Source organism: Luteibacter sp. (assembly GCF_009912395.1).
Classification (GTDB): domain Bacteria; phylum Pseudomonadota; class Gammaproteobacteria; order Xanthomonadales; family Rhodanobacteraceae; genus Luteibacter.
Map to the genome: position 1 here is coordinate 56,292 of NZ_WNDO01000009.1, position 57,671 is coordinate 113,962.

46 protein-coding genes and 1 pseudogene (2 of these 47 cut by a window edge) are annotated in these 57,671 nt (G+C 65.8%); 18 read left to right on the forward strand and 29 right to left on the reverse strand.

All coding sequences use genetic code 11. The features are described from left to right. The 3 genes from GAK28_RS10170 to GAK28_RS10180 all read right to left on the reverse strand — a co-directional run. Positions 1-277 carry the 5' end (the start) of a hypothetical protein gene (locus GAK28_RS10170; RefSeq protein ID WP_291778114.1) on the reverse strand. 5,513 nt of this gene lie to the left of the window's left edge, so only the first 277 of its 5,790 coding nucleotides appear in the window; the start codon lies at positions 275-277; its stop codon lies beyond the left edge, outside the window. A gap of 232 nt (positions 278-509) precedes the next feature. Further along, a complete protein-coding gene (locus tag GAK28_RS10175) occupies positions 510-5,879 on the reverse strand; it encodes a hypothetical protein (RefSeq protein ID WP_291778116.1) in 5,370 nt (1,789 codons plus the stop codon). Between the two features lie 246 nt (positions 5,880-6,125). After that, positions 6,126-10,343: an RHS repeat-associated core domain-containing protein gene (locus GAK28_RS10180; RefSeq protein ID WP_291778119.1), complete on the reverse strand. Its 4,218-nt coding sequence runs from the start codon at positions 10,341-10,343 to the stop codon at positions 6,126-6,128. 273 nt (positions 10,344-10,616) lie between these two features. Between GAK28_RS10180 and GAK28_RS10185 the strand changes: the two genes are divergently transcribed. Next, entirely contained in the window at positions 10,617-11,012 is a 396-nt protein-coding gene (locus tag GAK28_RS10185) for a YchJ family protein (RefSeq protein ID WP_291778121.1), read from the forward strand. Positions 11,013-11,015: 3 nt separating this feature from the next. Here GAK28_RS10185 and GAK28_RS10190 read toward each other — a convergent pair whose 3' ends face one another. From GAK28_RS10190 to gltB, 4 genes are all read right to left on the reverse strand, one after another. After that, a complete protein-coding gene (locus tag GAK28_RS10190) occupies positions 11,016-11,810 on the reverse strand; it encodes an SDR family oxidoreductase (protein WP_291778124.1) in 795 nt (264 codons plus the stop codon). 100 nt (positions 11,811-11,910) lie between these two features. Next, positions 11,911-12,675: an NRDE family protein gene (locus GAK28_RS10195; RefSeq protein ID WP_291778127.1), complete on the reverse strand. Its 765-nt coding sequence runs from the start codon at positions 12,673-12,675 to the stop codon at positions 11,911-11,913. 154 nt (positions 12,676-12,829) lie between these two features. Then, the gene (locus tag GAK28_RS10200; protein ID WP_291778129.1) at positions 12,830-14,266 is read right to left on the reverse strand and encodes an FAD-dependent oxidoreductase; all 1,437 of its coding nucleotides are present in this window, start codon (positions 14,264-14,266) and stop codon (positions 12,830-12,832) included. Next, positions 14,263-18,714 (reverse strand): glutamate synthase large subunit, encoded by a 4,452-nt coding sequence (gltB, locus tag GAK28_RS10205; RefSeq protein WP_291778132.1) that lies wholly within the window; start codon positions 18,712-18,714, stop codon positions 14,263-14,265. Before gltB ends, GAK28_RS10200 begins: the two co-directional genes overlap by 4 nt. A 308-nt stretch (positions 18,715-19,022) precedes the next feature. Between gltB and GAK28_RS10210 the strand changes: the two genes are divergently transcribed. Both GAK28_RS10210 and GAK28_RS10215 read left to right on the forward strand, forming a co-directional pair. After that, positions 19,023-20,192: a peptidoglycan DD-metalloendopeptidase family protein gene (locus tag GAK28_RS10210; RefSeq protein WP_291778135.1), complete on the forward strand. Its 1,170-nt coding sequence runs from the start codon at positions 19,023-19,025 to the stop codon at positions 20,190-20,192. A gap of 14 nt (positions 20,193-20,206) precedes the next feature. After that, complete coding sequence (locus GAK28_RS10215) at positions 20,207-21,559, forward strand: S41 family peptidase (protein WP_291778138.1); 1,353 nt, start codon at positions 20,207-20,209, stop codon at positions 21,557-21,559. Between the two features lie 13 nt (positions 21,560-21,572). Here GAK28_RS10215 and GAK28_RS10220 read toward each other — a convergent pair whose 3' ends face one another. The 5 genes from GAK28_RS10220 to GAK28_RS10240 are packed head-to-tail and all read right to left on the reverse strand — an operon-like array spanning position 21,573 to position 24,346. Continuing rightward, entirely contained in the window at positions 21,573-22,187 is a 615-nt protein-coding gene (locus GAK28_RS10220) for a hypothetical protein (RefSeq protein ID WP_291778141.1), read from the reverse strand. A gap of 5 nt (positions 22,188-22,192) precedes the next feature. Continuing rightward, positions 22,193-22,951 (reverse strand): twin-arginine translocase subunit TatC, encoded by a 759-nt coding sequence (gene tatC / locus GAK28_RS10225; protein ID WP_291778144.1) that lies wholly within the window; start codon positions 22,949-22,951, stop codon positions 22,193-22,195. Then, on the reverse strand, positions 22,938-23,336 hold the full coding sequence (gene tatB / locus GAK28_RS10230) for a Sec-independent protein translocase protein TatB (RefSeq protein WP_291778147.1): 399 nt from the start codon (positions 23,334-23,336) through the stop codon (positions 22,938-22,940). The genes tatC and tatB overlap by 14 nt, the downstream gene beginning before the upstream one ends. 13 nt (positions 23,337-23,349) lie before the next feature. Beyond that, a complete protein-coding gene (tatA, locus tag GAK28_RS10235) occupies positions 23,350-23,583 on the reverse strand; it encodes a twin-arginine translocase TatA/TatE family subunit (protein ID WP_291778150.1) in 234 nt (77 codons plus the stop codon). Positions 23,584-23,638: 55 nt separating this feature from the next. Further along, positions 23,639-24,346 carry a lipid-binding SYLF domain-containing protein gene (locus GAK28_RS10240; protein ID WP_291778154.1) on the reverse strand — a complete coding sequence of 236 codons (708 nt, stop codon included), beginning with the start codon at positions 24,344-24,346 and terminating at the stop codon, positions 23,639-23,641. Between the two features lie 111 nt (positions 24,347-24,457). On the opposite strand from GAK28_RS10240, the gene hemH reads away from it, so the two are divergent. From hemH to GAK28_RS10255, 3 genes are read left to right on the forward strand one after another with little or no spacing between them, the layout of a single operon-like run. Then, the gene (hemH, locus tag GAK28_RS10245; RefSeq protein WP_291778359.1) at positions 24,458-25,579 is read left to right on the forward strand and encodes a ferrochelatase; all 1,122 of its coding nucleotides are present in this window, start codon (positions 24,458-24,460) and stop codon (positions 25,577-25,579) included. Further along, a complete protein-coding gene (locus tag GAK28_RS10250) occupies positions 25,572-26,408 on the forward strand; it encodes an alpha/beta hydrolase (protein WP_291778157.1) in 837 nt (278 codons plus the stop codon). The genes hemH and GAK28_RS10250 overlap by 8 nt, the downstream gene beginning before the upstream one ends. Next, entirely contained in the window at positions 26,408-27,331 is a 924-nt protein-coding gene (locus GAK28_RS10255; protein WP_291778159.1) for a bile acid:sodium symporter family protein, read from the forward strand. Before GAK28_RS10250 ends, GAK28_RS10255 begins: the two co-directional genes overlap by 1 nt. An 832-nt stretch (positions 27,332-28,163) precedes the next feature. On the opposite strand, the gene cyoE is transcribed toward GAK28_RS10255, so the two are convergent. Genes cyoE through GAK28_RS10275 form a run of 4 tightly spaced genes read right to left on the reverse strand, consistent with a single transcriptional unit; the run spans position 28,164 to position 31,510 of the window. After that, positions 28,164-29,081, reverse strand: coding sequence for a heme o synthase (gene cyoE / locus GAK28_RS10260; RefSeq protein ID WP_291778161.1), 918 nt, complete (start codon positions 29,079-29,081; stop codon positions 28,164-28,166). Next, the gene (locus tag GAK28_RS10265; protein WP_291778163.1) at positions 29,078-30,229 is read right to left on the reverse strand and encodes a COX15/CtaA family protein; all 1,152 of its coding nucleotides are present in this window, start codon (positions 30,227-30,229) and stop codon (positions 29,078-29,080) included. The genes cyoE and GAK28_RS10265 overlap by 4 nt, the downstream gene beginning before the upstream one ends. Further along, positions 30,229-30,780 (reverse strand): hypothetical protein, encoded by a 552-nt coding sequence (locus GAK28_RS10270; RefSeq protein WP_291778165.1) that lies wholly within the window; start codon positions 30,778-30,780, stop codon positions 30,229-30,231. The genes GAK28_RS10265 and GAK28_RS10270 overlap by 1 nt, the downstream gene beginning before the upstream one ends. A gap of 16 nt (positions 30,781-30,796) precedes the next feature. Next, the gene (locus tag GAK28_RS10275) at positions 30,797-31,510 is read right to left on the reverse strand and encodes an SURF1 family protein (protein ID WP_291778168.1); all 714 of its coding nucleotides are present in this window, start codon (positions 31,508-31,510) and stop codon (positions 30,797-30,799) included. Between the two features lie 41 nt (positions 31,511-31,551). Here GAK28_RS10275 and GAK28_RS10280 point away from each other — a divergent pair, with 41 nt between their 5' ends. Beyond that, on the forward strand, positions 31,552-31,788 hold the full coding sequence (locus tag GAK28_RS10280) for a twin transmembrane helix small protein (RefSeq protein WP_072322441.1): 237 nt from the start codon (positions 31,552-31,554) through the stop codon (positions 31,786-31,788). Between the two features lie 73 nt (positions 31,789-31,861). On the opposite strand, the gene GAK28_RS10285 is transcribed toward GAK28_RS10280, so the two are convergent. From GAK28_RS10285 to GAK28_RS10315, 7 genes are all read right to left on the reverse strand, one after another. After that, on the reverse strand, positions 31,862-33,346 hold the full coding sequence (locus GAK28_RS10285) for a trypsin-like peptidase domain-containing protein (protein WP_291778177.1): 1,485 nt from the start codon (positions 33,344-33,346) through the stop codon (positions 31,862-31,864). Between the two features lie 171 nt (positions 33,347-33,517). Further along, complete coding sequence (locus GAK28_RS10290) at positions 33,518-33,886, reverse strand: hypothetical protein (protein WP_291778180.1); 369 nt, start codon at positions 33,884-33,886, stop codon at positions 33,518-33,520. A 194-nt stretch (positions 33,887-34,080) separates the two neighbouring features. Then, complete coding sequence (locus GAK28_RS10295) at positions 34,081-34,971, reverse strand: cytochrome c oxidase subunit 3 (RefSeq protein WP_291778185.1); 891 nt, start codon at positions 34,969-34,971, stop codon at positions 34,081-34,083. Positions 34,972-35,006: 35 nt separating this feature from the next. Then, positions 35,007-35,132 carry a hypothetical protein gene (locus GAK28_RS10300; protein WP_291778188.1) on the reverse strand — a complete coding sequence of 42 codons (126 nt, stop codon included), beginning with the start codon at positions 35,130-35,132 and terminating at the stop codon, positions 35,007-35,009. Positions 35,133-35,135: 3 nt separating this feature from the next. After that, positions 35,136-36,749, reverse strand: coding sequence for a cytochrome c oxidase subunit I (gene ctaD, locus GAK28_RS10305; RefSeq protein ID WP_291778191.1), 1,614 nt, complete (start codon positions 36,747-36,749; stop codon positions 35,136-35,138). Positions 36,750-36,786: 37 nt separating this feature from the next. Beyond that, positions 36,787-37,689: a cytochrome c oxidase subunit II gene (gene coxB / locus GAK28_RS10310; RefSeq protein ID WP_291778193.1), complete on the reverse strand. Its 903-nt coding sequence runs from the start codon at positions 37,687-37,689 to the stop codon at positions 36,787-36,789. After that, positions 37,686-38,198: a DUF2244 domain-containing protein gene (locus tag GAK28_RS10315; RefSeq protein ID WP_291778195.1), complete on the reverse strand. Its 513-nt coding sequence runs from the start codon at positions 38,196-38,198 to the stop codon at positions 37,686-37,688. Before GAK28_RS10315 ends, coxB begins: the two co-directional genes overlap by 4 nt. A gap of 294 nt (positions 38,199-38,492) precedes the next feature. Here GAK28_RS10315 and putA point away from each other — a divergent pair, with 294 nt between their 5' ends. Next, the gene (gene putA / locus GAK28_RS10320; protein ID WP_291778199.1) at positions 38,493-41,645 is read left to right on the forward strand and encodes a bifunctional proline dehydrogenase/L-glutamate gamma-semialdehyde dehydrogenase PutA; all 3,153 of its coding nucleotides are present in this window, start codon (positions 38,493-38,495) and stop codon (positions 41,643-41,645) included. A 402-nt stretch (positions 41,646-42,047) separates the two neighbouring features. Further along, positions 42,048-42,458, forward strand: coding sequence for a hypothetical protein (locus GAK28_RS10325; protein ID WP_291778202.1), 411 nt, complete (start codon positions 42,048-42,050; stop codon positions 42,456-42,458). Between the two features lie 81 nt (positions 42,459-42,539). Here the strand turns inward: GAK28_RS10325 and dcp are convergent, their stop codons facing one another. From dcp to bioD, 3 genes and pseudogenes are all read right to left on the reverse strand, one after another. Beyond that, the gene (gene dcp / locus GAK28_RS10330) at positions 42,540-44,726 is read right to left on the reverse strand and encodes a peptidyl-dipeptidase Dcp (RefSeq protein ID WP_291778205.1); all 2,187 of its coding nucleotides are present in this window, start codon (positions 44,724-44,726) and stop codon (positions 42,540-42,542) included. A gap of 136 nt (positions 44,727-44,862) precedes the next feature. After that, positions 44,863-45,198 (reverse strand): hypothetical protein, encoded by a 336-nt coding sequence (locus GAK28_RS10335; protein ID WP_291778208.1) that lies wholly within the window; start codon positions 45,196-45,198, stop codon positions 44,863-44,865. Between the two features lie 36 nt (positions 45,199-45,234). After that, a pseudogene (bioD, locus tag GAK28_RS10340) lies at positions 45,235-45,921 on the reverse strand (dethiobiotin synthase). A 59-nt stretch (positions 45,922-45,980) separates the two neighbouring features. Between bioD and GAK28_RS10345 the strand changes: the two are divergent. Further along, positions 45,981-46,472, forward strand: a complete 492-nt coding sequence (locus tag GAK28_RS10345) for a GAF domain-containing protein (protein ID WP_343161867.1) — start codon at positions 45,981-45,983, stop codon at positions 46,470-46,472. A 54-nt stretch (positions 46,473-46,526) separates the two neighbouring features. On the opposite strand, the gene yihA is transcribed toward GAK28_RS10345, so the two are convergent. Further along, on the reverse strand, positions 46,527-47,174 hold the full coding sequence (gene yihA, locus GAK28_RS10350) for a ribosome biogenesis GTP-binding protein YihA/YsxC (RefSeq protein ID WP_291778214.1): 648 nt from the start codon (positions 47,172-47,174) through the stop codon (positions 46,527-46,529). Positions 47,175-47,339: 165 nt separating this feature from the next. Here yihA and GAK28_RS10355 point away from each other — a divergent pair, with 165 nt between their 5' ends. The 5 genes from GAK28_RS10355 (at position 47,340) to GAK28_RS10375 (ending at position 51,095) form a co-directional block, all read left to right on the forward strand. Continuing rightward, positions 47,340-48,158, forward strand: coding sequence for a c-type cytochrome (locus tag GAK28_RS10355; protein WP_291778217.1), 819 nt, complete (start codon positions 47,340-47,342; stop codon positions 48,156-48,158). Between the two features lie 83 nt (positions 48,159-48,241). Continuing rightward, complete coding sequence (locus tag GAK28_RS10360) at positions 48,242-49,126, forward strand: thiol:disulfide interchange protein DsbA/DsbL (protein WP_291778220.1); 885 nt, start codon at positions 48,242-48,244, stop codon at positions 49,124-49,126. Between the two features lie 30 nt (positions 49,127-49,156). Next, positions 49,157-49,816: a thiol:disulfide interchange protein DsbA/DsbL gene (locus tag GAK28_RS10365; protein ID WP_291778223.1), complete on the forward strand. Its 660-nt coding sequence runs from the start codon at positions 49,157-49,159 to the stop codon at positions 49,814-49,816. 87 nt (positions 49,817-49,903) lie between these two features. Beyond that, positions 49,904-50,710, forward strand: a complete 807-nt coding sequence (locus GAK28_RS10370) for an endonuclease/exonuclease/phosphatase family protein (RefSeq protein ID WP_291778226.1) — start codon at positions 49,904-49,906, stop codon at positions 50,708-50,710. Between the two features lie 4 nt (positions 50,711-50,714). Then, complete coding sequence (locus GAK28_RS10375) at positions 50,715-51,095, forward strand: hypothetical protein (protein ID WP_291778229.1); 381 nt, start codon at positions 50,715-50,717, stop codon at positions 51,093-51,095. Positions 51,096-51,180: 85 nt separating this feature from the next. Here the strand turns inward: GAK28_RS10375 and GAK28_RS10380 are convergent, their stop codons facing one another. Continuing rightward, complete coding sequence (locus GAK28_RS10380) at positions 51,181-52,818, reverse strand: glycosyl hydrolase family 17 protein (protein ID WP_291778232.1); 1,638 nt, start codon at positions 52,816-52,818, stop codon at positions 51,181-51,183. 147 nt (positions 52,819-52,965) lie between these two features. Between GAK28_RS10380 and GAK28_RS10385 the strand changes: the two genes are divergently transcribed. The 3 genes from GAK28_RS10385 to GAK28_RS10395 all read left to right on the forward strand — a co-directional run bounded on the left by GAK28_RS10385 (position 52,966) and on the right by GAK28_RS10395 (position 57,309). Continuing rightward, the gene (locus tag GAK28_RS10385) at positions 52,966-55,071 is read left to right on the forward strand and encodes a transglycosylase SLT domain-containing protein (protein WP_291778235.1); all 2,106 of its coding nucleotides are present in this window, start codon (positions 52,966-52,968) and stop codon (positions 55,069-55,071) included. Between the two features lie 61 nt (positions 55,072-55,132). After that, positions 55,133-56,074: a complex I NDUFA9 subunit family protein gene (locus GAK28_RS10390; protein WP_291778238.1), complete on the forward strand. Its 942-nt coding sequence runs from the start codon at positions 55,133-55,135 to the stop codon at positions 56,072-56,074. Between the two features lie 8 nt (positions 56,075-56,082). Further along, positions 56,083-57,309: a multifunctional CCA addition/repair protein gene (locus tag GAK28_RS10395; RefSeq protein WP_291778241.1), complete on the forward strand. Its 1,227-nt coding sequence runs from the start codon at positions 56,083-56,085 to the stop codon at positions 57,307-57,309. A gap of 111 nt (positions 57,310-57,420) precedes the next feature. Here GAK28_RS10395 and rsgA read toward each other — a convergent pair whose 3' ends face one another. After that, positions 57,421-57,671 carry the end of a ribosome small subunit-dependent GTPase A gene (gene rsgA, locus GAK28_RS10400; RefSeq protein ID WP_291778243.1) on the reverse strand. Its footprint extends 805 nt past the window's final position, so the window shows 251 of its 1,056 coding nt (coding positions 806-1,056); its start codon lies beyond the right edge, outside the window; it ends in the stop codon at positions 57,421-57,423.

Consider the following 57,671-nt stretch of genomic DNA (forward strand, 5'->3'; position numbering starts at 1 on the left):
AGGCCATATCGCGCATCGCGAACGTGCGTGCGATATCGATCGACGGACCGGTGCCCGGCAAGTGGATGTCCACTTGCTCAAACGAGAGGTCACCCGTGGAGAGGTTCACTTTCTCGCCAAAGGGCGCCTCACCCAACGGCTGGATATCCTCCGCCACGCGGATCTTCTTACGGAACTCGTCTTCGGGCGTTACAGCCTCCTGGGCCCTGACGTTCGTACCGACCACCGTCAGGCCAAGAAACAGGAGAAGCGCAAACCCACCCCGAAATCTAGGCATCCGAGGGCGTGCCGGCCGATCCGAAGACATCACGTCGCACATGCGCACTCCCCTGTTCATACGCATTCACCCGAACCGCCACCGACAGGCACATGCATGAAACCCTCCATGCAACCATCTACCAATCGACTAAGAATGAAGAATCCATCGCTTTTCACCGGCATAGACATCGCACCCGTCGGATGCGATCCGCACGAATCAAGGACCACGAAAAATTCCTCATGGATTCATTTCAAAGCGAGTAAGACAACGCCGAGCATCCACTGTCATTGCATGCTCGCACCTGATATCCGTAGCTGAAGTCCGCCGGATAGAAGTCAGCTTCCACCATGACCTCACGTAGTGGACCGCTATAGACGATGTCTCCCGTGCCCCAGCGAACCACCTCATACCGAGTTGCTCCGGGGCTCGCCTGCCAGAACACGAAGAATTTCTGGATCTTCCCCTGAACGAGCGTTCTCCAGTCCAGCCCGGAAGGCGTTGGCGGAACATGCCTTACCTGGACCGCGGCCTGAATACTCCAAGGACCGCATCCCGACGCGTTGCATGCTTGTACCTGGTAGACATACGTACCATCCGGCTTTCCCGATGCGGACCAGTTTCCCGTCGCAGCGTAGAGCACCTGCTGCCACCCACCGCCGTTGGCAGATTCGACCAGGTTATAGAGGGTTGCTCCATCGACACCCGTCCAGCTCAGGGTGTAGGCACCACTGTTGTTGGTACCCGCTCCATAAAGAGTTGGCGTTCCCGAAGGTGGAACCGTAACGGCAACGTAGCCACTTGTCGCGTAGCCACTGCACCCATGGGCATTGCACGCCCTGACCCGGTAGTACCAGTTGCTCGACACCGTCTCGGTGATGGTCGCCGAGGTCGCCGTACCGTTGTACACCTGCGTCCAGTTGCCGTCGTAGCTGTGTTCCACCTGATAGGACGTGGCGTAAGTCGCCGCGGCCCAGCTGATGGCGACACTGCCCGTGGAGCTGGCCGGGATGTTGATCGAGCCCGGCGTGGTCGGCAGGTGCGCCACGTTGACGATCGCGCTTTCCACAAGGTCGCTGCACCCATTGTCGTTGCATGCACGGACATCGAAGGCATAGGCACCATCCGTCGGCTGCCCCACCGTGGCCGCCAGGCCGGCGCCGGTATAAAGCGTCGTCCATTGGCCATCATGGACTTGCAAGGCCTCATAACGCGTCGCGGTTGCCGATGCGCTCCACGCGACCTGGATCGTCGACAGATCGCCGCTGAGGGTTGCCGTTACCGACGCAGGCTTTGGCGGCACCTTGACCGAGCGCGGCACAACCATTTGCCCAGAGCCTGTTAACGCCGCATTTTCATTGCCTACCGGGGAAATGCCGTAGATGTAGATCGGCTGACCGCCGCTGGACAGTCGAAGGCTGTCCGGCAGCAAGACCTGGAACCGGTACGCATCGCCATTGGCCTTGCACTCCTGATTCAGGCTCGGTTCGCTGCCACGATTGGCAGGATATGCGCCGAAGAGTGTACCTACGCCAGCAACACCGCCGATGTAGATATGGACATCGATAGACCTAGGCAGACCCGTCGAACAGGCCCAGCCTGCGACGTAGACATCATCGCCGACCGCCGGACCGTAAAACGCACCAATCACTTTCGAGGTCGGCGCCTTCGCATTGGCAACCAGCTTCTTGCCGAGGTAGACGTATTTCGTGCCGTTGGTCGTCGCCGGATCGTACTCCCACATCAACTGCCCGGCCGCGTTGTACGCGTAGTACGTCGTACCCTGTGGCGTCACCTTCTTCACCCGGCGACCCGCCGCGTCATAGGTGTAACTGCCCTTGCCCGGGATCGATGTCAGGCGGTTCGCCAGGTCGAAGTTTAGCGTCTGGCTATCCTTGACCGTCGTGTTGCCGCGCGCGTCGTAGTTGAAGCTGTGTAGCACCGACGCCCCGTTGCCGATCGAGCGCAGCAGGTTGGCTCCGTCGTAGTTGTACGTGTTCGTACCGCTGCCGTTGGTCAGTGTGCGGATATTGTTGAGCGTGTCGTAGGTGTAGCTCTCCGTGCCCCACAGCTGGCCCGCCGTCGCCGAGACCAGGCGGTTCAGGCCGTCGTAGCCCATCGCCTTGCTGCGCTGGTTGGTCCCCGACACGTCGGTGATCTGGCTCACGTTGCCGTTGGCGTCATAGGCGAAGTCTTCGCTGACGTTCGGTGCGCCGCCCTTACCGTAGGTGAAGTTGCGCAGCATCTGGCGGGCGTTCTTGTCCGACGTGTAGATCGCGCCGTTGCCCAGGTAATACGACTTCACGTCGCCATCGGGGAAGTAGCTGATACCCGAAGCGTAACCGCCAACCTGAGTGGGCTGGCGCATGCCGTTCGGGGCATAGCCAACGATGGTGCCATCCGGGTACGCGATGGTGCTCAGCGTCCCCTTGGGGTCGTAGCCATAGCCTAACGCCCAGCTCCAACCATCGATGGACAGCACCTCGGCCGTCAACAGACCCATCTTGTTGCGACCAAACGTCCAGCTGGCCATGCCCGCCGTCGCCGTCGCGGGGTTGCCACGCGCATCGTAGGTGAAGCTGCTCGGCTCGGTACCGGCCGGATACACCACCGAGGTCACGCGGTTCATCGCGTCGTAGCCGCGTACCGTCTTCAACGCATCCGCCACCTGCTCCTGGCCGCAGCCGGTACCGTTGAATGACGCGCCAGAAACGCTCCATGCCAGGTTATCGGCACCGTCATAGGCCATGATCTCGCTGCCGGATTCCGGCTCCCACGTGCGGCACAGCCGGTGCTCGCCGTCGTAGGTCATCGTCTTGGTCAGCGACAGCCCCTGCCCGCCCTGCGTGATCGACAGGGGATTGCCGTAGATGTCGCGCTGGATCGTCTGGCTGATCCCTTCGGGCGCCTCCACCGCGATCACGCTGTTATACGAGGGCTGGTCCAGCATCTGGTAGCGCGTCGTCGTGACGTTGCCCTTGGGATCGGTCACCCGGCGTGCACCGCCGGCCAGGTACTCCGTGCTCGTCAGCAGGTCGCCCAACTCGGTGTGCTGGAACAACTGGATGGGGCGGCCGAGCACGTCGTAGCGGGTCACCGTGCCCAGCGCCATGCCGGCCAGATCGGGCGCGCCATCGACGGTATAGGACTGGAAGGTCTTGCGGCCCGCCCAGTCGTAGTCGGTACGGGACGAGCGATAGCCGATACCAGTATTGGCCTCCGCCTCACCATAGGCCACCGGACGCAACATCGCGTCGTAGTCCATCCGCTGGCTCCAGTTACCCTGGGTCACCATGCGCATCCAGTGCGCGCCGCCGACGCCTCGCGCGGCGCCGATGTAGCCATACCAGAAGGTCTTCGGGGCCCAGGCCACGCTGTCGCCCGCCGGATAGTCGATGCGCGCCAGGCGCCCGATCGCATCGTAGCTGTACGAGGTCAGCGCACCGGTCTGGTCGGCAATCGCCGTGATCTGACCCAGGTCATCCACGGCCACGGTCTGCGCCGTGCCATCCGGATAGCGAATGATCCGCGGAATGCCGCGGTAGTAGTTTTCCAGCCCTGTCGTATGGCCGTTACCGTCGGTGAAACTCGCCAGCTGGCCTTGGGCGTCGAAGGTGTAGCCCATCACCTTGCGACCGAAGCGATAGCGCTCGGACAGGGTCAGGCTGTTGGGATCGTAGACGTTGCGACTGAGCTCTTCATTGCTACCGACGTTCACCGAGCGCGACGGCAAACCCAGTACCCAGCGCCCCTTGTCGCTGAAGGTTTCATCGATGCGGTCGATGCCTTGCTGCCCAGGCGCATTGTTCCATCGCGAGGTACGGACAGGTTGGGCGAACTCGTCGTACGAGGTCGCGGCCCAGGTATAGATAACACCGTCCTGCAGAATATCTCGTCGCAGCAGCGGTCGTTGCTGCGACGTCCTATCGTAGTTGTCGATGTAAAGTTCGTTGGAGCCCATGCGAAAAGGCCAGGGACCCGCGGTAGGCTCGGCGTAGGTGTTTCTTTCGCTTCTGAGCAGGTTTCCCTGCGGGTCGAAACTGTCCAGGGACAACTGCTGGCCTTCCGTACCGTCATAGCGATTACTGAAGGTATACCGATCCCGTCGACCGTCTGGTGACGTCACATCGGTCCATTCCGTCGTGGGACAATAGCCTGTACAGGTGTTCCAGCTCGCGTTGGGTGGCGAGTACCGGTAGTTCCAGGTGGAATCGACGTTTGCTCCCGTAAAACGCTTGCTGTGCAGGGCAAACGTTACCCAACCCAGCGGCACGTCGGCATTATTGGTCACCGGATCGCATACCTTCCTCACGAAGGACCGTCCACGCGCGACGACACCCAGGTTGAAGGTGGCGGACAGTCCAGAGGGATGCGTCATCCGGCCGGTATAAGACGCAGCGAATGGATCTGCCACGGGAGGCGCATCGCATGTGGCGAGGATATAAGTGTCTGCGATACGAAGGCTCTCAAGCTGCCCGAGGTCAAACGTCCACTGACTACCATCGGGCTGCGTCACCGCCGTGAGCGATGCCGCTATCGAACTCACGTCACTACTGTAGCTATAACGCCAGGTCCGTGCGCCAGGAGCATTCGGCTGCACTGTCACGGTGCTGATACGGATCGAGTTTCCCGCATACGTCAGGCTTACCTCGCGACCGTCCGACGCCGTGATGCGCATGAGCCGTAGACCATCGTACTGATAGTCCACATGGTTGCCGAAACGATCCTCCACGCGAGTCACCAGCATGGATACCCTGAGCCGCTTGAGGCTACCTCCCGTGCTGATGATGGCGCTTGGTTTCATCGAACGCGCCATCAGGCCCCGCTTGGTCGCGCCGGCCTTGCCCAACACCGTCATGGGTTGATAGACAAGATGGTTGAACCAGTAGCGCGTACCATCGGGCGCGGTCGCAAGAAACGCCTCGCCCGGCTGACCATTCGCCGTGGTCGGCAGGCAGGCGATGATCCAGTTCTGGCGGGTGACTATGTCGATCCCAGCGGGAGCGAGATGATTGTTGAAATCCCGTAGCAACAGATCCTGTGTTCCCGCACCAGGGACCGTCAGCTTGTACCCGTTCCACCACTCAAAGGCGTCCCAGGGTGGTTCGGTGCTGTCGTTGGGCGGAGAGCCGACGACGGGAGGCTGCGCGAATTTCGAATAGCGCGCTGTCGAAGAGATACCCGTCGTCCAATCTTCGACCACCCAGCCCTTGACGTTCTGCTGGTTGGCAGAGAGCGTGGTGATTCGAGGTAGGGATAGCGTCCAGTCACCGAATGCGTCGCTGAAGACGGTCACGTCGCGAGTCGACTGGTCGCGGATGGTATAGGTCCGGACAATGTCGATGGATGGCCCCGTGCCCGTGAGGTGGATGTCGCTCTGCTCGAACGAGAGATCACCCGTCGACAGGCTGACCTGTTCGCCAAAGGGATTCTCGCCCAGCGGCTGGATATCCTCGCTGACCCGCACCCGTTGACGGAATTCGTCCTCCGGCCTCACGGCGTCCTGGGCGGATGCTCCGCCTGCCGCGATGACCAGGATCAGGCCGCACAACGCGGCGTCGACCCACCCACGCATCCTGCGCACGTCCGCCCGAAGCGAACGCACGGCAAAGCCGTTCCGCATATGGAACTCCATCCACCTACAACAACCCTGGTTGCCGTATCGCCTACCGTCCCTGGCTGCCTGCGGTAGACGACCCCTGTGCGGAGCGTGATCGATGCTCGCGAAGACCGAAACGCCCCTACGTTTCAAAGAGCTTTATAGCGGCGACTTCACGCACTTTGCAAGTTCTTGCGCAACATCGCATCTTCATGCGCCCATCGCGAGAGACAGGGCGCGTCGTCGCTCGACGCGCCCGCTCCTGGTATGTCACGGACTCGCCGGCATCCATCGATACGTCGGCAGCGTCACGCTCGGCACCAAGGGCCCGACGAATGGGTTGTTTCCCGGATAGGCGTAGCGATTGAAATCGCCGAAGCGCTCCGGCACCGGGCCGGTGGAGGCGCGGCTCATGAATCGACCGATCGTCGGATCGTAGTAACGGGCCTTCAGGTAGACGAGGCCCGTATCCGCCTCTTCGAGCTCACCCATGTATCCCGGCCCCGAACCCGGCGTGCCCATCGAACGTGCGCCGAACGGACGCCAGTCGGATGTGGAGGTCAAGTTGGCCCGGTCGTCGGTGGTCGCCAGGACGCTGCCCTGCGGATCGGTGTAGTAGTACACAGCCCCTTGGTTCGGCGCTGCGCTGGCGATGAGTTTCTTGCCCAGGTAGACGTATTTCGTACCGCGGCTGGTCGCCGGATCGTACTGCCACAGCAACTGGCCGGCGGTGTTGTACGCGTAGTACGTGGTGCCCTGTGGCGTCGTCTTCTTCACGCGACGTCCTGCCTCGTCGTAGACGTACGACGCCTTGCCGGTTACCGATACCAGTCGATTGGCATAGTCGAAGCCCAGTTCCTGGTCATCCTTGCGGATGGTGTTGCCGCGATTGTCGTAGACGAAGGTTCGTCGCGTCGAGCTATTGTCGATCGACCGCAGCAGGTTGAGGCTGTCGTAGCTGTAACCGTTGGAGACGTTCCCGCTGACCAGGGTGCGGATGTTGTCCAGGGCGTCGTATTCGTACCTTTCCGAACCGCCCGCAGGGCCGGCATCGACGGAGACAAGACGATCGATGGGGTCGTACATCATGCTCCTGGATCGCGGGCTTCCCTGCGTGAGGTCGTTGATCACGCGAAGATTGCCGTTGGGGTCGTAGTACAGATCCTCGCTGATCAACGGCATGCCGTTGCCGTAGGTGAAATTGCGAAGCAGTTGGCGCGGATTCTTGTCCGCCATGTAGATCGCACCGCTTCCCAGGCCATACGTACGCGGCTCGCCATCGGCGAAGTAACGGACGTTCGAGGCATAACGGCCCACGGCCTGCGGCTGACCGAGACCGTTGGGCATGTACGTGACGACGTCACCGTCCGGATAGGCAACGCTGCTCAACGCGCCGGTCGGATCGTAACCGTAGCCGAACACCCAGCCCTGGTTATCGACGGTCACCATTTCCGACGTCGGCAGGCCTAGCTTGTTGCGCGTGTAGCGTCGGCCCACGGTTCCCGACATGACGCTTTCGAGGTTGCCACGCAGGTCGTATGTATAGCTCGTTGGTGCGATGCCACTGCCCGGATAGGTGACGGAAAGGAGACGGTTCATCGGATCGTAGGACCGCATCGCCTTCATCGCGTCGGCCACCTTGTCCTCGCCGCAACCGGTGCCATTGAATGATGCCCCGCTGGCGCTCCAGACCAGGTTGCCGACATCGTCATGGCTCATGATTTCACTGCCGGATTCCGGCTCCCAGATCCTGCACAGGCGATGTGCGCTGTCATAGCTCAGTGTCCGACGCAGGAACGGCACGAAGTTTCCGCCGCGGGACACCGAGACCGGGTTGCCGTAGACGTCGCGCTGGATGAGCTGGAGGACACCTTCCGGTGCGTCGATGGCGGTGGCCTTGTCATACGACGGCTCGTCGAACATCTGGTAGCGCGTGATCGTCACGGCGCCCATGGGATTCGTCACACGGCGAGCGCCGCCATCCGGGTATGCCGTAGTCGTGACCACGTCACCCTGCTCCCCGCTCTGAGCCTGCCGTACGAGACGCCCCAACACGTCGTAGCGCAGCGTCGTGCCGTTGGACGCGGGCCAGGACCCGGGGTAACCGTCAAACGGATAGGACTGGAAGATTGGCCGACCCTGCCAGTCGTAGTCGGTACGCGACGACACCGCGACCGTGCCATTTGCATCGGAGCGTGATTGCACGGCGGGACGCAGCATCGCGTCGTATTCCGTACGCTCGGATCGATTGGCCTGGTTCACCGTCCGTGTCCAGTGCGGTCCGTTCAGCGCGGAACCTCCCGTGGAGAACGTGTACTGGATCGTCTTCGGTGCCCAGGACACGCTATCGCCTGACGGATAATCGATGCGTGCCAGGCGCCCGATCGGATCGTAGCCGTAGAACGTGCTTACGCCGGTCTGGTCGCCCACCCGGATGACCTGGCCGAGATTGTCGACATCGACCTGTAGCGATCTTCCGTCGGGATAGGACACCGCCCCAGGAATGCCGTGCTTGTAATTGCCGAACGTCGTGGCCCGACCGATGCCATCGACCTGGCGCGTCATCTGGCCTCGCGCGTCGTACGCATAGCCCATCGTCCGACGACCGAAGCGATAACGCTCCGTCGGCAGCAGGGCCCATGGATCGTAGACGAGACGATCGACTTCCTCGTTCGTGGTGTTGTTGAAGGTACGCAACGGAAGGCCGAGCACCCAGCGACCGGTCTGGTTCAACACCTGGTCGCTCTGGTCGAGAACGATCTGGTCCGGTTGCGTGTTGGAACGCGTCGATCGAACGGGATAAAGGAACGGATCGAACTCGATCACGTTCCAGGTGTAGGTGACCCCTTCCTGCACGATATCGCGACGACGAAGGGGGCGGTGTTGCGCCGTCCGGTCCTCGTTATCCATCGACATCAGGTTGCGACCGGCGCGCCGGGGCCACGGTCCGCCGTCGGGGTCCGCATAGGCGTAGGTTTCCAGGCGACGCAGGCCCTGGCTATCGCGCGTCTCCACGGACAGGCGCTGGCCTTCGGTTCCGTCGTAACGGCTGCTGAAAACATGATGGTCGTATCGGCCATCCGGAGCGACCACGTCCGTCCAGGCATTCGCGATGCAGCTTCCCGCGCAATCGCTCCAGCTAGGTGTGGACGGCGAATAACGGTAGTTCCATGTGGCGTCCACACCCGCGCCAGACAGACGCTTGGCCGCCAGGCCGAGCGTGACCCAGGCGGAGGGAATGTCGGCGGCGTTCGTCTTCGCGTCGCAGCGCTTCGGCGTGAACGCACGGCTGCGTGCCTGGAAGGCGAGCGTGTACGTACCGGTCAAGCCCGACGGGTTCGTCATGCTGACGACCTGGGTGGGATTGAAACCGCCGGGAACGCTCGCGGGCGTGTTGCAATCGCCCGCCTGATATTTGTCGGCGAGCCGGATGTCGCGCATCGCCGCCAGATCGAAGGCCCAGCGCGATCCATCCGGCAGCGAGACGTTGTCCAGGGTACCTCCCGCCTGGGTGCCGTTGCTGCGGTACTGGTAGCGCCATGTGCGACCGGGAAAGCTGTCGGGCTGGACGTTGACCGACTGGATCCGGGGCGTGTTCCCGACATAGTCGAACGTGACCTGTCGACCATCGGACGCCGTGATCTGGGTGAGGCGATTGCCGGCGTAGCGATAGTCCACCGCATTGCCGAACCGGTCTTCCACGCGCGTCACCAGCATCGAGGCCTGCGCACGCGCGAGCGTATCGGCCGGGGTACCCGCACGCGCGATTTTCGGAGCGAAACCGTACGTAAGCTGGTTGAACCAGTACCTTGAGCCATCGGGTGCGGTCGCGAGAAAAGCTTCGCCCGGTTCACCGTTCACCGTGGACGGAAGGCAGCTGACGACCCAATGGTCCTTCGTCACGATCCGTATGTTCGAGCCATCGGGAACGAGCGGGTTGCCTGCGTCGCGAGACAGCAGGTCCTGGCTGCCCACACCGGGCAGCACCAGCTGATAGCCATTCCACCAGTCCTTCGGATCCCAGGCGGAAGAGGCGCCGCTGGTCGCGCCGACGGTCGGTGGCGCCGCGAACTGGGAACAGCGGTTGGTCGACCCGCCCTGCAGACCGGACTGCCCCACCACCCAGCCATGCACGTCCTGCTGCTGGGCGACGATCGTGGTGATCCTTGGCAGCGAGAGTTCCCAGTCGCCGAACGCCGCGCTCTCGTAACCTGAAGGCGTATACGCCATGTCGCGCATGGCGAAGGTGCGCGCGACGTCGATCGCGGGACCGGTACCGGTGAGGTGGATATCCACCTGCTCGAACGAAAGGTCGCCCGTGGCGAGATTCAGCTTTTCGCCAAAAGGGTTGTCGCCCGGCGGGGCTTCATTCTGCCCGACCCGGACCTTCAGCCGGAACTCGTCCTGCGGTCGCACCGCGTCCTGCGCCGAGACGAGGAAGGGTGTTCCCCATGCCACCAGCCCCCATGCCATCGCCAGAACCTGCACGCACTTCCTGCGCGCAGGCGCCACTGGCGCCCGCGAAACCATCCCGTCACGCATGTGAACTCCGTTTACCGCAACAACCCTGGTTGCCTTATCCCCCGACGTCCTTGATGCGTGCGCCGAGCGATCCCCTGTGCATGGAGCATCCCGATGCCCCGGCCGCTGTTATAGAGGCGGGCACGACCGAATGGCAAGTTCTTGCGCCCACCGCGACAGGAACCGACCCGGGAAACGTGACCTGCGTTAGCATTCGCCCCTTTGCGAAGGGCCTGAAGCATGACGATGGCAACGAGCCCCCCCTGCCCGTGCGGCAGCGGGAAAACCACGATAGCCTGCTGTGGCCGCTGGCATGCCGGCGACCCCGCCCCCACGGCCGAAGCCTTGATGCGCTCGCGCTATAGCGCCTACGTACTGGGCCTGGAGGACTATCTGCTTGCCACCTGGCATGCGAGCGCGCGGCCAGCCTCGCTCGACCTGGCGGCACAGTCGCCGCAGCCGGTGTGGCTCGGCCTGACGGTCAAACGCCACGAAAACCCCACGGCGGACACGGCCGTCGTGGAGTTCGTGGCGCGGATGCGTATCGGTGGCTGCAGCGCCCAGCGCATGCACGAAGTCAGTCGCTTCGTGCGCGAGGATGGACGCTGGTACTACCTCGACGGTGACGTGACCTAAGGGTCAGAACACCTGGCGGGCGACGCCGCCGTCGACGCGCATGGCCGTACCGGTCGTGCCCGATGCCTGCTCCGACGCGAGGTAGACCGAGGCATTGGCGACTTCATCGACCGACAGCAGGCGCTGGATGATCGACGTCGGACGGTGGGTCGCGATGAAGTCCTTCTCCACCGCTTCCAGCGACGTGCCCTGCTCCTTCGCGATCTTGCCGAAGAATTCGCTCACGCCTTCGGACAGGGTCGGGCCAGGCAGCACGGAGTTCACCGTGACGCCGGTACCGACCAGGGTCTCGGCCAGGCCGCGCGCGACGGCAAGCTGCGCCGTCTTGGTCATGCCGTAGTGGATCATCTCCGTCGGAATCTGCAGGGCGGATTCGCTGGAGATGAACTGGATGCGGCCCCAGCCGCGATCCTTCATGCCCAGGGCGTAATGACGCGACAGGCGGATACCCGAAGTGACGTTCACTTCGAAGAAGCGCGTCCATTCGGCGTCCTCGATCTCGAAGAAGCCCTTCGGTTCGAAGATGCCGAGGTTGTTCACGAGGATATCGGTCTGCGGGACCGCCTTGATGAGGGTGGCGGCACCTTCGGCCGTGCCCAGGTCGGCGGCGACGCCGGACAGCTTCGCGTCGGGAACGTCCTTGCGGATTTCCGCGATGGCGGCGTCCACACGGGCCTGCGTGCGGCCCGTGATTACCACGGCGGCGCCCGCCGCCGCGAGGCCCTTGGCGATGGCCTGGCCGATACCGGCCGTGGAACCGGTGACGATGGCGCTGCGCTTGCTCAGATCGATGTTCATGGAAACTCCGGAAGGAAAAGTGGATTTCCCCATCGTCGGGGCTCGGCCAGTCCGGATCAATCGTCCACGGAGCGAAAGACTTTTGCCTTGGTGAGAAGGATCAGGCCGGCGGCACGTCGAAACGCGTCTCGCCCGCCGGCACGCCGTTGGGGCCGAAACGGCGTTCCACGATGATCGCGCTGTCGTCATGACCGACCAGGATCACCGTGCTGGCACGCGTGCCGTAGTGCTCGCCGACAATGAAAGCACTGGAAAGGAATCGCTCGCGCTCGATGCCGATGCCCGTATCCGGCAGCACGTCGTCGGGCCATGGGCCCCGGTCTGAAACCATGGCGAACAAGGCTTCGATATCCTCGTCGGCGGAATACACCCACTGCTCCAGCTTGCCGACGAGCGCACGCGTCTTCGGCCACGGCGCATTGAAGTCGGCGTTGGAAAGGCCGTGGATGCCCGGCATAGCCTGCTGTTTGCGCGCTTCGGGGTGATTGCCTAGATAAAAGGCCTGCGTGTGGTCGAAGGTCAGCAGGTTGAACGGACGGTATTCGCCTGCCGTGGCGAGGAGTTCGTCGGCATGCGCGGACGCCGTCAGGTTGGAGCCGAGGTAATCGGCAACGAGAAGGCCACGCGACAGGCCACTGTGATCGGCCGTGAGGTCGCGTACGTTGGTGATGGCGCTAACGCGACCATGCGGCGCCACGCCGACCCAGGTGCCACCGGCTTCCAGGTCGCGCCCCGCATGGATTTGCGGTGCTTCGTCCCAGGTGGACAAGGGTGCAGTGGGGCGAGCATGGAATTCGTCGCGATTGCCGACGAGCACGAGGCGCCAGCGCGGATGGACGCGCCAGGCAAAGGCGATCAGGCACATGGGGACATATGGCCTTACTTGGGGGGCATGGCCGTATTGTGCGCCTGAGGTGTGGGGTTGTGCGAATGGGCGGCTCGGCCCTCTGGGAGACCGGGGCGCTGGGTTCCTGCTTTCGCAGGAACCCAGGGCGGTGCACTCGGTTATCGCGCCGAGGTCAGGCGGCGACCGTCACGCCCAACTTCTTCGCCGCCAGCATCCGCACGATCGACGAGGCGGCTTCACGACCGTCGTACACCGCGCGCACCACGAGATCCGCACCGCGCACGTTGTCGCCGCCCGCGAATACCTGCGGATGGCTGGTCTGGTGCGGAAGATGACCCTCGGCACCCGTCACGATGCGACCGCTGCGATCGCGGGCGATGCCGAAGGCGTCGCACCACGACGGCGGGCTCGGCTGGAAGCCGAAGGCCTGGATCACCACGTCGGCGCGCAGGTCGGTTTCGCTACCTTCGACATTGCGTGGACGCGGACGCCCGTCGCCGTCATCCACCAACTGCGTCTCGACCACGCGCACCGATGTCACCCGGCCTGCATCGCCAACAAGTGCAATGGGCTGGCGCTGGAACAGGAAGCGAACACCTTCCTCGCGGCTGTAGCCGACTTCGCGACGCGAACCCGGCATGCTCGGCTCGTCGCGGCGATAGACACAAGTGACCGACGCAGCACCAAGACGGATCGCGGTGCGATTGCAGTCCATGCCGGTATCGCCGCCACCCAGCACGACGACGTGCTTGCCGGCGAGGTCGTACTCCGGCAACGGTGCTTCGTCACGCAGCAGGCGTTCCGTGTTGGCGATCAGGAAGGGCAACGCATCGTGCACACCGACGAGGTCGCGGCCTTCGAGCTGGCCGTCGACATAGGTATAGGCACCCGTGCCAACGAACACGGCATCGTAGTCGGCGAGCAATTCATCGAACTCGATGTCGCGACCGATGTCCACGCCAAGATGGAAACGGACGCCCATGCCTTCCAACACCATGCGACGTGTCTTCACCACATGCTTGTCGAGCTTGAAGGGCGGAATGCCGAAGGTAAGCAAGCCACCGATCTCGTGCTGGCGATCGAACACATCGGCGGCGATGCCCGCGCGACGCAGGCGATCGGCGCAGGCAAGGCCGGCAGGCCCCGCGCCCACGATGGCGACGCGCGCGCCAGTTTCCTTCACGCGCGACAGATCAGGGCGCCAGCCCTGGCGGATCGCCTCGTCGGTGACCCAGCGTTCGACGCTGCCGATGGTGACCGCGCCAAATTCGCCTTGCTCCAGGGTGCAGGCACCTTCGCATAGGCGATCCTGCGGGCAGACACGGCCGCAGATCTCGGGCAACGGGTTGGTCTCGTGCATGAGCGTGGCGGCCTCGAAGAGGCGACCGTCCTGCACCAGCTTCAGCCAGTTCGGAATGTAGTTGTGGACCGGGCAGGCATGCTCGCAGTACGGGTTGCCGCAATCGATGCAGCGCTCGGACTGCTGCGATGCCTCCGTGGAGGCGAAGTCGCCGGAGATTTCGCCGTAGCCGAGCACGCGCACGGCAATCGGCACCGTCCGCGGCGTCTGCCGCGGCACCTCGAGGAAACGGAAGTCCTTTGCGCTCATGCCGCGCTCCGCAGTTCTTCGGCCAGGGCGTCGAGGCTGGCAGCCTTGGGCTTCACCAGCCAGAAGCGTTGCAGCAGGCCACGGAAATCACCGAGCACGCGCTGGCCCCAGGCACTGCCCGTGAGTTCGGCGTGGCGGGCGATGAGCTGGCGCAGGTGCTGCATGTAGTGCTCCATGCCCTCGTGCGAGATGCGCACGATGTCGACGAGTTCGTGGTTGTAGCAATCGACGAAATTGCGATCCAGGTCGAGCACGTAGGCGAAGCCGCCGGTCATGCCCGCGCCGAAGTTGAGTCCGGTGCGGCCCAGCACGGCGACGACGCCGCCGGTCATGTATTCGCAGCAGTGGTCGCCCGCGCCTTCAACAACTGCCAGCGCGCCGGAGTTGCGTACGGCAAACCGCTCGCCGACCTGTCCGGCGGCGAACAGTTCGCCACCTGTCGCGCCGTAGAGGCAGGTATTGCCGATGATCGAGGCGTCCTGGCTCTGGAACGGGGAATCGTCCGGCGGACGCACGACGATGCGACCGCCCGCCATGCCTTTGCCGACGCCATCGTTGGCTTCGCCGATCAGTTCGATATGAACGCCACCGGCATTCCACGCGCCCAGGCTCTGCCCCGCCGAACCGTGGAGGTGCAGGTTGAGCGGCTTGCCGGCCATGCCGGCATCGCCCCAGCGACGGGCCACGTCACCGGACAACCGCGCACCGATCGCACGATCGGTGTTCACCACCGGATAGCGGAAGGTACCGCCGAGTCCATCGGTGACGGCCTGGCGCGTGTCTGCCGAGATACGGCTGGCGAGCGCCGCCGGATCGCGCATCGGATTGCGTGCGAAGGTGCAGGCGAAATCAACCTTCTGGCCAAGGCCATCGGCGGTGACCAGCGGTGAGAGGTCCAGTCGATCCTGCACCGGCGTCACGCCGTCGCGGCGCTCCAGGCGATCCGCCTGGCCGATCAGTTCGGCGAGCGAACGCACGCCCAGCCGCGCGAGGTGGAGACGCACGTCCTCCGCGACAAAGCGGAAGTAGTTCATCACCATGTCGGGCAGGCCGAGGAAGTGATTCTGGCGGAGCACCGGGTGCTGGGTCGCCACGCCCGTGGCGCAGTTGTTGAGGTGGCAGATACGCAGATACTTGCAGCCCAGCGCCACCATCGGCCCCGTGCCGAAGCCGAAGCTTTCCGCGCCGAGCATCGCGGCCTTGATCACATCGAGGCCGGTCTTCAGGCCACCATCGGTCTGCAGGCGCACGCGACCGCGCAGGTCGTTGAGACGAAGCGTCTGCTGGGTCTCGGCAAGGCCAAGCTCCCACGGCGTGCCCGCGTACTTGATCGAGGTGAGCGGACTCGCACCCGTACCGCCATCGTGGCCAGATACGGTGATGAGGTCCGCTCCCGCCTTGACCACGCCGGCAGCGACCGTGCCGACGCCCGCGTGCGACACCAGCTTCACCGACACCAACGCCTGCGGATTCACTTCCTTCAGGTCGTGGATGAGCTGGGCGAGGTCTTCGATGGAATAGATATCGTGATGCGGCGGCGGCGAGATGAGGCCGATACCGGGCTTCGCGTAACGCAGGCGGGCGATGGTCGCGTCCACCTTGTGGCCCGGCAGCTGGCCGCCTTCGCCGGGCTTGGCGCCCTGGGCGATCTTGATCTGCAGCACTTCGGCGTTGACCAGGTAGGCCGGCGTGACGCCAAAGCGGCCGGATGCGACCTGCTTGATCTTCGAGGCCTTGTCGGTGCCGTAGCGCGAGGGATCTTCGCCGCCTTCGCCCGAATTGCTTCGCGCGCCCAGGCGATTCATCGCGATGGCAAGCGCCTCGTGCGCTTCCGGCGACAACGCGCCGAGCGACATGCCCGCCGAGTCGAAACGCTTCAGGATCGCTTCCACCGGCTCGACCTCGTCGAGCGGCACCGGGGTGTCCTCACGCGGCACGAGCAGGTCGCGCAGGGCCGATGGCGGACGCGCGTCGACGTAGTGCGCGTACGTTTCGTAGTCCTTCCACTCACCCGTGCGCACCGCCACCTGGAGGCTGGCGATGACATCCGGGTTGTACATGTGGAACTCGCCACCGTGCACGTACTTGTAGAGGCCACCGGCGCGCAGGGACTGCGCTTCGTCCCAGGCTTCGGCGGCGAGCAAGCGTTGCTCGTGCTCGAGGTCGGCGAAGGTGGAGCCGCTGATGCGGGAAGGCGTGCCAGGGAAGCAGACGTCGACGACGTCGCGGGACAATCCGACGATCTCGAACAACTGGGCGCCACGGTAGCCGGCGACGGTCGAGATGCCCATCTTGGAAAGAATCTTCAGCAGGCCCTTGCGGATGCCGCGGCGATAGTTGCGGCCGATCTCGCGGGGGGCGCCTTCGCCGTTGCGGATGTGACCGCTGCGGCCCATGTCGAACAGGCTCTGGTAGGCCAGCCAGGGGTAGATCGCGGTGGCGCCGAAACCGAGCAGGCAGGCGAAGTGATGCGGGTCGCGCGGCGTCGCCGTCTCGACCATGATGTTGCATTGACATCGCAGGCCGCGATCCACGAGGCGCGCATGCACCGCACCGGTCGCCAGCAACGAATGGATCGGCAGCAGGTCGCGGCGCGGGTAGCGGTCGCTCAGGAAGACGATGGTTACGCCACCGCGCACGGCCGCTTCCACGTCGTCGCAGATACGGGCGAGGGCCTGTTCCAGGGTCTCGTCTGCGCCGTACATCAGGTCGAAGCGCGGCGTGTTGGCGTAGTCGGGGTTGGCGAGGATCTGGCGAAGCTTGCGCTGCGACAGGATCGGCGAGTTGAGCAGGATCTGCTTCGCGTTCTCCGGCCCGAGGTCGAAGATGTTGCGCTCCTGGCCGATCTGCGTCACCAGCGACATCACCAGGCGCTCGCGCAACGGATCGATGGGCGGGTTGGTGACCTGGGCGAAGCCTTGGCGGAAGCGATCGTAGAGCGGACGAATCTGCCGCGAGAGCACCGCCATGGGCGTGTCGTCGCCCATCGAGCCCGTGGCTTCCGCCTCGGATTCGGCCAGCACCTTCAATACCGACTCGCATTCCTCGCGCGAAAGACCGTAGAGCTTCTGGTAGCGACGAAGCTCCTCGGCGGGCAGCGGCTCGGCGGCGAGGCTGGGGTCGATCAGGTCGGATTCCAGATAGGTGACGCCGTTGCGCAGCCAGTCGCGATACGGTGCACGAGCACGATTGATCGCATCGATATCGGCATTGCGCAGCAGGCGATGTTCGCGAAAGTCGACTGCGATCATTTCGCCCGGCGCGAGACGCCCCTTGGCGACGATGCGCGACGAGGGTACGTCCCACAGGCCCGCTTCGGAGCCCACGATGAGATGGTTGTCGTCGGACAGCGCCCAGCGCGCCGGACGCAGGCCGTTGCGGTCAAGCGTGCATGCGGCATAGCGACCGTCGCACATCACCAGGCCGGCAGGGCCGTCCCAGGGTTCGCTGTGCAGCGCGTAGTACTCGTAGAACGCCGCGAGGTCCTCGTCGATGTCCTCGCGTGCGGCGTAGGCCGGCGGCACGAGCACGCGCATCGCGGTGATGAGGTCCATGCCGCCCATGAGCAGCACTTCGAGGGCGTTGTCGAGGCTTTCCGAATCCGAACCGTTCTGGCGCACCAGCGGACCGATGTCCGACAGATCGACCTTGTCCGAGCGCATGACCGAGCCGCGTGCCTGCATCCAGCGACGGTTGGCGCGAATCGTGTTGATCTCGCCGTTGTGGGCGAGGAACCGGAACGGCTGCGCGAGGCGCCACTGCGGCGAGGTGTTGGTGGAGAAACGCTGGTGGAAGACCACCGCGTCGGCGACAAGCGCGGGATGCCGAAGGTCGGCGTAGACATCGCGCAGGCGGCCCGGCGCGGCCATGGCCTTGTAGCCCACCACTTCGCCCGAAAGCGATACGACATAGAAGTGCGGATCGTCCTTCGCACGCTGCTCGGCACGACGTCGCGCACGAAATAGCGCTGCCTCGAAGGCGGCGGGCGAGAGATCGCCCGGCGAATCGACGAACACTTGACGCACGCGCGGCATGGCGGCCGCCGCGAGAGGGCCGCAGGCATCGGCATTGACGACAACATCGCGCCAACCGGCTACACGCAGGTTCACGGCGTTGAGTTCGTCCTCGAACGCCGCGACCGATGTCTCGTCGCCCGATGGATCGAGAAAGACAACGCCGGCCGCGAAATGCGTGGCGAGGGAAATACCGGATTCGCCGGCCAATGCACGGAGCCATTCCACCGGACGGCGGAATAGCACGCCGCAACCATCGCCGCTCACGCCGTCGGCGTTCACGCCACCACGATGGGAAAGACGGGCCAATGCGTCGAAGGCCGTATCGACGAGCTTCGCACTCGCATGGCCATCTATCTGCGCGACGATACCAAAGCCGCAGCTGTCGTGTTCAAACGCCTCATCATAGAGGCGCGGATTGCCTTGCTTCACCATCCGCCTCCTCGTGGCATCGGGTTGTGCTGGGTCGTGCGCGCACGTGTTCCCACGACCCAGGACGGGCCAACCTCACGTACACGCGGATAGGCATGCGCCCCACTTTAGACATAATTGCGGCGCTGCGTCAAAGGCATTCGGACGTCCATATGAAAATCGAACGGAATTGTTACAAAGCGGCCGTGGCAGGTACCCCTGAGGGGGCATGTCTGCGCGATGGGACGGGAAGGGGACGCCCATGACTCGACCCTGTCGCGCGCAAGCGCGCTCCTACAGGGGTGGCGGCGGGATGGGTCATAATCCGGGCCATGCGCCCAATCCGAATCCCGTCCGCCCTGCTCGCCACCGCCCTTGCCCTCGCCCCCCTCCCGGCCGCGCTCGCCGCCCAGGACGGCAAGGCGCGGACCGAGCAGGACCAGGCCCGGCAGAAGCTGGACACCGTGCGCAAGGACATCGAGTCGCTCACCAAGGAGCAGCGGGATACCGCCAACGCCCGCGACAGCGCCAATGCCGCCCTGGCCAAACAGGCCGAGCAGGTCTCGGCGGCCGCCCGCGCCGTCCGCGACACTGACGCCGAGCTGGCCCAGCGCAAGCACGACCTCGACCAGCTCGGCGAACAGAAGGACCAGATGCAGCGCGGCCTGGATGCGCAGAATGGCGCCCTGGGCGACCTGCTCCGCGCCACCTATACGCTGGGCCGCGGTTCCGATCTCCAGTTGCTGCTGGGTGACGAGGATGTGAACCGCATCTCGCGCGCCCTGACCTACTCGCGCTACTTCCAGCAAAACCGTCTCGAGCGCATCAAGGGCCTGCTCGCGGATCTTTCGCGCCTGCAGGAGGTCGAAGCCGCCATCACCGCCGAACAGCAGAAGCTGGAGGCGACCCGGGCCGAGCGTGGCAAGCGCGCGGCGGAACTCGAAAAGCAGCGTGGCGAGCAGCAGAAACTGGTGACCGAGGCCAACTCCAAATACAAGGACCAGGCCCAGCGCATGGCCGCCCTCAAGCAGAACGAGCAGGACATGAACGCCCTGGTCACCCGCCTGCAGAAGGTCATCGACGAAGCGGCCAAGGCCGCCGAACCCGCGCCGTCGCCCAAGGGCGGTCCAGCCGCCGCGCCGCTGGGCAATCTGCGCGGCAACCTGCCGTGGCCCGCCTCCGGTGCGGTACATGCCTATGGCAGCGGCGTGATCATCGTCGCGCCACACGGCAGCGAGGTGAAGGCCGTGGCGCGTGGCCGCGTCGTCTTCGCCAACTTCCTGCGCGGCTACGGCATGATGATCATCGTGAACCACGGAAACGGTTTCATGAGCATGTACGGCAACAACGAAACGCTGCTGCACGGCGTGGGCGACATGGTGGAAGCCGGCGAAGCCGTCGGCACCGCCTCGGCGCCGGTCGGTGACAGCGGCGCGTATTTCGAGCTGCGCCAGGGCGGCAAGCCCATCGACGCGCGCGGCTGGCTCGGCAAACGGCATTGATCCTGGAGAAAGGCATGCGTCAGCACCCCCTTCGCCTCGCCCTCGCGCTGGTTCTCGGCGCCGTGGCGACCCTTCCCGCCCAGGCGCAGCAGTCGGCGAAACCGGTGAAGCAGCCGGACGCGCCCGCCGCGTCCTCGACGACGGCCGCCAAGGTCGCAAGCCAGGCCGACGACGCGGTCGATCTCGACGACATCCGCAATTTCACGCGGGTGTACCACATCGTGCAGCAGGCCTATGTCGAGAAGCTCGACAACAAGACCATCATGAAGGCCGCCATCAGCGGCATGCTGCAGAACCTCGATCCGCACAGCGAATACCTCGACAAGGACGGCCTCGCCGAACTCGACGAGGACACCACCGGCCAGTACGGCGGCCTCGGCATCGAAGTGCTCCAGGTGGACGGCTCGCTGAAGATCGTCGCCCCGATCGACGACACGCCCGCCTCACGCGCCGGCATCAAGCCGGGCGACATCATCCTCAAGGTCGACGGCATGGTGGTCGATGGCCAGAACATCGACGATGCCTTCAAGAAGCTGCGCGGCGATCCGGGCTCGAAGATCACCCTGACCATCCTGCATGAGAAGTCGGACAAGCCCATCGACATGCCGCTGGTGCGCGAGCGCATCAACGTCACCAGTGTGAAGGTACGCCAGCTCGAACCCGGCTACGTGTACATCCGCCTGAGCCAGTTCCAGGAAGACACCTCCACCGACCTGGACAAGAAGCTCTCCGACTACATCAAGAAGTACGGCGCACCCAAGGGCGCGGTGCTCGATCTGCGCTCCAACCCCGGCGGCCTGCTGACCAGCGCCGTGGGCGTGGCGGACACCTTCCTCAACAGCGGCGGCATCGTCAGCACCAAGGGACGCCTGCCGGACGCCAACCTCAACTTCGATGCACACCCGGGCGACCTGCTCAACGGGGCGCCGATGGTGCTGCTGGTCGACAACGGCACGGCCTCTGCCGCCGAGATCGTCTCCGGTGCGCTGAAGGACAACCATCGCGCGCTGATCATGGGTCGGCGCACGTTCGGCAAGGGCGTGGTGCAGACCGTGCTGCCGCTCGACCAGGACCACGCGGTGAAGATCACCACGGCGCGTTACTACACGCCGAATGGCACCTCGATCCAGGCCGAAGGCATCAAGCCGGATATCGCCCTGGCCGACCTGGCCGTGAGCAAGGGCGACACCGGGCCGTCGTTGATCGGATCGGAAGCGGAGCTGCGCAACCATCTGGCCAATGAGAAGACGGACGCGGACGATGCGAAGACCGTCACGACCGACGACGACGGGAAGCTGGCCCTTGAGGACTACGCGCTGTCGCAGGCGTTGAATGTGTTGAAGGGGTTGTCGCTCGTCCGGAAGTGATCGGGTAACGGGGTTACCAGAATTTCCACCAAGGGCGCGCCGCACGGGCCATCCGGCGGCGCAGCCGGCGCGATGCGGCACGCGGAATGGCCTCCTGGCCAAGCTTCCAGCCATCGAACGCGGTCAATCCGTAAGCTGAGGCGGCCAGGTCGTACTCGAAGCCGGTGACGGTCTCCGCCAGTTCCACCGGCAGCGCGAGGAAGCAGTCCACATCGTGGCCTTCCTCGTCGGCGAGATCTTGTTCCATTTCGAAACGCGCATGAAGCACGTCGAAGGCCGACGGCAGCGTGCCGCTGGTGACTAGGATGCGGACATCGCTTTCGCTCGCCCCATGTTCCACATGCCAGGCCACTTCGCCCTCGACGTAGCAGGTGGCGAAACTCGTACTGGACGGGTCGTACTGCACGCCGATCACCTGGCAGCCCTTCGATAAAGGCAGCAAGGTGTCTTCGGTGAGCAGGGGCGAAGCGAAGCGGGTGACCACCACGAACCAGCCGGACGGCAAGGCGATGGCGAAGCCGCGCTTCGCATGCGTCGAGGTCTCGGCGTGGGCGACCAGGTCCAGCTCGGCGAACACCGCGTCGCCCGGCTTACCCTTTACCGCCAGCCAGCCGAGGGGCGCGGTCATCGGCCCTACGTCCGCTCGCCGGGCTTGAGCAGGAATCGCACCGCCAGTAAGCCCAACTCGTAGAGCAGGCACATCGGTACCGCGAGCATGACCATCGAGAGCAGGTCGGGTGGCGTAATGAAGGCCGCGATGGCGAACGCACCCACGATGGCGTAGCCACGACCCTTGCTCAGTTTCTCGGCATCCACGATGCCGATCGCCGCGAGGATCACCACGGCCACCGGCACCTCGAAGCAGAGACCGAAGGCGAAGAACATCAGCATCACGAAGTCGAGGTAATGCGTGATGTCCGTCATCATCGCCACGCCGTCCGGCGTGACCGCGTTGAGGAACTTGAACGCGGCCGGCAGCACGACGAAATAAGCGAAGGCGCAGCCGGAATAGAACAGCACCAGCGACGCTACCAGCAGCGGCCGGGCCAGGCGCTTCTCGTGCTTGTACAGGCCCGGGCTGACGAAGGCCCAGAGCTGGTAGATGATCATCGGCATGCTGATGAACAGCGCTACGAAGAAGGCGAGCTTCAACGGGGTGACGAACGGGCTGGCCACTTCGGTCGCGATCAGGTGAGCGCCCTGCGGCATGCGCTCGACCAGCGGCTTGGCCAGCTCCGCATACAGGTGGTTCGCCACCGGCACCAGGGCCAGCAGCACCAGCTGCAGCACGACGATGGCCCGCAACAGGCGCGAGCGCAGTTCGATCAGGTGGGAAAACAGGCCCTCTTCGACGGCGTCCTCGGCGGACGGGTCGGGGTCAGCTGCGGTCATGCGGTTCGTTCCTGGGCGCCTCCGGCGGCGTGTCGTGGGTCACGGCCGGGGTCTCGTCCTTGGTCGCCTGGGCGACCTGGGTCTCGGTGAAGGTGTCGCGGACGCGTTCGCTCGTCTGGCGCATGTCCGCACCGGCGGCACGCAGGTCGTCACGCACGCTGTCGTGGGTGGCGCGGGCGCTGTCGGCGGTCTCGCGAAGGGTGCGACGAATCTCCTCGGCCTGGATCTCGCGCTCCACTTCGGAGCGGACGCTGTCCCAGCCGTTGCGGACCCTGCGAAGCAGGGCGCCTGCCGTACGCGCGGCGTGCGGCAGGCGCTCCGGACCGAGGACGATGAGCGCCACGATCCCGAGCAGCAGCAGTTTGCCGAAGCTGATCTCGATCATGGTGGCGCCAGGGTCAAGGAGTGCGGTCGTGCGACTCGGCGTTCTCACGCTGGGCGGTGGACGAGGCGGCCGGCGGCGGGTCCGCGCGCAGCTTCTCGCCTTCGCGACGGGATTCCTCGTCGCCGTCCATGCCCTTCTTGAAGTCGCGCATGGCGCCGCCCAGATCCGAGCCGATGTTACGCAGCTTCTTCGTACCGAAGATCAGCACGACGACGAGCAGCAGGAGGACGATATGGGTAATGCTCATGGGAACCTCGAAGGCCCGGTAGGGGCCGGTGGGACGGGACGACGCGGGGGCGCCGTCACTTCTGAGTGTACTCTTCCAGTTTATCCCGGAAATTCACCACTTCGTTGGGTACATTCTCAACGCCGTTTTCAAAAATTCTCCGCGCCGTGACGCCCTTGCCGTAGATGGCCTCGTTGTAGTCGTCGTCGATGCCCAGGCGGGCGCCGTCCAGCGCGATGCCTGCGAACAGGCCCTTGCTGCGCGAATACGAGTAGATTTCAGCCTTCAGCTGGCCGTCGGTGGCCGCCGTAGCCGTGCGGCCCACGGGGCCCGCCGCCGCCGAGGCGTCGGCGCCCAGCGTGAATTTGCCGTTGACGATGTTGTCCACGCCGCGCGTGGTGCGGAACACCAGGATCACATCGGTGGACGAGACGCCGGCCTGGAAGCCGATGCTGCCGCCGGTCATGGCGATGAAATTGGGGTTGGACCAGGTACCGTCCGGCGACTTGATGGAAATCAAGCCGTTACCGTGACGTCCGCCGAAGATCAGGCCCGCCTTGATCATGCTGGGAATGACGGCGATCGCCTTGGCATTCTTCAGCAGGTCGGCCGGAAGCTGCTTGTCCGGGGCGCCGTCCTTGGTGTTGAACATGTCGTTGAGCACCTGGACCGCGTCGCTGGACTGCTTCAGGGCTTCGTCCCGACGGGATTCGGCCTGCGCCGCAAACGCGGGCAGCATGGCCAACAGGCCAAGAACGAGCAGGCGGGAGAGACGTTGGGTCATCAGTGGCTCCTATCGGTCGCGAGGGGCATCGAAGGCTGCGGCAATGGATACGAGCGGCGCCGCACCACGCTGTGGCAGACTGCTGCGATCCCCGCGACAGCCGTCAAGCCGATGCCAGGTACGCCCAACTATACCGGCCTTGCCGGGTATTCCCATGACATTCCCGCCCGGACTGGCGTGCTGCTGGTTAATCTCGGTACACCCGAGGCGCCCACGGCGGCCGCGGTGCGTCCGTATCTTGCCGAGTTCCTCGGCGATCCGCGGGTGATCGAGTACCCAAGACTGCTCTGGATGGCGATTCTGCACGGCGTGATCCTGCGCGTGCGGCCGAAACGCTCCGCCCACGCCTACGCCCGGATCTGGACCGAGCAGGGCTCGCCCCTGCGCGTCGGCAGCGAAGCGCTGGCCGCCGCCCTCCAGTCCGAACTGGACCGCCGCCTGCCCGGCCCGGTGACCGTCGCCCTCGCCATGCGCTACGGCCGTCCCGCTGTCACCGAGACCATCGCGCGCCTGCAACGCGAAGGCGTCCGCCGCCTGCTGGTGCTGCCGCTGTATCCGCAGTACTCCGCCACCTCCACGGGCAGCGTGTTCGACGCCGTGGCCGACACGATCAAGACCTTGCGCTGGCCGCCCGAACTGCGCCAGGTCAACGATTACCATGCCGAACCGGCCTATATCGCGGCGCTGGCCGACAGCGTGCGTTCCCACTGGGAACGCCACGGTCGCGGCGAAAAGCTGCTGATGAGCTTCCACGGCATCCCCGAGCGCTACCTGCATGCCGGCGATCCGTACTTCTGCCAGTGCCATGCCACTGCGCGACTGCTCCGCGAAGCGCTCGGCCTCACCGACGAGGAAGCCCCGATCAGCTTCCAGTCGCGGGTCGGCCGCGAGCGCTGGTTGCATCCATACACCGACGAGACCGTGCGCACCCTCGGCGCCACCGGCATCCGTCGCATCGACGTGATCAGCCCCGGGTTCGCCGTGGACTGCCTGGAGACGCTGGAAGAAATCGCCATGCAGAACGCCGACTTCTTCCGCGAAGCCGGCGGCGAGACGCTCAGCTACATCCCCTGCCTCAACGCCGAACCCGCGCATGTGCAGGCGCTGGCCGACCTCGTCACCCGGCACACGCAAGGCTGGCCCGAAACCGCTGCCGGCTACGACGCCGCCAAGGCGGCGACGCAGCTGGCCACCTCGCGCGAACACGCACGCCAGGTGCGTTCCGATGCGTGAACTGCGTTTCGAGATCCCCGGCCTGGAACTGGCCGGCCTGTCCTGGGGTGAACCGGACGCGCCGCCGCTGGTGATGATCCATGGCTGGCTGGATAACGCGGCCAGCTTCTCCCTGCTGGCGCCACGGCTCGCCGAACGCTTTCACGTGATCGCGCTCGACCTGCCCGGCCACGGCCACTCGCAACACCTGCCGCCCGGCGCCGTCTACCAGCATGTGGACTACGTGCGCGCCATCCTCGCCGCCGCCGACGCGCTCGCCTTGCCCCGCTTCCACCTGCTGGGCCATTCGCTGGGCGCCGGTGTCGCGACGATGCTGGCGGTCGCCGCACCGGAACGCGTCCGCGGTCTGGCCCTGATCGAAGGCCTCGGTCCACTGGGCGACGACGGTTCGCGAACGCTGGAACGTTTCCGTGAAGCGATGGCCATCGCTTCGTCCGGTAATCGACCGCTGCGCAAGTTCACCGACATCGACGAAGCCGCGCGTGCCCGCGCCATCGCCAGCGGCCTCGACGCCACGCTCGCCCGTCCCATCGTCGAACGCGGCCTGCGCGAAGTGATCGGCGGCCACAGCTGGCGCAGCGATCCGCGCCTGTCGAAGACCACGGCCATCCGGCTCGCCGAAACCCAGGTCATGGCCCTCCTGCTCGGCCTCGCCGCGCCGACGACGCTGCTGCTCGCCCGGCCGCATGCGCCCTACCTGGAACCGGAGGCCATGCAGATACGCATCGACTGCGTCGACGACATCCGCGTCACCCATATGGACGGCGGCCACCACCTGCACCTGGAACATCCGCAGGCCGTCGCCGACTGGGTGCTGGCCGCGTTCTGATGCTGCGCATCGTCACGCGGCTGTTCCCGCTCTGGGCGATCCTCGTCTCACTGCTCGCGTATGCGGCACCGGGTGTCTTCCTGCCCGCCGCGCCATGGATCAGCCAGTTGCTCATGCTGGTGATGTTCGGCATGGGCGTGACACTCAGCGTGGACGACTTCCGCCGCGTGCTACTACGTCCCGCACCCGTCGTGGCCGGCACGTTCCTGCATTACCTCGTGATGCCACTCGCCGCCTGGGCGCTGGCGAAGCTGTTCCGCATGCCGCCCGATCTCGCTGCCGGCATGATCCTCGTGGGCAGCGTCGCCAGCGGCACCGCGTCGAACGTAATCATCTATCTCGCCAAAGGCGATGTCGCGCTGTCGGTGACGCTATCCTCGATATCCGCGCTGGTCGGCGTCGTCGCGACACCCCTGCTCACGCGCCTGTACGTGGACACGCGCATCGCTCCCGATACGCTCGGCATGCTGCTCAGCATCGTGCAGATCGTGGCGCTGCCGATCGGGCTGGGCCTCATCGTGCATCACACGATGGGACGCGTCGTGAAGCGCATCGAGTCTGTGCTACCCGTCTTCTCGATGCTCTGCGTGCTGGTGCTGATCGGCATCGTCGTCGCTGGCAGCCAGGCCTCGATCGCGTCCGTCGGACTCGTCACCTTCCTCGCCGTGGTACTGCACAACGGCATCGGCCTGCTCGGCGGCTACTGGGGCGGCAAGCTGTTCCGCTTCGATGAATCCACCTGCCGCACGCTGGCGATCGAGGTCGGCATGCAGAACTCAGGACTCGCGGCGACGCTGGGCAAGCTGTACTTCTCGCCACTCGCCGCACTTCCCGGCGCCTTGTTCTCGGTATGGCACAACCTCTCCGGATCCATGCTCGCCGGCTACTGGTCCGGCCGCCCCACCTCGCAAAAACCCCTGTAGGAGCGCGTTCGCGCGCGCCCCCGCGCAGCGGGCCAGGTGATCGGCAACGTGTGATCGCGCCCCACGTCGTTCCAGCGTTCGCTGGAACGACGGTGAGGTCATTTGCGAGGTATGCGACCTGTAGGAGCGCGCTCGCGCGCGACCCCGCGCAGCGGGCTAGGTGATCGGCAACGTGTGATCGCGCGCCCACGTCGTTCCAGCGAACGCTGGAACCCAGCGCGATGCGATAGGTTGTCGCGACGACGTTACCTACGTAAAAGCCGATGCAGCGCCACCGCATGGCTGGCAAACCGAGGCGGTGGGTTCCGGCCTGCGCCGGAACGACGGAGCGCCTCGTCGCACCGGCGCAGGCCGGTGTCCACGGCGATGCGCCCGGTTATCGCATCCCGTCTTTTTGTAGGAGCGCGCCTGCGCGCGATGCCAGACTGCCGCGAGCACCCATCGCGCGCAAGCGCGCTCCTACAAGGTCACCGTAACGTTCGGAGAGCCGTCGGGCCGCCGCCGGGGCGCGACTTGAGGAGCCGAGGGTAGGTGGTCGAAGAAGGCCGCGCAGCGGTGGCGGTCAGGATGACCGCCATTCCTCGCCGAGGCAGGATGCCGAGTCGAGGAACCTCGACCACCTGCCCGAGCCCGAAGGGGCGCAGCCATAAAACACGGGCCGCGCAGCGGCCAACCTTTCCCGAGGGACGGCGGAGCCGGCGCGCCCCGGCGGCGGCCCGACGGCTCACTCGACCATGCCTGAGCGCCGAACGCGATGCCGCAGGCGAGCCCAACCTACGAAGCGGCTGCACGGCGCAAGCCGTTAAAACATGGGCTGCGTAGCAGCCAACCTTTACACGATCGGATCGAAGCGCACCGGCAAGTGCACCGGCGGCTCAACCAGCCAGTGATCCGCCAGCAAGAACGCGAACAGCACCATCAGGTAGATGATGGAGTAGTTGAACATCTTCATCGGGAAATAATCGTCCGATGACTTGAACAACTGCACCGCGTACCAGAGGAAGCCCAACCCCAGCACCACCGCACCGAACAGGTAGATCAGCCCACTCATGCCCGTCAGGTACGGCAGCAGAGTCACCAGGAACAGCAGCACGGTGTAGAAGAAGATGTGCCAGCGCGTGAAGCGGACACCATGCGTCACCGGCAGCATCGGAACCTGCGCGCGCGAATAATCGTCGACGCGGAAGATCGCCAGCGCCCAGAAATGCGGCGGCGTCCAGACGAAGATGATCAGTAGCAGCTGCAAGGCGAACGGATGCAGCGAATCGGTAACCGCTGTCCAGCCCAGCACCGGCGGCGCGGCGCCCGCAAGGCCGCCGATCACGATATTCTGCGGCGTGGCGCGCTTGAGGTACGCGGTGTACACCACTGCGTAGCCGATCAGCGAGAAGAACGTGAGCACCGCCGTCAGCATGTTCACCAGGAACACCAGCACCAGCATCGACAGGATGCCCAGCGTCATCGCGAACACGAACACCTGCTTCGACGTCAGCTGCCCCGTCGCCAGCGGACGGTGCGACGTGCGCGCCATGAGCTTGTCGATGCGCTGATCGATCAGGTGGTTGAACGCCGCCGCCGAAGCCGACGCCAGCCAGATGCCCAGCGCGCCGAACAAGCCGGCATGCCAGGTCGGCAGTACGCGCTGCCCGTCCGAATCCACGGCGAGAAACATGCCGATGACGGCGCAGAAGACCAGCATCGCGACGACGCGCGGCTTGGTCAGTTCGAGATACTGGCGGAACGTGTTCACAGGGACTCCATGGACCTGGGCAGGCGCTGCGTGCGGGCGAGCGCCATGAGCAGGGTAAACAGCAGCAGGGCGGCCACGCCATTGTGCGCCGTCGCCACCGGCAGCGGCAGGCCCAGATGGACATTGCCGATGCCCAGCAACACCTGGGCGACCAGAACCACGCCAATGGCGATGGCCGTGCGGCGCAGGCCAGCGCGGGCCAGCTTATGGGCCAGCCACGCCAGGTAGCAGAAGGTCACCAGCGCGCCGATACGATGGGCGATCTGGATGGCGCTACGCGCCGACATGTCGAGCACGCCGCCTTCGTAATTCACGCCGACACCGCGCCACAGCACGAAGGCCTCGCGGAAATCGGTTTCGGGCCACCACTGACCAAGGCACTTGGGAAAATCCACGCCGCAGGCCAGCGCGGCATAGTTGGAACTGGTCCAGCCACCAAGCGCGATCTGGCACACCAGCACCGCGATGCCGATCGCCACCGGGGCGCGCAACGCCCGGTAACGGTCGTCGGGCGAACCCACCCGCCACCAGCGCAACGCGGCCCAGGCCAGCAGCGCGAATGTGGCGAGGCCACCGAGCAGGTGGCCCATCACCACGATCGGCTTCAGCAACAGGGTCACCGTCCACATGCCGAGCATGGCCTGGAAGATGATGACCGCCAACGCAATCACGCCGACCTTCCACGCGCCAGGACGATCCAGCCGGGCGGCGGCGATCAGCGGCAGGGCGATGGCCAGCGCCGACAGCACCGACGACACCACGTGCTCGCCGCGCATGTACATCACCACACCGACGGCCGCGAACACCGCGGCCAGCAGCACGGCGACCACGGCCATGCGCCTGCGCCACGCGGCGATCAGCGCGATCGCCAGCACCATCACGCCGAGGCTGCCGGCGAGGAAGCGATGCACCTGCTCGCGCCAGGCCTTGTGCGTCTCGTAAGGGCGATCGGGGAACGCCTCGTTCGCCTGGGCGATGTCCTGCGCATGGCCCGGCCACGTGGCCTTGCCGTAGCAGGTGGGCCAGTCGGGGCACGACAGGCCTGCGTTGGACAGGCGCACGAAGGCACCGAACATCACCACGCAGAACGCGAAGATCGCGGCGAGCAGCGCGAGGGTGCGCAGGGCTTTCACGGCACGGGGCGACATCAGCGGATCACCTTCTGGAGGTCCTTGCGCAAGCCGTTCGGATCGAATCCGGCGGGGTACCAGGCGAGCGCGGTGGCGTTGGATTCGACCAGAACGGCGGCGACGCTGTCGGGCTGGGTCGGACGGAATTCGGCGAAGGCGTCGGCCGGATCGGTGCCGACAGCGTAATCGCCCATCACGCCCGTGGCGTTGGCCGCCGGTTCACCCAGATACAGCAGCCGCAGACGGTCGGCGTTGCGGTTGAGCACGATGCGCGCGTTGCGCATCAACCCCAGCGTCTCCACGCAATGCGCCGCGCAACCGGGACCCGGCAGGACGACCAGCGTGAGGCGCGGTTCCTCGTCACGCCAGGCCCAGGATTTGCCGGCCACGTCCACGCGCACCTGCGCAAGGCTGCGCTGCGGCACAATCGGCTGGCCGTTGCCCTTGCCGTCCGGCTGCCAGCCGCTCAGCGTGAGCAGGCCCGCCGCGACGATCGGTGCGAGGAAAACGAGCATGATGAGCACCAGCTTGAAGCGGCCGTTGCCGGTCTTGGCTTTCGGTTCGGTCATGGATCGGGGCCGTCCCTTATCGTCGTCGTTTGCGGTGCAGGAGCACGAAAATCACCAGCGCGGCGAGCGCGAAGGTGAACCATTGGAAAGCGTAGGCGCGATGGCGCGCCGGAGGCATCACGGCAGGCGTCCAGTCGCGCGCGTAAATGCTGCCGGGATCCGCATCGAGCAGCAGGACGCGCGGATACAACGTGTGCCCGAGATCCGCGGCGATATCCTTGAGCTCGACGTAGACCATCGTCTTTTCAGGCCCCTTCTGCTCGGGAAGGCGATCGCCTCCCAGCCGCACGCCAACACCCGGCGGTGGTACGTAGAGGCCGTGTATCGTCGTCTCGCCGGCCGGCAACGGCGGAAGGCGCGGCGTAGCCCCGCCCTCCTTCGGCAGGAAGCCGAGATCCACCAGCACGTCGCGGTCGTGGCCCTTGGCCGTGAACGGCACATAGACGTGCATGCCAACCTGGCCGCCGTGCGACTGGTCGTCGAGCAGGTAGTAGCGTCCCTCGATGTAGTGGCCGCGCAAGGCCAGACGCGGATAGCGGTCCGGCGGCGGCACCTCGGGAATCAGGCCGAACTCCTCCACACCTGCCGACGCCGCCGCGGCATACCGCCGCAGCAGTTCCTCCTTCTCCGAGGCGCGATCCAGCTGCCACAGGCCCAGGCGAGCGAACACGAGCACGCCCGCCACGGTCAGTGCGACAGCGAACCACGTCGGACGGCGCAGAAAGCTCATGCAATGAGCCTCGTAGCCGCCGCTATACTCGGATTGTCGCAATGGGGCGGAACGGTCACGTGGAAACCATCTATAAATACGCGCTGGTGATCCTGCTGCTGGTGGTTCTGTTCAACCTTGGACAGGCCCTGTTCTTCATGATGACCGACAAGGGTCAGAGTAAACGCACCGTGTGGGCCCTCACCCGCCGTATCGGCCTGTCGCTGCTGCTCATCGCCATGGTGGCGCTGGGCATCTTCATGGGCTGGCTCCACCCGCACGGAGTCGGTCAATTCTAGCGCGGCCTCAGGGGGCGCCAAGGCGCGGTGCGGCAATCGGTGCCGCCGCGCCCGGCGACACCGATCCAACCCGTCATTCCGCCACGGGGGCCTCGAAGTCCCTGGAACCCGCCGGCGACACGTTGCCCGCCTGATCCATCGCCTTCACGCAGACACGGAACGGCGCCTTGGCCTTGGGTAGCACGATGAACGGGGATGCCACGCTCCGGTACTTCTGGTCATCGCCACAATCCGTGGCCCCCAGCCTGCCCACCTTGAGCAGATACGGCGGCTGGTAGCCTGCAACGAGCTGTACCGTCCACGTATCGGCGGATTCCTCCCGGATGTCCACCTCCGGCGCGACGCTCGGTGGCGTATCGTCGATGACGCGCAGCAGCACGCTGGCGTGCTCCGGCGCCTGCCAGTCGTTGTCGATGCCCTTCTGGCCCAGCACGCACAACGCATAGGCACCCTCCGCGCGCTCCAGCGGCTGGGCCTCCCACGGGCGATCCGCCGCATAGACCGGCACGCTGTAGCCCTGCGGGTCGGCGCAATCGATCGATGCGGCGTCCCCCTGCTTGTAGCGCACCCACCGTGTGTAGTCGTCCACGATCACACCCCACGGGGCAGGCATCGCGCCGTCCTCGCCGGGGATGTCGCCACGGGTGAACTGCGGCACGACACGCCCCAGTTTCACGCCGTCGCCGGGATCGAGCGCGGTACCGTCCCAGCTTCCGTCCGCGCGAAACGCCGCCATGAATGGCGCCACCAGACTGAGATAGCTCGCGCCCTCGCGGGACACCGGCGCCCTTTCGGTCAGCTCACAGGGACGATGGACGCCGCAACCGGCGAACCGCGCATCGACCTTGGTGCCCATCACACCCACCACCTCCGACGTGCCTGCGCGCAGGGCCGCCGAGCCGGAGCTGCCGCCCGCCACACCCGCGCAATCCGTGCGCGACGCCTGCGTCCAGAATCGAGGGCCTTCGAACAGGCGCAGCGGTTCGCCCGCCTCGCAGGTCGACAGGCGCAGGAACTGGTCGTCCTCCGCCACGCCATCCACCGGCACATGGACCAGCTCGATGGGCAGGTCGCCAACGATGTGCGGCGATGCCGCCACAAGGGGCTGCACACCGGCCGCCGCCAGGTCGCCATAGGTGGCATCCAGCTCCACGACCGCCATGTCCACGCCCTTCATCTTGGCGTAGCGGACACGCCGCACGTCGAAAGCGCGATGGTTCGCCTGATTGTCCTGGAAGTAACCCGGCGTGAAGCGCCAGCCTTCCCCCGCAGGGGTATCGACCTGCACCTCGTTTGCGCCATCGACGAAGGCGTCGTCAAGAACGCAATGCGCCGAGGTAAGCAGCAGGGCCGATCGATCCGGGTCGGGTGTGGCGGATCCGGCAACGAGCGATGCCGTGCAATGGCTCGAAGCGACCAATTGCCCCGCCGCGTGGTAGCGCGCGTCCGCCGACGATGGCAGCAGGCTCGCCTCGCCAGCGACTGCGGCCAGGCCGTAACCCAGCGACACCAACGCAAACGACCAGCGCGACAGGCGCGCATCGACTCTCCGTATCATCGAACATCTCCTTGTAAATACAGCATCCCTGACCTTCGGCCGAAGGCCAGGGATGATCGTATCAAGCGGAGATGAGGCAGCCCCTGGCGGTATCCGATACCCGTCGAAAGATCGCCTCGCGCATCATGGCAGGCGATATCCCTTCATTTTCGTAGGGCTCGGACGACGCGGTTATTTCTGCTGTTGCACGTATCCGCGGCGATACATGCAGTCGTCGATGAAGGCGTCGCGCGCGTCGCCATTGAGGTCCTTATCCGAATAGATCGGATCGTGGTACGTGCCGCTCTTCTCCTTGCAGACCTGCGTGCCGTCGTCGCGCGTCTTGCACTTGGTCTCGCCCTTCTCGTAGTAACCCTCGCTCGACATGTAGGTGACCATGTTCGGTGCCACGCGGTTGTAGCCGTACGCCTTGCAACTGGCGAGGTCCGCGTCGCGGGTCTGCGGATCGGTGCCGGGACGCACCCATTCCGTACAGCCGGCAAGGGAGAGCGAGGCCGCCGCGACGGCGGCGAACAGAAGGGGCTTGAGCGACTCCATCATGGGGCGCGATTCCTGGACCAGTCGGGGACGCGACGGTGGCGACACGCTGGTTTCGGGCCATCACCGGGGGATGGCCGCAGTATCGTGCGAAATACCTCAATAGAGCTTGACGCATCCCTGCGTCATTCAGCATTCGGATGCCAAATCTTTAGCTGGCCGTCAGGCATCGCGGCTCCCATGGGGAGCCGGCATCGTCAAAGCACGTAGACGAACAGGAACAATCCCAGCCAGACCACGTCCACGAAATGCCAGTACCAGGCGACGGCTTCGAAGCCAAAGTGGTCGTCCTTGGTGAAGTGTCCCTTGGCGCAACGCAGCCAGATGATCGCCAGCATGATCGTGCCCAGGGTCACGTGCATGCCGTGGAAGCCCGTGAGCATGAAGAACGTGGCGCCGTACACGCCGCTACCCAGGGTCAGGTTGAAGTGCTCGTACGCCTCGGCGTACTCGTGGGCCTGGCAGAACAGGAACAGGCAGCCGAGCAGCACGGTGGCACCCAGGCCGATCAACAGCGCCTTGCGGTGTCCCGCCTTGAGCGCGTGATGGGCGATGGTGATGGTGACGCCCGACGACAGCAGGATCAGGGTGTTGAGCAGCGGCAGGCCCCACGCCGCGATCGTCTGGAAGGAACCGCCGATCTTGCCCGGACCACCGCCGCCTGACGCGCCCCAGGCCGCGTTGTAGTTTTCCCAGATGAACTGGTGGGTGAGCACGCCGTGGCCTTCGCCGCCCAGCCAGGGCACCGAGAAGATGCGGGCGTAGAACAGCGCGCCGAAGAAGGCCCCGAAGAACATCACCTCGGAGAAGATGAACCACATCATGCCCATGCGGAACGAGCGGTCCACCTGGTCGTTGTAGCTGCCGCTCATCGACTCGCGGATGACGGAGCGAAACCATCCGAAGAACATGCCGAGGATGGCCACCACGCCGACCCAGAACACGGTCTTGCCGAAACCGGCGTCACCGGGCTGGGCATTGAGCCAGTGCGCGGCGCCGAACACGGTGACGAACATCGAGACGGCCGCGACGATCGGCCAATAGCTCTTGCTCGGTACGAAATAGACGTCGTGTTGCTGCTGACCCATGGTGTCTTCCCGTGGATGTTCTGTTCGTTGGCGGCCTAGATCTTCAGCATCTGCACGATCGACATCACGAAGATGCCCAGCGCGACGCCGCCCGCGATCATGGCGGTGCGCTTGGCCTGGCGGCGGCGCGTGGCAAGCTCGTCGGTGGACATCGTCGTCATCGATCAGTGCTCCGTGTTGCCGTGGGCCAGCTCATCGTCATGGATGACCGGCGGCACGTCGAAGGTGTGGAACGGCGCCGGCGACGGCACGGTCCACTCCAGGCCCTTGGCACCTTCCCAGGAGCGATCCGCGGCCTTCTTCTTCGAGAAGAACACGCAGTGGATCACCACGCCCAGGAAGATCAGCTGCGAGGCGCCGAACCAGAAGCCGCCGATCGAGCTGATCATGTTGAAGTTGGCGAAGGCCACGTTGTAGTCCGGGATGCGACGGGGCATGCCGGCGAGGCCGAGGAAGTGCTGCGGGAAGAAGAGCACGTTGACCGAGATGACGCTCGACCAGAAGTGGATCTTGCCCCAGGTCTCGCTGTACATGTGGCCCGACCACTTCGGCAGCCAGTAGTACGCGGCGGCCATGATCGAGAAGGCCGCGCCGGTCACCAGCACGTAGTGGAAGTGCGCCACCACGAAGTACGTGTCGTGGTACTGGAAGTCGGCCGGGGCCAGGGCGAGCATCAGGCCCGAGAAGCCACCGATGGTGAACAGGATCACGAAGGCGATCGAGAACAGCATCGGCGTCTCGAAGGTCATCGAGCCGCCCCACATCGTGGACACCCAGTTGAACACCTTCACGCCCGTCGGCACCGCGATGAGCATGGTGGCGTACATGAAGAAGATCTCGGCACCCATCGGCAGGCCCACGGCGAACATGTGGTGCGCCCAGACGATGAACGAGAGGAAGGCGATGGAGGCGATGGCGAACACCATCGCGCGGTAGCCGAAGATCGGCTTGCGGGCGAAGGTGGGGATGATCTCCGAGATGATCCCGAACGCCGGCAGGATCATGATGTACACCTCGGGATGCCCGAAGAACCAGAAGATGTGCTGGAACAGCACCGGGTCGCCGCCGCCGGCGGCATTGAAGAAGTTGGTGTGGAAGTACTTGTCGGTGAGCAGCATCGTCACCGCACCGGCCAGCACCGGCATCACCGCGATCAGCAGGAAGGCCGTGATCAGCCAGCTCCACACGAAGACCGGCATCTTCAGCAGGTCCATGCCTGGAGCGCGCATATTGAGGATGGTGGCGATGATGTTGATCGCGCCCATGATCGAGCTGATACCCATCAGGTGGATCGCGAAGATCGTGTAGGCGATCGATTCACCCTGCAGCGAAAGCGGCGGGTACATCGTCCAGCCACCGGCGGGGCCGCCGCCCGGCATGAAGAGGGTAGACAGCAGCAGGATGAAGGCGAACGGCATGATCCAGAACGACAGGTTGTTCATGCGCGGCAGCGCCATGTCCGGCGCGCCGACCATGAGCGGGATCATCCAGTTCGCCAGGCCCACGAAGGAGGGCATGATCGCGCCGAAGATCATCACCAGCGCGTGCATCGTCGTCATTTCGTTGAAGAAATACGGCTGCACGAGCTGCATGCCCGGCTTGAACAGCTCCGCGCGGATCACCATCGCGAACGCGCCGCCGATGAAGAACATCGTCAGCGAGAAGATCAGGTAAAGCGTGCCGATGTCCTTGTGGTTCGTGGACATCACCCATCGCTGGAAGAATCCGGAAGGGGCACCGTGGTGATCGTGGTGGTCGTGGGTGGCTTCATGCGCCATGGACTTGCACCTCTACACTAATGCTGCGTGGATTCGGTTAACCCTGGGGAGCCGGGGCGGGAGCGGCCTGTGCGGTCTGGGCGGCTTTCTCGACCTTGGCCGCGTCCTCCTGGGAGGCCAGCCACTGCTCGAATTCGGCCCGGGGCACCGCCTTGACCACGATCGGCATGAAGCCGTGGTCCTGGCCGCACAATTCGGCGCACTGGCCGCGATAGACGCCCGGTTCCTTGATCTTGGTCCAGGCGGAATTGGCGATGCCCGGAATGGCGTCCATCTTCCAGCCCAGCGCCGGTACCCACCACGAGTGGATGACGTCGCCGCCGACGATGATGAAGCGGATCTTGACCCCTACCGGTACGACGAGGGGCTTGTCCACGTCGAGCAAGTAGGTGGGGTAGCCGTCGACCTGGATCTTCTCCGGGTCGAGGTTGGAGCGAAGCTGGCGGGTGCGGTCGGAGGTTTCTTCCAGCTTGGACATGAAGCCCACCTGGTTGACGCCCTTACCCTTGTAGTCGACGTAGTCGTAGCGCCATTTCCACTGGTAGCCGGTGACCTTGATGGTCATCTCGGAGCCCGTGGTGTCGGCGAAGGTGGTGAGACCACCCGTGGCCAGGTGCGCCAGGAAAATGAGGATGATGACGGGGACGACCGTCCAGACGATTTCGAGCTTGGTGCTGTGCGACCACTTCTCGGCGACGGCGCCGCGCGATTTGCGGAAGCGGAACATCGCGATGAACATCGCGCCGAAGACGACGACGCCAATGACCACGCAGACCCACAGCGCCACCATGTGCATCGCGTAGGGCGACCATTCGCTGACGCCCTTGGTCATGTTCAGCTGGTTGGGTACCGGGTTGGCCCATGCCGCCGTCCCTCCCAGCAAAGCTGCGGCCCCCGCAGCCCACGTCGAAACCGATCGTCCGATGCCGCCAGATGTCATGTTTGCACCTTTGTTGAACCTACCTGCGCGTCTGTCCGGATGGCTTCGGATAGCAGCACCATGAGTTTCCTTGAGGCGTCGACCCGTTCCTCTTCCCCAAGGAACGCGCCGATTTCGAGCTCATTGCCGTGCGATGTAAGCAACAGGCGCTGCCGCCCGTTGCGTTGGACCAGCCCCACCCTGACCCAGTATGTCTGGAAGTGCGAAACCCGGCGACCGGGTACCACCCGAACCTCCAGCGTATCCCGGTCGATCGCGATGCGTTCACCCCTGTCGCCGGCCCGCCAGGCCGCGCCAAGCGCGAACCCCACGACGAAGGCCTCGACCAGCGCGAACACGGGAGCGAAGACGTTCCCCTGCCATGCGCCGAACAGCGCCGTCGCCAGGGCTATCGCCGACAGGGCGATGATGAGCCTCCACAGGCCGCGTTTGTCCAGCGCACGGTTGGGCTTGAGCCACAACACGCGCGGCTGACCCGCGGCGGTCTGTCGAAGCACGATCATGGACATCCTGGCGTGCCTGGAACGCTCGGATGATAGGGCGCCCAACAGGATGCGGCAAGGTTGTCACGTGACGGAATGTCGCAGGGAATGTCGACAGCGTGGAGGTGACGCCTGACGGAAGTGCCAAGGCAGCCCTTGGTGAAGGGTGAAGCGCTGACCGTAAGTCGCATACGGGAGCGCACGGTTCACAAGGCGGCGGGGCCGCCGCTTACGCTTCACGATTCACCCTGCAAAGCAGCACACAAGATGCTGCGCCCTACCCTACAATGACCGGTCTCCCAGTCCCCCCAAGCCACCCAAGTGAACCCCTCCATCCTCCGTCCCGAACTCCCGACCGGCGCCGAGCCGGCGCGTGCGCGCATCACGGCCGCCTGGCTGCGCGACGAAACCGAGGCCGTGAACGACCTGCTCGCGCAGGCCAGCCTGCCTCCGACCGAACGCGAGCACGTCATCGACGTGGCTGCCGGCCTGGTTACCCGCGTCCGCGCGCGTGCCAAGGACCAGAGCGCCGTCGAATCCTTCATGCGCCAGTACGACCTTTCCTCCGAGGAAGGCGTGTTGCTGATGTGCGTGGCCGAGGCGTTGTTGCGCATCCCCGACAAGGGCACGGCGGACAAGCTCATCCGCGACAAGCTCGGCGACGCCAACTGGAAGAAACACCTGGGCCAGAGCGAGTCGGTCTTCGTCAACGCCTCCACCTGGGGCCTGATGCTCACTGGCCACCTGGTCAACCTCGCCGAGGAAACCCGCAAGGACTTCACCTCCGGCCTGCGTCGCCTGGTCGGTCGCGCCGGTGAGCCGGTGGTGCGCCTCGCGGTGCGCCAGGCGATGCGGATCATGGGCCACCAGTTCGTGATGGGACGCACGATCAAGGAAGCCCTCGATCGCGCCGAGGAAAAAGAACACGCCGTCTACCGCTATTCGTACGACATGCTCGGCGAATCGGCCCTCACCCAGGCCACGGCCGAGCGCTACCAGCAGGACTACCGCGACGCGATCAACGCGCTCGGTGGCCGCGGTCCGTTCACGAGCAACCTCGAGGCGCCGTCGATCTCGGTGAAGCTCTCGGCGCTGCACCCGCGCTACGAAGTGCCCAACCGCGCCCGTGCGCGCGCTGAGCTGGGCGCCAAGCTGCTCGAACTCTCGCAGTTGGCCTTCAAGAACGGCATCGCCCTGTCGGTGGACGCCGAGGAAGCCGACCGCCTGGAACTGTCGCTGGACATCATCGGCGACGTCTTCGAGCACCCGTCGCTGGAAGGCTGGAACGGTCTGGGCATCGTGATCCAGGCCTACCAGAAGCGCGCGCCGTTCGTGATCGACTGGGTGACCGAGAAGGCCCGCGCCACCGGCCGCCGCTGGTTCGTGCGCCTGGTGAAGGGCGCCTACTGGGACGCCGAGGTCAAACGCGCCCAGGAGAACGGCCTGTCGGGCTATCCGGTGTACACGCGCAAGCCCAACACCGACGTCAGCTACCTGGCCTGCGCCCATCGGCTGTTCACCGCCGGCAGCGACCTGATCTACCCGCAGTTCGCCACGCACAACGCGCACACGATCGCCGCGATCCACCACATCGCCAAGGGTCGCCCGTACGAGCACCAGCGCCTGCACGGCATGGGCGCCGACCTCTACGCGGAAGTGATCGGCAAGGACAAGCTCAACGTCCCCTGCCGCGTCTACGCGCCGGTCGGCAGCCATGAAGACCTGCTGCCCTACCTGGTCCGCCGCCTGCTTGAGAACGGCGCCAACACCAGCTTCGTCAACCGCGTGGTCGACGAGTCGGTGCCCGTGCGCGACCTCGTGGCCGATCCCTGCGAGACGGTCCGCGCCTTCGCCTCCATTCCCCACCCCCGCATTCCCCTGCCGGTCAATCTCTACGGCGAACTTCGGAAGAATTCCATGGGCATGAACTTCGCAAACGACAACGAGCTCAACGAACTCGCCGACGCCGTCAACCGCCACAGCGGTCCGTGGCAGGCCGCCCCGCTGGTCGCGGGCGCCACCGCTTCGGGTGCCAAGGTCGAGGTCACCGATCCGTCCGACCGCCGCCGCATCGTCGGTACGGTGGAAAACGCCGACCAGGCCCTGGTCGAGCGCGCCCTGTCCGCCGCCGTCGCCGCCCAGCACGGCTGGGATCGCCTGCCGGCCGCCAGCCGCGCCGCCATCCTGGAACACGCCGCCGAGCAGCTCGAGCACCGTCGCGCCGAGTTCATCGCGCTGTGCGTGCGCGAAGCCGGCAAGAGCCTTCCCGACGCCATCGCGGAAATCCGCGAGGCCGCCGACTTCCTGCGCTACTACGCCACGATGGCCCGCCGCCTGTTCGGTCAGCCGGAACAGCTCCCCGGCCCCACCGGCGAGAGCAACCAGCTGTTCCTCAACGGCCGCGGCGTGTTCGTCTGCATCAGCCCGTGGAACTTCCCGCTGGCCATCTTCCTGGGCCAGGTCGCGGCCGCGCTGGCCGCCGGCAATGCTGTCATCGCCAAGCCCGCCGAGCAGACCTCGCTCATCGGCCACCTCGCCGTGAAGCTGCTGCACGAGGCCGGCGTGCCGGTCGACGTGCTCCAGTACCTGCCGGGCGACGGCGCCACGGTCGGCGCCGCCCTCACCCGCGACCCGCGCGTGGCCGGCGTGGCCTTCACCGGCTCCACCGACACCGCCTGGGCGATCAACCGCGCCCTCGCCGCCCGCAACGCCCCGATCGCCGCCCTGATCGCCGAGACCGGCGGCCAGAACGCGATGATCGCCGACTCCTCGGCCCTGCCCGAGCAGATCGTCAAAGATGTCGTCGCCTCCGCTTTCCAGTCGGCCGGCCAGCGCTGCTCCGCCGCGCGCATCCTGTTCGTGCAGGAAGACATCGCCGACAAGGTGATCGCGATGCTCGCCGGTGCCATGGCCGAACTGAAGATCGGCGATCCGGGCCTGCTGTCCACGGATGTCGGCCCCGTCATCGACGAGGATGCTCGCAAAATCCTGGTCGACCATGCGGCCCGCATGGACCGTGAGGCGAAGAAGATCGCCGAGGTCGCGTTGCCGGAAGCCACCGCGAACGGCACCTTCTTCGCACCGCGCGCCTATGAGATCCCGTCGCTGGACGTGCTCACTCGCGAAGTGTTCGGACCGGTGCTGCACGTGATCCGCTGGAAGGCCGCCGACCTGGAGAAGGTGGTCGACCAGATCAACGCTACCGGCTACGGCCTGACGCTGGGCATCCACAGCCGTATCGACGACACCATCGAGTTCATCTCGAGCCGCGCACGCGTGGGTAACTGCTACGTCAACCGCAACCAGATCGGCGCGGTCGTCGGCGTGCAGCCGTTCGGCGGCGAAGGCCTGTCCGGCACCGGCCCCAAGGCCGGTGGCCCGCACTACCTGCTCCGCTTCGCTGGTGAGCGCACGCTCACCGTGAACACCACGGCTGCCGGCGGCAACGCCTCGCTGCTGACCATCGGCGAATAATCGCTAAGTCGATTCGGCAGCGACGTCCCTAAAGCCGCGTTCCGTGAGGAACGCGGCTTTTTTCATGCCTGCGGCCAACCGGCCTATTGCAATTCACTTCGATCAGGAAGACAGTTAAAACTCAATTCAACGCGTCGGCCGGTACCCGACGTCCACCCCCTCAGGGAGGACTGCGACATGACGTCGCTACCGGCTACAAGCATTGCTCCGCTTCACCCGTCCTTTCCCACGCATTCATCCGGCGCCAAGTCCGTCGTGGGGCGCCCCAAAGCGTCGCCTCGTCGCTCCAGGGCGGCCCCCACAGAGCGAAATCGGGACGGCAAGGAATCTTGCGCTCGAACCCTGCTCGCAGATGGGCGTGGACTCCTCGGCGCACAAAGCGTCGACATCAATTTCAATGACATGACATGTCGATCGTTCGAGAAGAACGGCATTTACGACCTGGGCGAACTCATCATCGACACCCGGGGCACCGACCTGCTTATCGAGCAACTCGATGACGAACGTGTATTGACGGGCCGCGGCGGCCACCACATCGATTGCCGCATCCTGTTTCGTCATGCTTACGGACGCATGGTCTGCCGACTCGGCGTGGACCGACTCACGACAGATACGCATATCGGCCTCATCGAGAGTCGATCATTGAAGGAAGTGCAGTCCTTCAGCTTTTCTCGCCCCCGCCACGTAGGTCACGACGGCGGCGGTGCGTTATGGACGCATCTGGAGTACCGGGCCAGTCCGCTCAATGAGATCCAGGGACTGACCTGGCGCGGAGGGTCGCTTCGATTGTCGAGTATCACGCTCATCCCCTGACGGGGTTGCCCGAGACCGACATCGCAAAAAAAAGGGCCGCTTCATAGCGGCCCTTTTTCTGCGGATCGTCGTCGGAGACGATTACTTCAAGCCGCGATCCTTCAGCATCGGCTCGATGCTGGGTTCCTTGCCGCGGAAGTCGTGGTAGAGCTTGCCCAATTCTTCCGTGTTGCCGCGCGAGAGGATCTTGTCGCGGAAGATCTGACCATTTTCGCGGGTCAGGCCACCGTGCTCCTTGAACCACTCGAACGCGTCGGAATCGAGCATCTGCGTCCACAGGTAGGCGTAGTAGCCGGCAGCGTAACCGTTACCCCAGATGTGCTGGAAGTAGCTGGAATGGTAGCGCGGCGGCACCTGGGCCAGGGTGAAGCCGGCCTTCTTCAGCGCGTCGGCCTCGAACTTGTCGGCGTCCTGCTTGGGCGCGTCGGCCGGCAGCATGTGCCACTGCATGTCGAGCAGAGCGGCCGAGATCAGCTCGCTCATCGCGTAGCCCTGGTTGAAGCTCTTGGCCTTCTTGATCTTCGTGACCAGTTCTTCCGGCATCGGCGCGCCGGTCTGGTAGTGCTTGGCGTAGTTGGCGAAGACCTTCGGATCCGATGCCCACTGTTCGTTGAACTGCGACGGGAACTCCACGAAGTCGCGCGCGGTGCTCGTGCCCGACAGCGACGGATACTGCGAGGCGGCGAACATACCGTGCAGCGCGTGGCCGAACTCGTGGAACATTGTCACCACGTCGTCGAACGACAGCAGCGCGGGCTGGCCGGCGGCCGGCTTGGTGAAGTTGGCCACGTTGTAGACGACCGGCTTCGTGCCCAGCAGCTTCGACTGGTCGACGAAGTTGCTCATCCACGCGCCGCCGTTCTTGTTGTCACGCTTGAAGTAATCGACATAGAACAGCGCCATCGAGGTGCCGTCCTTGTCGAAGACCTCGAACACGCGGACGTCCGGCTGGTACACCGGGATGTCCTTGCGCTCCTTGAAGGTGATGCCGTAGAGCTGGTTGGCGGCGTAGAACACGCCGTTCTGCAGCACGTTGTCCAGCTCGAAGTACGGACGGATCTGCGATTCGTCGAGGTCGTACTTGGCCTTGCGCACCTTCTCGGCGTAGTGGTCCCAATCCCAGGCCTGCACCTGGAAGCCGCCCTTTTCCTGGTCGATGACGGCCTGGATGTCCTTCGACTCGGCCTTCGCGCGAGCGACGGCGGCCGGGACGAGACGCTCCATGAACTTCTCGGCGGCTTCCGGCGTCTTCGCCATCTGGTTGTCGAGCGACCAGGCGGCGTAATTCGGGAAGCCGAGCAGCTTGGCGCGCTCGGCGCGCAGCTGGGCGATGCGCTCGATCGTCTCACGCGTGTCATTGGCGTCGCCGTGCTCAGCACGCTCCCACGAGGCCTTGAACAGCTTCTCGCGGGTGTCACGGTTGTTCATGCCCTGCAGCGCCGGCTGCTGGGTGGTGTTCTGCAGGGTCACGACGTACTTGCCGTCGAGCTTGCGATCCTTGGCGGCTTGCGTGGCGGCCTGAAGGTCGGCGTCCGAAAGACCGTCGAGCGCCTTGGCGTCGTCGACCACCAGCGCGCCGGCCTTGGTGGCGGCGAGCAGCTGGTTGGTGAACTTGGTGCTGAGCGTCGACAGCTCCTTGTTGAGGTCCTTGAGCTTGGTCTTGTCGGCCTCGGAGAGCTTCGCGCCGGCGTGCACGAAACGCTTGTACTTCACTTCGAGCAGGCGAGCCGATTCCGGATCCAGCTTCAGCGAATCACGCTTGTCGTACAGGGTCTGCACGCGCTGGAAGAGCTTGTCGTTGAGGTAGATCGCGTCGTCGTGGGCGGCGAGCTTCGGCGACTCGTCTTCCTCGACCTTCTGCAGCGCGTCGTTGGTGTTGGCGCTGGTCAGCGAGCTGAACACGTTCATCGCACGGGTGAGCAGCGCGCCCGACTTCTCCATCGCAACGATGGTGTTGTCGAAGGTCGGCTCTTCCGTCGAGTTGGCGATGGCGTCGATTTCGGCCAGTTCCTGCTTCATGCCCTCTTCGATGGCGGGCTGGAAGTCGGCGTCGACGATCTTGTCGAAGGGCGGCGCCTCGAACGGCAGTTCGCTCTTGGTCAGCAGGGGATTCACATGGGCGGCCGGTGCGGCGGCGGCCGTGGTGGCCGGCGCGGGAGCCGCGGTGCTGCTGGCGGCGGGAGCCGCGCCCTTGTCGGCGTCGTTCGACGACGAGCAGGCGGCGGTGAGGGCGATCGAGGTGGCGATCACGAGCGTGCGGACCTTCATGGGCGAGACGTCCCCTGGTGACTGACAAAAGAGGGACTCTAGCGGTGGTCCGAGGTCGGGGACAACCATCGGAAGTAACGTTACGCGCCGTAGGAGCGCGCTTGCGCGCGATCGCGCGCAAGCGCGCTCCTAAGATTCAGCGGGTGTCGCGCAGCTGCCAGCTGTTGCCGATCAACAGGTTGAGGCGGTGTTTCACGATGCGCATGGGCAGGCTCGTGGTGAGCTTCACGTCGGTGCGATCGTTGGACAGCTCGCCCGTGGCGCGGGCACCGGGATCGGTGACGCCCAGGCTCGGGTCGACCTCATCCGGCTCGGGCTGCTTCGCGCGCCAGCGTTGGAACAGGCTATCGCCGCGCATCGCCTCACCGATATCGGCAGCGAGCTTTTCCGGGCCGATGCCCTCGAACGAGAGCTCGGGATCCGGGCCCTTGGCCTGGCTCATGTCCTTGACGGAGAGAAAGTAGGTAGTCATGCCGTGTCCTTTACGTCGATGGCCGTGAAGGCCCTGTCAGGCGAGTGGGGCGAGGTCGAGCAGGCGCGCGGCTTCGGCAGGCGCCAGCCCATGGGGCAGCACGCCCAGCAACGGGGCGCCGATATGCTGGCGAAGCGTGGCGATGTTCTCGTCGGCCAGCGGCATCTCAGGATCCACGCGGTTGGCGATCCAGCCGGCCAGCGTGCAACCGTCGGCTTCGATGGCCCGTACCGTAAGCCGCGCGTGGTTGATGCAGCCCAGGCGCACGCCCACGACCAGGATCACCGGAAGCGTTCAGCGACGCGGGATGTCCTCGGCGGACATGTTGTCGGCCAGCGGTACCAGCCAGCCACCCACGCCCTCCACGACGACCCGGTCATGGCTGCCCTTCAGTGCCTCGAAGGCCGCATCGAGCGGTTCCCAGCGCAATGCCACGCCCTCATTCACGGCGGCCAGGTGCGGTGCGACGGCCGCCTCCATCGCCAACGGATTCACCAGGTCGTAGGGAGGCGTGGGATCGCTGGCCGCGATGAGGGCCAGGGCATCCTCGTTGCGCAGGCCTTCGGGCGTACGCGCCGACCCACTGGCCACCGGCTTCATGCCCGCCACGCGCTCGCCCGTCTGGCGGAAGGCATGGACCAGGGCCTGGGCACCGTGGGTCTTGCCGATGCCGGTGTCGGTACCGGCGACGAAGAGGTGACGGGACATGGAGCGGCCTTGCATGGGTGGGAACGTGGCACCATACACGGCTTCCCCCTCCCGAATCCGCCGCGGAAAACGCCATGTACGAAGCGAAGGCCATCGCCACCGACGACAAGGCCACCCTCTACGCCGAACTGATCCAGCAGGCCGAAGGCCTGATGCATGGCGAGAGCAATGTCATCGCCAATGCCGCCAACTTCGCCGCCTTGGTGTACGACGTGCTGCCCGATCTCAACTGGGCGGGCTTCTATCTGTTCGACGGCACGGAGCTGGTGGTGGGCCCCTTCCAGGGCAAGCCGGCCTGCATTCGCATTGCCCTGGGACGCGGTGTCTGCGGCACGGCCGCGCAGGACCGCCAGACCCAGCTCGTACGCGATGTGCATGAATTCGCTGGGCATATCGCCTGCGACGCCGCGTCGAACTCCGAAATCGTGGTGCCGCTGGTGAATACCGACGGCAGCCTGTTCGGCGTGTGGGACGTGGACAGCCCCCTCGTGGCGCGCTTCGACGACGAAGACCGCAAGGGCATGGAGGCGCTTTGCGCGGCCTTCATGAAGGCCATCGCGGCCTGATCGGATCGGCTCTTGTAGGAGTGCGCTTGCGCGCGATCGCGCGCAAGCGCGCTCCTACAGTTCGTGGGGGCGGGGGGTGTGCAGCAATTCCATCACCCGCGCGCGGGCTTCCTCGACGCCGGTCTTGGCCAGCGACGAGAACATCTGCGCGGTACCGGTAACGCCGCCGCTGCGGAATTCCTTCTTCAGCACGTCCAGCGCCTTCAGCGCCTGGCCGCGCGACAGCTTGTCGGCCTTGGTCATCAGCACATGGCACGGCAGGTCGGTCGCGGCGCAGAACTCCAGCATCGTGCGGTCGAAGTCCTTCAGCTCGTGGCGGATGTCCACGATGAGCACGATGCCGCGCAGGCTACGGCGCATCTTCAGGTACGCGTCGATCTCGCCGCGCCAGTGCGCACGCATGGCCTCGGGCACCTTGGCGTAGCCGTAGCCGGGCAAGTCGACAAGGCGGGCGTCGAGGGGCGGAGTGCCTTCCGCGCCCTTCAGCGGCGGCAGGTCGAACACCACCATGAGCTGGGTGCGGCCGGGCGTCTTGGACGTGCGCGCCAGCCCCGTATGCCCGGTCAGCGCGTTGAGCGCGCTCGACTTGCCCGCGTTGGAACGACCTGCGAAGGCGACTTCCGCGCCCTGGTCGTAGGGCAGCTGGATGATTTCATGCGCGGCCAGCACGAAGCGGGCGCCGTTGAGCGGATTGGAGGACATGGCGTGGCTACGGGTGGAACGTGGGCCGGCAGTGTATGCGATATGACCCGGGGCGGCTCGCGGGCGCCGTTTGACCGGGCTCCGAAAGCACCGCCATAATCATTTGGATAAGGCGTGGCAGGGAGCACGCCCGATCATGAGAAGTATCCCCTTACGGAGACACTTATGAAGTTTCGGCACGCCGCCGCTGCCATTCTTACGACGCTCGTCATGAGCGCCGCCGTTGCTCAATCCGCCGCCCCCGCCAAGCCGTCCAGCGCGCCAGCGCCAGCCGGCACCGCTGCCAAGCCGGGCGCCAGCGCAGCTGCCGATCCCGCCACGCCGGGCATGCCGAAGACCGAGACCGCCACCGCGTCCGCCCCGTCGGGCGAGGGCACCGCCGCGACAAAGCCCGGCGACGCCACGGCCGGACAGGGCAAGGCCGCCGCCTGCGGTGCCTGCCACGGGCTGGACGGCAACTCCACCGATCCGCAGTACCCGAAGCTCGCGGACCAGAGCGAGCAGTACATCGCCGCCCAGCTCGCCGACTTCAAGTCGGGCAAGCGCTCGAACCCGATCATGGTGGGCTTCGCCGCGCCGCTGTCCGACCAGGACATGCACGACATCGGCGCCTACTTCGCCACCAAGCCCTCGTTGCCGGGCGTGGCCGATCAGAAGTACGTCGACGCGGGCCAGAAGCTCTACCGCCAGGGTGACGTCGATCGCGGCATCCCCGCCTGCATGGCCTGCCACGGTCCCGATGGCCGCGGCAATCCGGGCGCGCATTACCCGCAGCTCACTAGCCAGCACGCCAATTACGTCGAGGCGCGACTCAAGGCATGGAACGATTCCTCGCGCGACGCGTCGAAGGACGGCCCACACGTCAAGATCATGGCCTCCATCGCGCAGAAGCTCACGCAGGACGACATCAGCGCGGTCGCGAGCTACATCGAGGGACTGCACAGCGCCGAGCCCGCGGCGCCTGTCGCACCCGCGTCGCCCTGAAGACGGTAAAGTTGGGAGATCGAACGGGCCCTTCGACGGGCCCGTTCTCATTTCGATGGCACGAAAATAAGGATACGAATCCGATGCGTATGCGCCTCCCCCTCTTCTGCGCGGCCCTGATCGGCCTCGCGGCCTGCGGCTCCGGCAACAGCGACACCGGCACGACGCCTCCGCCGGCGGCCTCCACCGCCGCCAGCGCCCCGGCCGCACCGGCGAGCGCTCCGGCGCCGACCCCGGCATCCACCGCCGCCGCGCCGGCCGCTTCGGGCAGCAGCGCGTCCACGGCCACGCCGGCCCCGACACCGGACGCCGACGACACCAAGCGCCCGGACGCGAAGCCCTTCGTCGACGAAGGCAAGTGGGTGGAAGGCAAGAACTACTTCCGCATCGATCCGGCCCAGCCGACCAGCACCCCGGGCAAGATCGAGGTGACCGAGATCTTCTCGTACGGCTGCCCGGCCTGCTTCCAGTACCACGGCGTGGTCGACGAACTGGCCAAGAGCCTGCCCAAGGGCACGGTCATGACCTACACCCCGGCGGCGTTCCGCCCGGACGAGAACTGGCCGCTGCTGCAGCGCGCCTACCTCACCGCCCAGGCCCTCGGCGTGGACAAGCAGACCCATGACGCCATGTTCGACGCGGTGTTCAAGAGCGGCGAGTTGGGCATCTTCGACATGAAGACGCAGAAGCCGAAGCCGCAGTCCGGCTGGCCGACCATCGACGATGTCGCCAAGTTCTACGCCCAGCATGGCGTGAAGGCCGAAGACTTCGTCGCCACGGCCAATTCCTTCACCATCAACACCAAGATGAAGCGCGCGGATGAACTGATCCGCGCCTACGAGGTCGATAGCACGCCCACCATCGTGGTGAACGGCAAGTATCGCCTTACTCCGGCTTCGGCCGGTGGCTATCCGCAGTCGGTCGAGCTCGTGCAATGGCTCGTCAGCAAGGAAGCCGCGGGCAAGTAACCGCCTATCCGAAACCTCACGGAGATATCCATGTTCAAGCGTCTCTCGCTGCTGCTCGTCACCCTGGCCATGGCCTCGGCGTGCAGCGCCAAGCAACCCGAAGGCACCGCCCCCACCTTCACCGATGGCACGGAATACGTAAGCATCGCGCCGAAGAACCAGGGCCGCCTGTCGAAGGACGGCAAGGTCGAAGTGGTCGAGGTCTTCTCGTTCGGCTGCATCCACTGCGCGCACTACGAGCCGAAGGTCGAGGAACTGTCCAAGAGCCTGCCCAAGGGCGTGGTCTTCCATCGCATCCCGGCCGCGTTCAACGACGCGTGGCTGCCGTTCGCGCAGGCCTACTACGCCGCGGAGAAACTCCTGCCGGCCGACAAGGTCAGCGAATCCACGGGCAAGCTGTTCGACGCCAAGTGGAACCAGCACCTGCCGCTCAACGCCCTCGAAGAGATGGCCGACTGGTACAAGCAGAACTACAACGTCGACAGCGCCAAGTTCGTCGCCGTCGCCAACGGCCCGGAAGTGAAGGCGCAGATCGCGTCCGACACCAAGCTGATCCAGGCCTGGGGCATCGACGGCACGCCGACCATCGTGGTCGACGGCAAGTACCGCAGCAACCAGATCAAGGACTTCGACCAGCTCAACGCGGTCGCCACGTTCCTGGTCGATCGCGAGCTCAAGGGCGGTAAGTAACCCTCCCACCGGGCCGATGCCCCCCGTTCACGCGACGGGGGGCATCCTCTGCCGCCTCGGCCCGAAGCGACCCTTCTCAAGCCCGTCATGACCCGCGCCACACCGCCATCGTCCTCCGAGCGCACCCTGCGCCTGCTGAGCTGCAACATCCTCGCGGGCGCCAGCGTCCAGCGTTACAGCGACTACCTCACCCGCAGCGTCAACGCCGTGTTGCCGGGCTCGTCCAAGCTCGCCAACCTGGATTCCCTGGCGGCGCTACTCCACGAATTCGACGTGGTGGGCCTGCAGGAGGCCGACGCGGGCAGCCTGCGTTCGGGCTTTCTCAACCAGACCCGCTACATCGCCGAAGCCGCCGGCATGCCGTATTGGAGCCATCAGCCCAATCGGCCCATGGCCCGGGTGGCGCATTCGGCCAACGGCCTGCTCAGCCGCATCGAGCCCAGCGAAGTCATCGATTACCCCCTGCCGGGCCGGATCAAGGGCCGTGGCGCCCTGTTCGTCCGCTTCGGCCAAGGTTCCGACGCGCTCGTGGTGGTGATCGCCCATCTTTCGCTCGGCGCCGCCGCGCGCATGGGCCAGTTGGCCTTCATCGCCGAGCTGCTCGCGCCACATCCGCACGCCGTGCTGATGGGCGACCTCAACACCGAACCCGACAGCCCGGAAATGCGCCTGCTGTTCGACCGCACGGCGCTGCAGATGCCGAAGATCGCGACGCCCACCTTCCCCAGCTGGAAACCCCGGCGCGCGCTCGACCACATCCTCACCTCGGCCGACATCACCCTCGACCGCACGTGGACATTGCCCCGCGCCTTCTCCGATCATCTGCCGCTTGCCGCTGAAATCCGCCTGCCCCTGGCGCTTGCCGAGGCCGCTGGCGCGGCTCCATCGAGGTAGATCCATGAAACCCAGCCTGCGCGCCGCCCTTCCCTGGGTCGCCATCATCATCGTCGCCATCGGCGCCGCCCTGCTCCGCTACGGCTTCATCGAGCCGGCGGACGCAGCCCATGCCTGCGACGGTAAGGACGGCCCGTGGTGGTGCGCCACGCGCGAACTGATCGTGCAGGGGTTTCTGACCTACGCCTATGGCTACGCCGCCATCGTCATGGCCTTCGTCGCCCTGTTCTGGCGCGGCGTCGTCACGGCCGTGCTCGCCGCCTGCCTGGGCGTGATCGCGTTGCAGCTCTATTGCTACGAAGGCGGCGCGCTCGCGCTGCTGATGGGCGCCCTGCGCCTGGTGCGCGTGCAGTACGAGCGGTGGGAAGCGCCCGCCACCGCCTGAACCTACCGCTGTTGTAGGAGCGCGCTTGTGCGCGATGGGGACCGCGGCAGCGTGTGATCGCGCGCAAGCGCGCTCCTACAGCTAGCTATGAGGCGTTACGCGCCCGACGCCACGCCGTGAGCACCGGTATCGCCAGGGCCAGGTTCAACAGCAACCAGCCCCAGGAGACCACGTTCGCGCCGATCTCCTGCACCACCACGGCCGCACCGAGCAGCACGAGCCAGATGGCGAGCAGGCGCTCCTCGACGAGCGGCATGAGCACATCCTCACGCGTGCGCAGCAGGCCCAGCAGGAAGAAGCCGATGCAGGGCAGCGCGAACAGGCCGATGGGGAAATCACGGTAGCGGCCGTTGAAGACGAGCAGGATGCCGTACAGCGTCAGCACGAACATCCAGAAGAAACGCTGCGGCGTGAACGCGTCGGACCAGGCGATGCCCAGGCGTCGACGCTCCTGCGGCGGCGGCGCGACGGCGGCCGGATTCACGGGCGAAGCCAGTCGCGACGCGATGGCACGGGCCAGCGACAGCGCCGTGAGCAGGCCGAGGACACCGACTGCGATACCTGTGGCCCACTCGATGGTGTTGCGGCACGAGAACAGCAGCAACCGCGCGTGCGCAGCCAGGGCCGTACCCGTGGCGAAACCGGACAGCGCCAGCGACAGCCAGCCGGCGACGCCGTGCCAGCGACGACGGAACAGGCCGGCAACGAGGAAGACCAGCGCACCGACGCCGCCTGTGACAATGGCCCAGGTCCAACGCGGCTCTTCCACCACGGGACCGGTCATCGCGAACTTGGGCTTCGCATCCACGTCGAAGATGCCCCAATAGCCGCCCACCGTGCCTTCCAGATCGCGTTTCCACGGCTGGTCGAAGGCCTCGATCACGTTGTAGGGCATGTCTACCGTGGCGGCGTAGTTGAGGAATTCGCGCATGTAGCGCGCCTCGTTGACCAGGCTCGCGCTGGCGTCGCGACGGGTGCGGCCCTGGCTGGGCCAGCCGGTCTCGCCGATCATGATCTGCTTGCCGGGAAACTCGGCCTTCATCTTCTGGTACACGTCCGCGACGTGGTGCACGGCGCGCTCGGGGGCGACGGGCTCGTCTTCCCAGTACGGCAGGATATGGATCGTGAGGTAATCCGTGGCCTTGGCCAGCGCCGGATGCTTCTGCCAGAACTCCCACACGTCGGCGTAGGTCACCGGCACATCGGTGGCATCGTTGACCTTGCGGATGTAGGCGGAAAGGGCCTTCTCCGACAACTCGCCACGCAGCAGCACCTCGTTGCCCACCACGATGCCGCGCAGGCTGTCGTGGTCGCGCTTCGCCGCTTCGATGCCCAGCTTGATCTCACGCTCGTTGGCCACCGGATCGCGCCCCAGCCAGATGCCCATCAGCACCTTCATGCCGTAGCGACCCGCGATGTCCGGCACCGTGCCGAGGCCCTGGCTCATCGAATAGGTACGTACGCAGTCGAAGCGGGTGGATAGCGCCTTGAGGTCTTCCTCGATCCGCTCGGGTGATACGAAGGCGTGCAGGTCGAACGGCGTTTCACCCTTCAGCCGGAAAGGGGCATAGGACACGCAGGCGATCTTCGCCGTGGGCGAATCCGGCAGGTTCACCGGTCGACCGAGCTGCCACCAGTAGGCCGCGCCGAACAAAGCGGCGGCGATGAGGACGATCCATGCGAGCGGTCGCGCGAACCGCGCGTAGGGGGTGAGAGGCGACATGCCGTTCCAGTAGCCAAAAGCGCAAGAGCGATCCGGACTAGCTTAGCGGCCCTCGAGCGGGAGGGCGATTCCCCCGGAACGGGCCGTTCATCCGGCCTGCGCCAAGGTTTCTTACAATCATGGATACGTCCCCGTGAAGGAATCCCGATGGCCCCCTCCCAGGCATCGCGACGCAGCCCCCGCCCGTTCCGCCTTTTCGCCGGCGTCGCCCTCGCCATCAGCGCCTTCGTCGTGTCATCGACGGCGACCGCCGAAGGCACCGACGCGCAACGCACCCGCTTCCGCCAGGCCTACACCACGGCCAGCCAGCAAGGCGGCGACGCCTGGCGCGCCGAGGCCACGGGCCTGGAGAGCTATGTCCTCTTCCCCTACCTGGAAGCCGCGGCGCTGACCCACGACCTGCGCACACTGGACCGGGCCCGGGTCGAGGCTTACGTCAATCGTTATCCGGGCCTGATTCCCGCGACCGACCTGCGCCGCGATTTCCTCGGCGAGCTGGCCCGCCGCAAGGACTGGACCACGTTCACCGCGATGTACCAGACGGGCATGGGCGATTCGCTCGCCTGCTACGCCTTGCAGGCAAAGCTCTCGCGCAACGAACCGCTGGTGTTCGAGCGCGACCTCGCCGATCTGTGGAAGAAGCCGAGCCTGCCCAACAGCTGCGACCCCGTGCTGGCGGCCGCGCACGACCAGGGCCTGTTGACGGGCGAACGCCTGTGGGCGCGCATCCAGGTGGCGGCCGACGCCGGCAAGGGCGGCACCATCGCCTCGCTGGCACCCTGGCTACCGCCGTCCGACGCCCCTGCCGCGCAACGCATCGCGCTCGCGCTCAACGATCCGACCACCGCGCTGCGCCAGGCCGCTGACTGGCCGGATACGCCGCGCCACCGTCAGGCCGTCACGCTGGCCCTGCAACGCATGGCTCGCCGCCAGTCCACCGCGGCCGACAGCGCGTGGACCACGCTGTCGCCGAAGTTCACCCTCAGCGAACAGCAAAAGGGCGCCGTGCTGAACGCGCTGGCGCTGTTCCACGCCACCGACTTCGACGAGTCGGCGCTCGATCGACTCGCCGCCCTGCCAGCGGCAGCGCAGACCGACGCCAGCCGCGAATGGCGCGTGCGCGTGGCACTGGCTCGCCAGGACTGGTCCGCTGCGCTGTCCGCACTCGACGCGCTGACGCCCACGCAGAAGGACGACGGTGAGTGGCGTTACTTCCGCGCCCTCGTGCTCGGCAAGCTGGGTCGCAACGACGAGGCGAAGCGGCTGTACCAGTCCGTCTCGCAGGAGGCCACCTACTTCGGCTTCCTCTCCGCCGACCGTATCAATACGTCGTATTCGATCTGCCCCTCGACCATGCCCTCGGACGAACGTCGCGAAGCCGCGCTGTTGAACGACGCTGGCCTTGATCGCGCGTTCGAACTGTATGCGGTGGGCCTGCAGAAGTACGCGCGACGCGAATGGGCCGCCGCGCTCGCGGGTCGCGACGCGGATACCCAGCGCCTCGCCGCCGACCTCGCCTTCCGCAAGGGCTGGTACGACCGCGCGGTGTTCGGCCTGTCGTCCGGCGAATCGCTGCGCCTGTACGAACAGCGCTTCCCGCTCGCCCGCCAGGACGGCGTGGTGGAGCAGTCGAGCCAGGCCGGCATCGAAGCCCCGTGGGCCTACGCCATCATCCGCGCCGAGAGCGCATGGATGAGCGACGCCCGCTCCGGTGCCGATGCGCGTGGCCTCATGCAGTTGCTGCCCTCCACGGCCGCGACCGTCGCCAAGCGCAACGGCCTGTCGTGGGGCGGCGGCGAAAGCCTCTACGAGCCGGCCACGAACATCGTGCTCGGCACGCGTTACCTCTCGCAGATGGCGGCACGCTTCAACGGTGCCCCATGGCTCGCCAGCGCGGCCTATAACGCCGGCCCGAACAAGGTCGACCAGTGGCTAGGCGCCCGCGGCACGCTCGATCCCGACCTCTTCGTGGCGAGCATCCCGTACAAGGAGACCCGCGAGTACGTGGCGCGCGTGATGGCCTTCGCCGTGATCTACGACTGGCGCCTCAACGGCAACGCCTTGCCGATCGGCTCGCGCATGACCCGCATCGGCAGCACGTACTCGCTGCCGTCATCGGGAGCGGTGCGCAAGCCGGTCAGCTGCCCGGCCCCGGTCGTCAGCAAGCCAACCCCGCCCGCACCGGCCGCCGCGAACGAACCCGCTCCCGCCGAGGCATCGTCCGCACCGACACCGGAGGAACCCCAGCGCTGACGCTTGGCGACACGGGTCGCAGCGCCTACGCTCGACCCTAGCGCCGTCACAGGGGACGCCCATGAAAGCCCAACGCATCGTCATCCTCGGTGGCACCGGTTTCGTCGGCGGCGGCCTCGTGCCCCGCCTCGCGGCGGATGGCCATTCGATCCTGCTGCTGTCGCGCAACCGACAGGCCCGTCGACATGCCGCGGTCGGCCGCAACGTCAGCGTCGCGACTGCCGACGTCTACGATCCGCCGACCCTGCGGCGGCACATCGCCGGCGCCGACGCGGTGATCAACCTCGTCGGCATCCTCAACGAGACGCGGCGCGATACCTTCGAGCGGGTCCACGTCACGCTGACCCGATTGGTGGTGGACGCCTGCCGCGATACCGGCGTGCATCGACTGCACCAGATGAGCGCGCTGAAGGCCGGCCAGGGCCTGTCGAAGTACCTGCGCACGCGCGGCGAAGCCGAGGCACTGGTGAAATCGTCGACGCTGGACTGGACGATCTACCAGCCCAGCACCATCTTCGGCCACGGTGACGGCCTCGTCTCGCGGTTCGACGCGCTGCTGCGCCTGGCGCTCGTCATGCCGTTGCCGCGCCCGAACGCGAAGATGGCGCCCGTCTTCCTCGGCGATGTCGCCGAGGCGATCGCCCGTGCCGTCGCGAATCCTTCGGCCTCGCTGCTGCATACCTTCGAACTGTATGGCCGCGAGACCTGGACCCTGCTCGACCTGGTGCGTGCCATCCGCGACGCGCGTGGCCGCCGTCGCCTCGTGTTGCCCATGCCGGACGCCCTCGGTCGTCTCCAGGCCGAACTCGCACAGTTCGCACCGGGCAAGCCATTCACACCGGATAATTTCCGCACCCTGCGCACCGACTCCGTCGGCAAGGTCGACGGCCTTGCGCAGTTGGGTATCACGCCGCAATCGCTATCGGCGTGGCTGCCACGCCTGCTCGGCAAGCCCGAGCGCCAGCGCCGCCTCGACGAGGCGCGCGCCAAGCGCCGCGCCTGAAGGACATCATGGATATCTACCTCGTCGGCGGCGCGGTCCGCGACAAACTGCTTGGCCGCCCCGTCGTCGATCGCGACTGGGTCGTGGTCGGCGCCACGCCCGAGGACATGCTCGCCGCCGGCTACAAACCCGTGGGCAAGGATTTCCCCGTCTTCCTGCATGGCGACACGAAAGAGGAATACGCGCTCGCGCGCACCGAACGGAAGACGGGCCGCGGCTATCACGGCTTCGCCTTTCACGCCGATCCAAGCGTGACGGTCGAACAGGACCTCGAACGTCGCGACCTCACCATCAATGCCATCGCGGAGGCAGATGACGGTCATCTCGTCGATCCGTTCGGCGGTGTCGGCGATATCGAAACGCGCACACTACGCCACGTCTCGCCGGCCTTCGCCGAAGATCCCGTGCGCCTGCTGCGCGTGGCGCGCTTCGCCGCGCGCTACGCGCCACTGGGCTTTACCGTCGCCGACGAGACCATGGCGCTCATGCGGCGGATGGTCGACGACGGAGAGATCGACCATCTGGTGCCGGAACGCGTCTGGGCGGAAACGCGCAAGGCGCTGGCCGAACCGATGCCGCAGGTCTTCGTGCAGGTGCTCCGGGAAAGTGGCGCGCTGCGTGTGCTGTTTCCCGAAGTGGACGCGCTCTACGGCGTACCGCAACGACCCGAGTTCCATCCGGAAGTGGATACGGGCATCCATGTCGAGCTGGTGTTGCAGGCGGCAGCGAAGCTCGCCCCCGGCGACGCGCTGGTCGGCTGGTGCGCGCTCACCCACGACCTGGGCAAGGCGCTCACCCCTGCGGATGTCCTGCCGCGCCACATCATGCACGAGCAACGCGGCGTCGCTCCGGTGCGCGCGTTGTCGGCACGACTGAAGGTGCCGACCGACTATGCGGCGATGGCGGAGATCGTCTGTCGACAGCATCTCAACGCGCACATGGCCTTCGAACTGCGTCCAGCGACCGTGCTGAAATTACTGGAAGATCTGGGCGCGCTCCGTCGCCCGGAGCGGCTGGAGACCTTCCTGCTCGCCTGTATTGCCGACAAGCGCGGCCGGTTGGGTAGCGACGAGGCCGACTACCCGCAGGCGGATTACCTGCGCGCCTGCCGCGACGCGGCGGCGGCGGTCAGCTCGAAGCCGTTCGTCGACGAAGGGCTGCAAGGCCCCGCGATCGGCGAGGCGATGAAACGCGCGCAGGTGACGGCCATCGCCGGGATCAAAACCCACCTGTAGGAGCGCGCTTGCGCGCGATGGGTGCTCGCGGCAACCCGGCATCGCGCGCAAGCGCGCTCCTACAAGAGCTACCTGGGCTTTGGTCGCGACGTGCCATGGCGACCACCCGACTCAATCGTCGCCGTGCGACCAGCCGCCTCGGCGCGGCTTGCCCGGGGGCTTCGGGCCGCCCTTTCGGCGCAGCTTCGCCTCGAGCGTCGCCGCCTGTTCCTCGCGCTCGTCGTGCAGCTTCAGGTAGTTGCGCCAGCGCTGCATGGACAGTTCGCCAGACGCCAGCGCGGCCTGGATCGCGCAACCGGGCTCGTTGCCGTGCCCGCAATCGGCGAAACGGCACTGCGCGGCCAGCGCCTCGATGTCCGCGA

Coding starts and splice junctions, on each gene's coding strand:
- GAK28_RS10175 (WP_291778116.1), bottom strand. CDS start 5,879: ATGCGGAACGGCTTTGCCGTGCGTTCGCTTCGGGCGGACGTGCGCAGG.
- GAK28_RS10185 (WP_291778121.1), top strand. CDS start 10,617: ATGACGATGGCAACGAGCCCCCCCTGCCCGTGCGGCAGCGGGAAAACC.
- GAK28_RS10190 (WP_291778124.1), bottom strand. CDS start 11,810: ATGAACATCGATCTGAGCAAGCGCAGCGCCATCGTCACCGGTTCCACG.
- GAK28_RS10195 (WP_291778127.1), bottom strand. CDS start 12,675: ATGTGCCTGATCGCCTTTGCCTGGCGCGTCCATCCGCGCTGGCGCCTC.
- GAK28_RS10200 (WP_291778129.1), bottom strand. CDS start 14,266: ATGAGCGCAAAGGACTTCCGTTTCCTCGAGGTGCCGCGGCAGACGCCG.
- gltB (WP_291778132.1), bottom strand. CDS start 18,714: ATGGTGAAGCAAGGCAATCCGCGCCTCTATGATGAGGCGTTTGAACAC.
- GAK28_RS10210 (WP_291778135.1), top strand. CDS start 19,023: ATGCGCCCAATCCGAATCCCGTCCGCCCTGCTCGCCACCGCCCTTGCC.
- GAK28_RS10215 (WP_291778138.1), top strand. CDS start 20,207: ATGCGTCAGCACCCCCTTCGCCTCGCCCTCGCGCTGGTTCTCGGCGCC.
- GAK28_RS10220 (WP_291778141.1), bottom strand. CDS start 22,187: ATGACCGCGCCCCTCGGCTGGCTGGCGGTAAAGGGTAAGCCGGGCGAC.
- tatC (WP_291778144.1), bottom strand. CDS start 22,951: ATGACCGCAGCTGACCCCGACCCGTCCGCCGAGGACGCCGTCGAAGAG.
- tatB (WP_291778147.1), bottom strand. CDS start 23,336: ATGATCGAGATCAGCTTCGGCAAACTGCTGCTGCTCGGGATCGTGGCG.
- tatA (WP_291778150.1), bottom strand. CDS start 23,583: ATGAGCATTACCCATATCGTCCTCCTGCTGCTCGTCGTCGTGCTGATC.
- GAK28_RS10240 (WP_291778154.1), bottom strand. CDS start 24,346: ATGACCCAACGTCTCTCCCGCCTGCTCGTTCTTGGCCTGTTGGCCATG.
- hemH (WP_291778359.1), top strand. CDS start 24,458: ATGCCAGGTACGCCCAACTATACCGGCCTTGCCGGGTATTCCCATGAC.
- GAK28_RS10250 (WP_291778157.1), top strand. CDS start 25,572: ATGCGTGAACTGCGTTTCGAGATCCCCGGCCTGGAACTGGCCGGCCTG.
- GAK28_RS10255 (WP_291778159.1), top strand. CDS start 26,408: ATGCTGCGCATCGTCACGCGGCTGTTCCCGCTCTGGGCGATCCTCGTC.
- GAK28_RS10265 (WP_291778163.1), bottom strand. CDS start 30,229: ATGTCGCCCCGTGCCGTGAAAGCCCTGCGCACCCTCGCGCTGCTCGCC.
- GAK28_RS10270 (WP_291778165.1), bottom strand. CDS start 30,780: ATGACCGAACCGAAAGCCAAGACCGGCAACGGCCGCTTCAAGCTGGTG.
- GAK28_RS10275 (WP_291778168.1), bottom strand. CDS start 31,510: ATGAGCTTTCTGCGCCGTCCGACGTGGTTCGCTGTCGCACTGACCGTG.
- GAK28_RS10280 (WP_072322441.1), top strand. CDS start 31,552: ATGGGGCGGAACGGTCACGTGGAAACCATCTATAAATACGCGCTGGTG.
- GAK28_RS10285 (WP_291778177.1), bottom strand. CDS start 33,346: ATGATACGGAGAGTCGATGCGCGCCTGTCGCGCTGGTCGTTTGCGTTG.
- GAK28_RS10290 (WP_291778180.1), bottom strand. CDS start 33,886: ATGATGGAGTCGCTCAAGCCCCTTCTGTTCGCCGCCGTCGCGGCGGCC.
- GAK28_RS10295 (WP_291778185.1), bottom strand. CDS start 34,971: ATGGGTCAGCAGCAACACGACGTCTATTTCGTACCGAGCAAGAGCTAT.
- GAK28_RS10300 (WP_291778188.1), bottom strand. CDS start 35,132: ATGACGACGATGTCCACCGACGAGCTTGCCACGCGCCGCCGCCAGGCC.
- ctaD (WP_291778191.1), bottom strand. CDS start 36,749: ATGGCGCATGAAGCCACCCACGACCACCACGATCACCACGGTGCCCCT.
- coxB (WP_291778193.1), bottom strand. CDS start 37,689: ATGACATCTGGCGGCATCGGACGATCGGTTTCGACGTGGGCTGCGGGG.
- GAK28_RS10315 (WP_291778195.1), bottom strand. CDS start 38,198: ATGTCCATGATCGTGCTTCGACAGACCGCCGCGGGTCAGCCGCGCGTG.
- GAK28_RS10325 (WP_291778202.1), top strand. CDS start 42,048: ATGACATGTCGATCGTTCGAGAAGAACGGCATTTACGACCTGGGCGAA.
- dcp (WP_291778205.1), bottom strand. CDS start 44,726: ATGAAGGTCCGCACGCTCGTGATCGCCACCTCGATCGCCCTCACCGCC.
- GAK28_RS10335 (WP_291778208.1), bottom strand. CDS start 45,198: ATGACTACCTACTTTCTCTCCGTCAAGGACATGAGCCAGGCCAAGGGC.
- GAK28_RS10345 (WP_343161867.1), top strand. CDS start 45,981: ATGTACGAAGCGAAGGCCATCGCCACCGACGACAAGGCCACCCTCTAC.
- yihA (WP_291778214.1), bottom strand. CDS start 47,174: ATGTCCTCCAATCCGCTCAACGGCGCCCGCTTCGTGCTGGCCGCGCAT.
- GAK28_RS10355 (WP_291778217.1), top strand. CDS start 47,340: ATGAAGTTTCGGCACGCCGCCGCTGCCATTCTTACGACGCTCGTCATG.
- GAK28_RS10360 (WP_291778220.1), top strand. CDS start 48,242: ATGCGTATGCGCCTCCCCCTCTTCTGCGCGGCCCTGATCGGCCTCGCG.
- GAK28_RS10365 (WP_291778223.1), top strand. CDS start 49,157: ATGTTCAAGCGTCTCTCGCTGCTGCTCGTCACCCTGGCCATGGCCTCG.
- GAK28_RS10370 (WP_291778226.1), top strand. CDS start 49,904: ATGACCCGCGCCACACCGCCATCGTCCTCCGAGCGCACCCTGCGCCTG.
- GAK28_RS10375 (WP_291778229.1), top strand. CDS start 50,715: ATGAAACCCAGCCTGCGCGCCGCCCTTCCCTGGGTCGCCATCATCATC.
- GAK28_RS10380 (WP_291778232.1), bottom strand. CDS start 52,818: ATGTCGCCTCTCACCCCCTACGCGCGGTTCGCGCGACCGCTCGCATGG.
- GAK28_RS10385 (WP_291778235.1), top strand. CDS start 52,966: ATGGCCCCCTCCCAGGCATCGCGACGCAGCCCCCGCCCGTTCCGCCTT.
- GAK28_RS10390 (WP_291778238.1), top strand. CDS start 55,133: ATGAAAGCCCAACGCATCGTCATCCTCGGTGGCACCGGTTTCGTCGGC.
- GAK28_RS10395 (WP_291778241.1), top strand. CDS start 56,083: ATGGATATCTACCTCGTCGGCGGCGCGGTCCGCGACAAACTGCTTGGC.